Origin of the sequence: Paracholeplasma manati, assembly GCF_025742995.1 — a bacterium.
GTDB lineage: Bacteria > Bacillota_I > Bacilli_A > Acholeplasmatales > UBA5453 > Paracholeplasma > Paracholeplasma manati.
Genome location: NZ_JAOVQM010000008.1, coordinates 1 through 57,671, shown reverse-complemented (window position 1 = coordinate 57,671; position 57,671 = coordinate 1). Strand labels below are relative to the sequence as shown.

Annotated in this window: 52 protein-coding genes and 1 riboswitch (1 of these 53 running past the window's edge); of the genes, 40 read left to right on the top strand and 12 right to left on the bottom strand. The window is 39.3% G+C overall.

Features of this window, described 5'->3' with window-relative positions:
• Both N7548_RS07790 and N7548_RS07785 read right to left on the bottom strand, forming a co-directional pair.
• On the bottom strand, positions 1 to 874 hold the start of the coding sequence (locus N7548_RS07790) for a hypothetical protein (protein ID WP_263608908.1). The gene continues 965 nt to the left of window position 1, outside the view; only the first 874 of its 1,839 coding nucleotides appear in the window; it begins with the start codon at positions 872 to 874; its stop codon lies beyond the left edge, outside the window.
• Between the two features lies 1 nt (position 875).
• Positions 876 to 2,297 carry an MFS transporter gene (locus tag N7548_RS07785; protein WP_263608907.1) on the bottom strand — a complete coding sequence of 474 codons (1,422 nt, stop codon included), beginning with the start codon at positions 2,295 to 2,297 and terminating at the stop codon, positions 876 to 878.
• Between the two features lie 244 nt (positions 2,298 to 2,541).
• On the opposite strand from N7548_RS07785, the gene N7548_RS07780 reads away from it, so the two are divergent.
• The 12 genes from N7548_RS07780 to N7548_RS07725 all read left to right on the top strand — a co-directional run bounded on the left by N7548_RS07780 (position 2,542) and on the right by N7548_RS07725 (position 16,524).
• Positions 2,542 to 3,987, top strand: a complete 1,446-nt coding sequence (locus tag N7548_RS07780) for a pectate lyase family protein (protein WP_263608906.1) — start codon at positions 2,542 to 2,544, stop codon at positions 3,985 to 3,987.
• 4 nt (positions 3,988 to 3,991) lie between these two features.
• Positions 3,992 to 5,326 (top strand): ABC transporter substrate-binding protein, encoded by a 1,335-nt coding sequence (locus tag N7548_RS07775; protein WP_263608905.1) that lies wholly within the window; start codon positions 3,992 to 3,994, stop codon positions 5,324 to 5,326.
• 2 nt (positions 5,327 to 5,328) lie between these two features.
• Entirely contained in the window at positions 5,329 to 6,210 is an 882-nt protein-coding gene (locus tag N7548_RS07770; RefSeq protein ID WP_263608904.1) for a carbohydrate ABC transporter permease, read from the top strand.
• Between the two features lie 12 nt (positions 6,211 to 6,222).
• Positions 6,223 to 7,107 (top strand): carbohydrate ABC transporter permease, encoded by an 885-nt coding sequence (locus tag N7548_RS07765; RefSeq protein ID WP_263608903.1) that lies wholly within the window; start codon positions 6,223 to 6,225, stop codon positions 7,105 to 7,107.
• A gap of 9 nt (positions 7,108 to 7,116) precedes the next feature.
• Complete coding sequence (locus tag N7548_RS07760; protein ID WP_263608902.1) at positions 7,117 to 7,980, top strand: hypothetical protein; 864 nt, start codon at positions 7,117 to 7,119, stop codon at positions 7,978 to 7,980.
• Between the two features lie 3 nt (positions 7,981 to 7,983).
• Positions 7,984 to 9,750, top strand: a complete 1,767-nt coding sequence (locus N7548_RS07755) for a hypothetical protein (protein ID WP_263608901.1) — start codon at positions 7,984 to 7,986, stop codon at positions 9,748 to 9,750.
• Between the two features lie 13 nt (positions 9,751 to 9,763).
• A complete protein-coding gene (locus tag N7548_RS07750) occupies positions 9,764 to 10,228 on the top strand; it encodes a hypothetical protein (RefSeq protein WP_263608900.1) in 465 nt (154 codons plus the stop codon).
• Positions 10,229 to 10,242: 14 nt separating this feature from the next.
• Positions 10,243 to 14,601, top strand: a complete 4,359-nt coding sequence (locus N7548_RS07745; RefSeq protein WP_263608899.1) for an InlB B-repeat-containing protein — start codon at positions 10,243 to 10,245, stop codon at positions 14,599 to 14,601.
• A gap of 113 nt (positions 14,602 to 14,714) precedes the next feature.
• Positions 14,715 to 15,395 carry a hypothetical protein gene (locus N7548_RS07740; RefSeq protein ID WP_263608898.1) on the top strand — a complete coding sequence of 227 codons (681 nt, stop codon included), beginning with the start codon at positions 14,715 to 14,717 and terminating at the stop codon, positions 15,393 to 15,395.
• 10 nt (positions 15,396 to 15,405) lie between these two features.
• The gene (locus tag N7548_RS07735; RefSeq protein ID WP_263608897.1) at positions 15,406 to 15,759 is read left to right on the top strand and encodes a hypothetical protein; all 354 of its coding nucleotides are present in this window, start codon (positions 15,406 to 15,408) and stop codon (positions 15,757 to 15,759) included.
• A gap of 10 nt (positions 15,760 to 15,769) precedes the next feature.
• Positions 15,770 to 16,123: a hypothetical protein gene (locus tag N7548_RS07730; RefSeq protein ID WP_263608896.1), complete on the top strand. Its 354-nt coding sequence runs from the start codon at positions 15,770 to 15,772 to the stop codon at positions 16,121 to 16,123.
• 11 nt (positions 16,124 to 16,134) lie between these two features.
• Complete coding sequence (locus N7548_RS07725; protein ID WP_263608895.1) at positions 16,135 to 16,524, top strand: hypothetical protein; 390 nt, start codon at positions 16,135 to 16,137, stop codon at positions 16,522 to 16,524.
• Between the two features lie 25 nt (positions 16,525 to 16,549).
• Here N7548_RS07725 and N7548_RS07720 read toward each other — a convergent pair whose 3' ends face one another.
• The gene (locus tag N7548_RS07720; protein WP_263608894.1) at positions 16,550 to 18,604 is read right to left on the bottom strand and encodes an alpha/beta hydrolase; all 2,055 of its coding nucleotides are present in this window, start codon (positions 18,602 to 18,604) and stop codon (positions 16,550 to 16,552) included.
• Between the two features lie 412 nt (positions 18,605 to 19,016).
• Here N7548_RS07720 and N7548_RS07715 point away from each other — a divergent pair, with 412 nt between their 5' ends.
• From N7548_RS07715 to N7548_RS07690, 6 genes are all read left to right on the top strand, one after another.
• Entirely contained in the window at positions 19,017 to 19,559 is a 543-nt protein-coding gene (locus N7548_RS07715) for a glycerol-3-phosphate responsive antiterminator (protein WP_263608893.1), read from the top strand.
• A gap of 88 nt (positions 19,560 to 19,647) precedes the next feature.
• Positions 19,648 to 21,084, top strand: coding sequence for an NAD(P)/FAD-dependent oxidoreductase (locus tag N7548_RS07710; RefSeq protein ID WP_263608892.1), 1,437 nt, complete (start codon positions 19,648 to 19,650; stop codon positions 21,082 to 21,084).
• Positions 21,084 to 22,340 carry an NAD(P)/FAD-dependent oxidoreductase gene (locus N7548_RS07705; RefSeq protein ID WP_373425189.1) on the top strand — a complete coding sequence of 419 codons (1,257 nt, stop codon included), beginning with the start codon at positions 21,084 to 21,086 and terminating at the stop codon, positions 22,338 to 22,340. Before N7548_RS07710 ends, N7548_RS07705 begins: the two co-directional genes overlap by 1 nt.
• Positions 22,337 to 22,696, top strand: coding sequence for a DUF1667 domain-containing protein (locus tag N7548_RS07700; protein ID WP_263608890.1), 360 nt, complete (start codon positions 22,337 to 22,339; stop codon positions 22,694 to 22,696). The genes N7548_RS07705 and N7548_RS07700 overlap by 4 nt, the downstream gene beginning before the upstream one ends.
• Complete coding sequence (glpK, locus tag N7548_RS07695) at positions 22,693 to 24,186, top strand: glycerol kinase GlpK (RefSeq protein ID WP_263608889.1); 1,494 nt, start codon at positions 22,693 to 22,695, stop codon at positions 24,184 to 24,186. The genes N7548_RS07700 and glpK overlap by 4 nt, the downstream gene beginning before the upstream one ends.
• Positions 24,187 to 24,222: 36 nt before the next feature.
• Positions 24,223 to 24,306: riboswitch (SAM riboswitch) on the top strand.
• A 73-nt stretch (positions 24,307 to 24,379) separates the two neighbouring features.
• The gene (locus N7548_RS07690; protein WP_263608888.1) at positions 24,380 to 24,679 is read left to right on the top strand and encodes a hypothetical protein; all 300 of its coding nucleotides are present in this window, start codon (positions 24,380 to 24,382) and stop codon (positions 24,677 to 24,679) included.
• A 20-nt stretch (positions 24,680 to 24,699) separates the two neighbouring features.
• Here N7548_RS07690 and N7548_RS07685 read toward each other — a convergent pair whose 3' ends face one another.
• On the bottom strand, positions 24,700 to 25,476 hold the full coding sequence (locus N7548_RS07685; protein ID WP_263608887.1) for a DeoR/GlpR family DNA-binding transcription regulator: 777 nt from the start codon (positions 25,474 to 25,476) through the stop codon (positions 24,700 to 24,702).
• Between the two features lie 2 nt (positions 25,477 to 25,478).
• Positions 25,479 to 26,258: a hypothetical protein gene (locus N7548_RS07680; RefSeq protein ID WP_263608886.1), complete on the bottom strand. Its 780-nt coding sequence runs from the start codon at positions 26,256 to 26,258 to the stop codon at positions 25,479 to 25,481.
• Positions 26,259 to 26,479: 221 nt separating this feature from the next.
• Here N7548_RS07680 and ulaG point away from each other — a divergent pair, with 221 nt between their 5' ends.
• The 9 genes from ulaG (at position 26,480) to N7548_RS07635 (ending at position 35,324) form a co-directional block, all read left to right on the top strand.
• Positions 26,480 to 27,544 (top strand): L-ascorbate 6-phosphate lactonase, encoded by a 1,065-nt coding sequence (gene ulaG / locus N7548_RS07675; protein WP_263608885.1) that lies wholly within the window; start codon positions 26,480 to 26,482, stop codon positions 27,542 to 27,544.
• An 8-nt stretch (positions 27,545 to 27,552) separates the two neighbouring features.
• Positions 27,553 to 28,005: a PTS sugar transporter subunit IIA gene (locus N7548_RS07670; RefSeq protein ID WP_263608884.1), complete on the top strand. Its 453-nt coding sequence runs from the start codon at positions 27,553 to 27,555 to the stop codon at positions 28,003 to 28,005.
• Positions 28,006 to 28,021: 16 nt separating this feature from the next.
• Positions 28,022 to 29,500, top strand: coding sequence for a PTS ascorbate transporter subunit IIC (gene ulaA, locus N7548_RS07665; RefSeq protein ID WP_263608883.1), 1,479 nt, complete (start codon positions 28,022 to 28,024; stop codon positions 29,498 to 29,500).
• A gap of 30 nt (positions 29,501 to 29,530) precedes the next feature.
• Complete coding sequence (locus N7548_RS07660) at positions 29,531 to 29,839, top strand: PTS sugar transporter subunit IIB (protein WP_263608882.1); 309 nt, start codon at positions 29,531 to 29,533, stop codon at positions 29,837 to 29,839.
• A 75-nt stretch (positions 29,840 to 29,914) separates the two neighbouring features.
• Positions 29,915 to 31,789 carry a Cof-type HAD-IIB family hydrolase gene (locus N7548_RS07655; protein ID WP_263608881.1) on the top strand — a complete coding sequence of 625 codons (1,875 nt, stop codon included), beginning with the start codon at positions 29,915 to 29,917 and terminating at the stop codon, positions 31,787 to 31,789.
• A gap of 11 nt (positions 31,790 to 31,800) precedes the next feature.
• A complete protein-coding gene (gene araD / locus N7548_RS07650; RefSeq protein WP_263608880.1) occupies positions 31,801 to 32,493 on the top strand; it encodes an L-ribulose-5-phosphate 4-epimerase AraD in 693 nt (230 codons plus the stop codon).
• On the top strand, positions 32,490 to 33,335 hold the full coding sequence (locus tag N7548_RS07645; RefSeq protein ID WP_263608879.1) for an L-ribulose-5-phosphate 3-epimerase: 846 nt from the start codon (positions 32,490 to 32,492) through the stop codon (positions 33,333 to 33,335). The genes araD and N7548_RS07645 overlap by 4 nt, the downstream gene beginning before the upstream one ends.
• Positions 33,335 to 35,059, top strand: coding sequence for a phosphoenolpyruvate--protein phosphotransferase (ptsP, locus tag N7548_RS07640; protein ID WP_263608878.1), 1,725 nt, complete (start codon positions 33,335 to 33,337; stop codon positions 35,057 to 35,059). The genes N7548_RS07645 and ptsP overlap by 1 nt, the downstream gene beginning before the upstream one ends.
• Positions 35,052 to 35,324: an HPr family phosphocarrier protein gene (locus N7548_RS07635; protein WP_263608877.1), complete on the top strand. Its 273-nt coding sequence runs from the start codon at positions 35,052 to 35,054 to the stop codon at positions 35,322 to 35,324. The genes ptsP and N7548_RS07635 overlap by 8 nt, the downstream gene beginning before the upstream one ends.
• A 91-nt stretch (positions 35,325 to 35,415) precedes the next feature.
• Here N7548_RS07635 and N7548_RS07630 read toward each other — a convergent pair whose 3' ends face one another.
• Together N7548_RS07630 and N7548_RS07625 are read right to left on the bottom strand one after the other, a co-directional pair.
• Positions 35,416 to 35,772: a hypothetical protein gene (locus N7548_RS07630; RefSeq protein ID WP_263608876.1), complete on the bottom strand. Its 357-nt coding sequence runs from the start codon at positions 35,770 to 35,772 to the stop codon at positions 35,416 to 35,418.
• Positions 35,773 to 35,861: 89 nt separating this feature from the next.
• Positions 35,862 to 36,824: an alpha/beta fold hydrolase gene (locus N7548_RS07625; RefSeq protein WP_263608875.1), complete on the bottom strand. Its 963-nt coding sequence runs from the start codon at positions 36,822 to 36,824 to the stop codon at positions 35,862 to 35,864.
• A gap of 149 nt (positions 36,825 to 36,973) precedes the next feature.
• On the opposite strand from N7548_RS07625, the gene N7548_RS07620 reads away from it, so the two are divergent.
• Together N7548_RS07620 and N7548_RS07615 are read left to right on the top strand one after the other, a co-directional pair.
• Entirely contained in the window at positions 36,974 to 38,266 is a 1,293-nt protein-coding gene (locus tag N7548_RS07620; protein ID WP_263608874.1) for a WG repeat-containing protein, read from the top strand.
• A gap of 94 nt (positions 38,267 to 38,360) precedes the next feature.
• Positions 38,361 to 39,242, top strand: coding sequence for a phosphatase PAP2 family protein (locus N7548_RS07615; protein ID WP_263608873.1), 882 nt, complete (start codon positions 38,361 to 38,363; stop codon positions 39,240 to 39,242).
• A gap of 31 nt (positions 39,243 to 39,273) precedes the next feature.
• Here N7548_RS07615 and N7548_RS07610 read toward each other — a convergent pair whose 3' ends face one another.
• Positions 39,274 to 40,503, bottom strand: coding sequence for a M48 family metallopeptidase (locus N7548_RS07610; protein WP_263608872.1), 1,230 nt, complete (start codon positions 40,501 to 40,503; stop codon positions 39,274 to 39,276).
• Positions 40,504 to 40,604: 101 nt separating this feature from the next.
• On the opposite strand from N7548_RS07610, the gene N7548_RS07605 reads away from it, so the two are divergent.
• The 7 genes from N7548_RS07605 (at position 40,605) to N7548_RS07575 (ending at position 49,841) form a co-directional block, all read left to right on the top strand.
• On the top strand, positions 40,605 to 41,819 hold the full coding sequence (locus N7548_RS07605) for an iron-containing alcohol dehydrogenase (RefSeq protein WP_263608871.1): 1,215 nt from the start codon (positions 40,605 to 40,607) through the stop codon (positions 41,817 to 41,819).
• An 85-nt stretch (positions 41,820 to 41,904) separates the two neighbouring features.
• Entirely contained in the window at positions 41,905 to 44,244 is a 2,340-nt protein-coding gene (locus N7548_RS07600; protein ID WP_263608870.1) for an alpha-galactosidase, read from the top strand.
• Positions 44,231 to 46,555 (top strand): glycoside hydrolase family 2 protein, encoded by a 2,325-nt coding sequence (locus N7548_RS07595; RefSeq protein WP_263608869.1) that lies wholly within the window; start codon positions 44,231 to 44,233, stop codon positions 46,553 to 46,555. Before N7548_RS07600 ends, N7548_RS07595 begins: the two co-directional genes overlap by 14 nt.
• Before the next feature lie 120 nt (positions 46,556 to 46,675).
• The gene (locus N7548_RS07590; RefSeq protein WP_263608868.1) at positions 46,676 to 47,023 is read left to right on the top strand and encodes a rhodanese-like domain-containing protein; all 348 of its coding nucleotides are present in this window, start codon (positions 46,676 to 46,678) and stop codon (positions 47,021 to 47,023) included.
• A 111-nt stretch (positions 47,024 to 47,134) separates the two neighbouring features.
• Entirely contained in the window at positions 47,135 to 47,482 is a 348-nt protein-coding gene (locus N7548_RS07585; RefSeq protein ID WP_263608867.1) for a hypothetical protein, read from the top strand.
• 71 nt (positions 47,483 to 47,553) lie between these two features.
• Positions 47,554 to 48,918, top strand: coding sequence for an aldehyde dehydrogenase (locus N7548_RS07580; protein ID WP_263608866.1), 1,365 nt, complete (start codon positions 47,554 to 47,556; stop codon positions 48,916 to 48,918).
• Between the two features lie 266 nt (positions 48,919 to 49,184).
• Positions 49,185 to 49,841, top strand: coding sequence for a DUF2161 family putative PD-(D/E)XK-type phosphodiesterase (locus tag N7548_RS07575; protein WP_263608865.1), 657 nt, complete (start codon positions 49,185 to 49,187; stop codon positions 49,839 to 49,841).
• A 20-nt stretch (positions 49,842 to 49,861) separates the two neighbouring features.
• Here the strand turns inward: N7548_RS07575 and N7548_RS07570 are convergent, their stop codons facing one another.
• Positions 49,862 to 50,392, bottom strand: a complete 531-nt coding sequence (locus tag N7548_RS07570) for a DUF2085 domain-containing protein (RefSeq protein WP_263608864.1) — start codon at positions 50,390 to 50,392, stop codon at positions 49,862 to 49,864.
• Positions 50,374 to 50,757, bottom strand: coding sequence for an ECF transporter S component family protein (locus N7548_RS07565; RefSeq protein ID WP_263608863.1), 384 nt, complete (start codon positions 50,755 to 50,757; stop codon positions 50,374 to 50,376). The genes N7548_RS07570 and N7548_RS07565 overlap by 19 nt, the downstream gene beginning before the upstream one ends.
• 156 nt (positions 50,758 to 50,913) lie before the next feature.
• Between N7548_RS07565 and N7548_RS07560 the strand changes: the two genes are divergently transcribed.
• From N7548_RS07560 to N7548_RS07550, 3 genes are all read left to right on the top strand, one after another.
• On the top strand, positions 50,914 to 52,119 hold the full coding sequence (locus N7548_RS07560) for a BaiN/RdsA family NAD(P)/FAD-dependent oxidoreductase (RefSeq protein WP_263608862.1): 1,206 nt from the start codon (positions 50,914 to 50,916) through the stop codon (positions 52,117 to 52,119).
• An 8-nt stretch (positions 52,120 to 52,127) separates the two neighbouring features.
• On the top strand, positions 52,128 to 53,738 hold the full coding sequence (locus N7548_RS07555; RefSeq protein ID WP_263608861.1) for an NAD(P)/FAD-dependent oxidoreductase: 1,611 nt from the start codon (positions 52,128 to 52,130) through the stop codon (positions 53,736 to 53,738).
• Positions 53,739 to 53,867: 129 nt separating this feature from the next.
• Positions 53,868 to 54,731 carry a DegV family protein gene (locus N7548_RS07550; RefSeq protein ID WP_263608860.1) on the top strand — a complete coding sequence of 288 codons (864 nt, stop codon included), beginning with the start codon at positions 53,868 to 53,870 and terminating at the stop codon, positions 54,729 to 54,731.
• A 67-nt stretch (positions 54,732 to 54,798) separates the two neighbouring features.
• Here the strand turns inward: N7548_RS07550 and N7548_RS07545 are convergent, their stop codons facing one another.
• Positions 54,799 to 56,070, bottom strand: coding sequence for an RNA-guided endonuclease InsQ/TnpB family protein (locus N7548_RS07545; RefSeq protein ID WP_263608859.1), 1,272 nt, complete (start codon positions 56,068 to 56,070; stop codon positions 54,799 to 54,801).
• 187 nt (positions 56,071 to 56,257) lie between these two features.
• On the opposite strand from N7548_RS07545, the gene N7548_RS08985 reads away from it, so the two are divergent.
• Positions 56,258 to 56,611 (top strand): transposase, encoded by a 354-nt coding sequence (locus N7548_RS08985; RefSeq protein ID WP_373425188.1) that lies wholly within the window; start codon positions 56,258 to 56,260, stop codon positions 56,609 to 56,611.
• Between the two features lie 132 nt (positions 56,612 to 56,743).
• On the opposite strand, the gene N7548_RS07540 is transcribed toward N7548_RS08985, so the two are convergent.
• Positions 56,744 to 57,451 carry an SOS response-associated peptidase gene (locus tag N7548_RS07540; RefSeq protein ID WP_263608858.1) on the bottom strand — a complete coding sequence of 236 codons (708 nt, stop codon included), beginning with the start codon at positions 57,449 to 57,451 and terminating at the stop codon, positions 56,744 to 56,746.
• Positions 57,452 to 57,671 lie beyond the last annotated feature (220 nt).

The following is a 57,671-nucleotide window of genomic DNA, read 5'->3' as shown; positions in this document are numbered from 1 at the left end:
AATAGTCTTTTTTCTGTTTGAAATAGTTAGTTACTTCAGATAAATATAAACCATTGGAATCTTGGATGATTTTGGTCGAATGATCTCTCACAATCCCTTTAATCACTTGAGGGACTTGATAAACAGAATTTAAAATGAAATCCGCGGATAGTCTCGTATAATCATAAGTTTGAACAGGACCCAAATCAAAGGCTTTTTGGATGATATCTAACACGTCTTGTTGGTTGGGATCCATCTTTTGTTTGTCATAACAACGACCAGAAGCCGCACTGAAATAACCCTTGTGGTGGAGGAGTGCGAAATCGAGCATCAACAAATCCATCAAAATGGTCGCCTGTTTTTGAATCTCTACATCTCTTCCAAACTCAATCAACAACGATAACGGCGCGACATCCTCTTCATAATAGGTGTTGGAATGGAACTCTACAAAACCCAATTCAAAGCGGGTTTTAAACCAATACATGAGGTGTTGATACCCACGGTCTTTGTGAAAAGAGCCTAAGGCTTTTGTATTGGTAAACACCTCATTCGGGTATAAAGACCCAGCTAAGTATTCACAAGCAGAAAAAATCAATTGGTGGTTTTCACTCCAAAAACACATCCCGTCAAACCCTGGGTCAGCCATGTGGTACTTAAACCCTAAGACGGTCTTTTTCATTTGATTTAAGGTTTCTTTCGAAATCAAGGTTTGGTATTGGTAGAGACTTCTTAGGATACAAATCAGTCTAAAATCGGCACAGTCATAACGATGATCAATATAACTTAAGATATCCAAAATACCCGATTCATCGATCCGGTTACCTGCGTGTAAGTCCTTGATTTCAGGGAAGGTTTTGTGGGTCATTTTTATCGACATCGGGATGTCTTCAAACATATTAACAAAACTCCTTTTGATAGCTTTCCGCTCTTTGTTGTTCTTCAGATGTCCAAGGGATATTGGTTGCGAGCTTTTCATTCAATGCTTTGATGTCCTTGGAAATGTCAGGTGTGAGTTTAAAGGTTCTCGAAACCAAAAAGGCGAATAACATCAATATCCCTAAACCCAAGACAAAGATAAAGCGAATGCCTAAGATTGCAGAATCTGGTTGAATGGGTTGTGGTAATAATTCGGTTGGGGTAATGAACCCAGTGAGTTCTAAAACCCAACCAATGATGAATATCGCGATCGCTGCACTGGCGGTACGGATAAAGGTCATCACACCGCTACACACCCCAGTATTTCTTTCTTTGAGTTTAAGTTCAACCAAATCCACCACGTCAGGGAATAAAATCCAACTCATCAACTGTGCGCCACTAAACCCGAGTGCCGCTAAACCAACCAAGACATAGAGTAAAATGGGTGCCCCACCGGTAGGGAAGAATGCGATGCCTAAACTCATTAAAATCGTTAAAGGTAAACCGAAATAATAGATTTTTGTTTTAGATACCGAAGATACCAATTTGTATAATAATGGGAACATCAGTAGTTGCATCCCCAAGAAAGTGCCTAAGAAAATGGTGGAAGAAATATTCACGACATATAACCCATAATAAATTACGACAGCAGAAGCCATGTCTAATGCTAAAGCTTGACAGATATATAAAACGATCAACTTTCTAAAACCTTTAACCGATAATGGTTTTAAAAAGGATTCCAGTTTGAACTTTTCAACGGCTTCATACGGGGTACGTTCTTTGGTGAATAACCCAATTAGAATCAGTGGTACTGTGAATACACCACCAAAGACGAATACCAGAATGAAATAAACCGATAGAATCGAAAGGTTACCTACGGTATAGGATTCAAATAACATCGTCGGTACGAGGGTACAAATCGCCGTCGCGGTCATGCTAAAGATTAAACGGGTCAGGTTGACTTTGTTGCGTTCCGAAAAGTCATTGGTAATCTCTGTCGACATCGCGCTATAAGGTACCGCGATGATGGTATTGATGGTGTAATAAAACAAGTACGTTACAAGCATATAAACGACTTTTAGTGCGGTGTTATCGATACCGTGTGGTAGCCATAACAACGCGAGTGCTGGGATTAAAAGTATCCCACCAATGAATATGAATGGACGACGTCTGCCCATCTTTGAATGGGTTCTGTCGGTAATCATCCCCATCAATGGGTCATTGATGGCGTCCCACCCTTTTGAAATCATGATCATCGTACCAGCAATGCCTGGACCGATACCAATCACGTTAGTAATAAAGACCAAATACAAGACGCCGATGATGGTTTGTCCACCACCGCCATACAAATCCCCTAAAGCGAAAATGAATCGTTCTTTGACTGTAATTTCCTTGGTATGCATAGAAGTCCCCCTACACCATTACCCTTATCATAACATAAGTATTTATGGTTTATATCGGCTTATTTTGAACTTAAAAGTAAATGTCGACCATTTTTGAGAAAACAGTTCGTTTTACAGGAAAATATCGATTTATTGTTTAAAACGCTTGCGTACGCACCTATGTAAGCGTTGACATGTAAGAAAAAAGTATGTTATAATTAAATTGAAATAAACAGTGTCTAACATAATAGACGCAGGAGACAACATGAAAAAGTTTTGGATGATGCTCGTATTTAGTTTATTATTCACGTTGGCAGCGTGCACAGATAAACCCATACCTACAACCGATCCAATCACACCATTGCCAAATGAAGAGTTGCCAGTTGATAACTCTAGGTTACATAACCCATTTGGCTTTTCTTCGCTTATCATCACTGACCGCAGTACGTATCAAAATACAATTACAGGGGTTCAAAACGAAGTAGAATTCTTAGATGCTTTAATGGATTCAACCGTTAAAGTGATTCGCATTGAACAAGATTTATCTTTAGGTTCTAAAACCGTTTCTGAAGCTTTAGCTCAAGTCGGTAAATCGTTATCCACTTACAGTAACGTTTATCGTGCCCATGGCCGTCAACCGCTTACCCATCCAACCTTAATGGAAACGGGTGTGGGTCAGATTAAAATCATCGATCGAAGTGATTTGATGATTTATTCGGAAACAGGCATTAAGATCAAACATGCAAACATTCAAATCGAACGTTCATCCAATATCGTCATCCGCAACCTCCATGTCTCAGAACTCTGGGAGTGGGATGAATATTCAGAAGGACAGTACAAACGAAACGACTGGGATTACTTCAGTTTGAAAGATGTCAATGGGGTATGGTTTGACCACATCACTTTTGACCAAGTCTATGATGGTGTCATTGACCTCAGGGAACATGCTCAAAACGTCACACTCTCGTGGTCTAAACTCAACTTCACACCCAATGATTTTGTGGGTACACAAATCGATTACTTAGAAAATAACCGAAGCACACACCCGTATTATGACGGTTTAAGAACCGAAGGGATTTCAGTTGAAGACCTCAAAGTGTTCGCGAGTTTTCAAAAGAAAGGCTTTAACTTAGGCAACACTACTGATGGTACTGGATTTGAAGACATCACCATGACGTTTCATCATTTAGAAGTCTATAACCTGATGGATCGCATGCCGAGATTACGTAAAGGTGATGTGCATTTGTATCACATGATTTTAGACAACACCTTACTCTATCAAACGAGATTATTACTTAATAGTTCTAACCTGTCTTTTGTCAATCAAGGCTTGGTTTCAACCGAAGGTGGGTCTATTCTATTGGAAAATTCGATTTACAAATTCGTTACTACACCGATAAAGAATCATCAAGATGATGACCCAGATGTGAAGTACGCAGGGTCTTATCAAGTCATCAACAGTGAGCTAGTTCAAGCCAATCGAACCTATTTTGGTTCATCCACCGATCGCAATTCTTTATGGATTCATGCAGGTGCGAACGCTGCTTTACCGTATCACATGAGAAATTATGACAGCATACCTTATGCTTATGCCTTAGAAGATGTCTTTTATTTAACAGAGACATTTGAAGATTATCCGACCGGCGCACAAACCATCGAAGATTTTGATTGGTTGTATGTCGATGTCACACTTTCAACGATAGGAGAATAAACACATGAAAAAATTACTTACAATCGCTTTACTCTTGGTATCAATGGTTGTTTTGGCTGCTTGTAATGGTGGTTCAAGCGATGACAATACCATCTCATTCGCTTGGTGGGGGACGTCTGACCGAAATATCGCAACCTATCAAGCCATCGAATTGTTTGAAGCAAAATACCCACAATACAAAGTCAAAGGAGAACAATCCACCTGGAATGGGTATCAACAAGCTTTAAACAATAAACTCAACCGTGGCACAGAAGCGGATGTCTTTCAAGTCAATTACAACTGGATTTATTCGATGTATGGCAAAGACTATTTCATGGACTTAACCGAACTTGGTTTGGATTTCTCTAAATACCCAGCCGATGAACATACCCCACTCACAGTGGATGGTAAAGTGTTGGGGCTATCGGTATCCGAAACCGGCTATATTTTCTATTTAAATCAAAAACTCTATGAGGATGCGAATGTATCCTTTGATGGTGGTACCCGAGTGATTCCAAACACGTGGGAAGAATTGATGACTGCTGGTGAACTCATCAATGGCAAAGACGCGACTAAATACGCGATTGGTCGTTTAGATGCCCAACAAGTGGCCATCTTGATGTTTTCTTATTTGGCTCAAATCACTGGTAAAAATGTGATCAATGACCAAAACCAACTCAACTTTACCCAAGCTGAATTGGTTCAAGGGTTTAACTTCATTACCGATTTGAGAAGCACAGGTGTCTTGATTCCTTCTAACGCCATCGATACCCATTTGGATGGACCTACGAATCCAAACTGGACCGCACAAAAATACGGTGGTGTCTTACAATGGAACACCGCCATTTCAGAATATCAAAACACACTCCCTGAATCCGCAAACTTGGTGATGGCCGGGATGTTCCAACAACAAAGTGGACAAAACTCAGGGATGTATAAAAAAGTTTCTATGGCTTATGCCGTATCTAAACGTGTGGAATCCAGTGATGCAAAACAAACAGCGGTGAAGACATTCATCGAATTCATGACCACCGACCCTGAAGCGGTAGCGATCCTTGGTGTTGACAGAGGGGTATCTTCTAACAGCACCACACAAACGTTATTAAAAGCCGTTGAAGGGAAAAACTTTGAACAATCCCTTGAGTGGCAAGGACACACAGTGGTTCAAGCGATGTATAACCAACAATTATCTAACAGTATTGAACTCTACATTCACCCTTACTATGAACACAATACCTTTAGAGCCATCTATGAAGGTCCGATTGAATCCTTCTTACTCAATAACATCAACGCGAATGAAGCGTCCTCTCGAATCATTCAACGATTCAATACCGAATTAGCAAGAATCATGGCGGATTAGTTATGGTAGGCGAAAAGAAATGGGTACCCTACGTGCTGTTGTTGCCGTGGTTCATTGGATTTATCTTATTTAAACTCTACCCATTCATCAGCGCATTCTTACTCAGTTTGTATGAAAAAAGAGGTAGAGTATCGACCTTTGTTGGGTTGAAAAACTTTGAACTCATCTTTGATTCTTCGAGTTATTTGGGTTCAGAATTCATGAACGCATTGAAGGTAACCTTTATATATGTGTTCGTGACTGTACCACTGATTTTGATCGTATCCTTATTGGTCGCGTACATTTTAGCATTAAAAATGAAAGGCATTGGCTTCTTTAGAACCGCCTTTTATATGCCTACCGTGTTAGGTGCGAATGTTGCCATCATCATCCTATGGCGCTATATCTTTGAATACAATGGTTTAATCAATGCGGGTCTAAAATTGATTGGACTCCAACCCATCAGTTTCTTAGGCACCGCTGCTGGGGCGATGACCTCGATTGTCTTACTCCGTGTCTGGCAATTCGGGTCTACAATGCTCATATTCTTAAATGCGTTAAAGAATGTGCCAGAAACGTTGTATGAAGCAGCGACCATCGATGGGGCTGGGAAGATCAGACAGTTCTTCAGTGTGACTGTACCGATGATTACCCCCATCATCCTATTCAACGCTGTGATGCGTCTGGTAGAAACCTTCCAAGTGTTCAATGGACCAATGCTCATTACCAATGGGGGACCAGAAAACTCAACCAACGTATTGAATAAACTCATTTATGACATCGCCTTCAAAGGTGGCGACCTCAACATCGGTAGTGCGATGTCTTGGATATTGTTCGTCATCATCATGGTATTCACCGTGATGATATTTAGATCCAGTAAGTACTGGGTTCACTATCAGGATTAGGGGTGAACACAGATGAACAAAACCATTCAAAAGAGAATCTTTACGATCATTAAATACACCATCATCCTCGCTTTCGCGTTTGTGATGTTGTATCCGCTATTATGGATCATTGGCGCGTCATTCAATGAAGGTGCCAACGAATCGTTCTTTTTCTGGCCTACCCATTTCACCTGGATTGGTTGGCAAGAAGCCTTAACTGCCCCTGGTTGGGGTAGTGCTAGAGGGTATTCATTGTTAAGAGCGGTATGGAATACGATGCAATATGTGTTACCGCATGTGATATTCGGGACTGTTTCAACACTCTTAACCGCTTATGTACTCACCCGTATGCATTTTAAAGGGAAAAAATTGGTATTCGCTTTGGTCATCGGAACCCTACTGATGCCAAATACCATCTTTAGAATTCCGATGTATGCCTTTTGGACCAGCCCTTCTGTCGCAACCATTTGGGAAAATAGCCCATTGCCATTCATGCCATTCTTACCGTTATGGGCTGGATCGGTATTCGCGGTGAATTCATTTTCAATTTTCATGTTCATTCAATTTTTTAGAACCATCCCTCGCGATTTAGATGAAGCCGCGTATATGGATGGTGCGAATAAAATGCAAGTCCTATGGTACGTGTTGATGCCGGTGTTAAAACCGATTGTCATCACTGTCGCGTTGTTGTTATTCATCGCTGAGTTCAACGACTATCAAGGACCACTCATCTACATTACAAACGCGGAGTTGTTCCCGCTAGCGAAAGTCTTACCACTATTGGGGTTAGACTCCACCAATACCTACGCCCATGTCTATGCGCGTTCGATTGTGTCGGTATCGATCCTCATCATCGTCTTCTTTGTTGCACAAAAATATTTTGTGGGTAACAACGCAGACTCAGCCATTAAGGGTTAGGAGGTTCACATGAAAAAAAGCATTTTAGGGGTCATGATCACACTTTTAATTGTGCTATCTGGTTGTGTCCAAAAGACACCTGAACCAGAAGCGGAAAAAGATTATATTTGTAAGGATACCCCACTCGCCGAAGGGTGTTATGTGCCATCAGACGATTTGGATTTCATATCGCCGGTTGCGGATGAATACACCATTTCAGAAACATTTGAAACCGATCGTGTCAATCAAATGCCACGCAACTGGTTGTTATATCGCAATGAAGAATATAAAACCGATGGTGTAAAAGCGACCATTGTCGAAAATGGTGATAATCGCTATGTTGAGCTATTTTCGGATGGTTTAAAAGCACCGATGTATCCGCAGTCTGCACCAAACCCTACCTTTATTTTCTCAACCAAGTTTAACCTGGATCAAGATCGTAAAGGGGTAGCTTACGCATCCATCCTGTTACCTTCGGATAAACCAACCGATTCGATATCCTTCGGAGTATCTACCGGTGCGGTGAATACCATCCAAGCCATCATTGGTTCAGACTTAAAAGTTCAAATCAAGGTGGGCGGACCGTTCTTTTACTACTCTGGTACAGCCGATGGTGGTGACATCCATTCGACCAACATTACAATCCAAAAAGACACCTGGTATACATTCAAATTTGAATGGGACGCTTCAACGAATGTCGTATCTGCGTCCATACAACAAGGGGATCAATTCACGGCTTTATACAGTGGGGCTTTCCACATTTCAAACCGTGTAAATGCATTAGCAGACGGTGCGATTCTCGTACCGAATGTCTTTAGAGTCACCATGCCGAGAAATTATACGAACACCTATGCATACATTGACGATGTGATCGTAGAAAGAAAGGGGGCGTAAGCGATGAAGAAATTAATGATGGTTTTATTGATCATGATTTCAAGTTTGATGGTTTCCAGCAAAGTATTCGCTAATGGTCCAACCATCCCTTATACCGAAGCCGATTATGCCCGTTTAAACGCTGTGATTCAATACGTTGAAAATGTCTTAAAGTATGGTCATGAATACAACGAAGAAACCAACTTATTGCCAGACGCCATCAATACCTTGACTGGTGAACCTGCCCGTTGGACATTCCCAAACCGTGCCGAAGTGCCGTATGCCAATTTGGCCAATCAACAAAACTTTTTCAGAACCTTGGTTGCGTTATCGAACGTGACCGGTAGTGACAAATATAAAAATGAAGCCGTCAGTATCTTAGATGAATTCATGGACAACTACCAATCTCCAAATGGCTTATTCCAATGGGGTGGACACCGTGCGATCAATCTAGATACACTAGAAGTCCAGAGTTTTGAAGGTCCAAATGGACCCCATGAACTTAAAAACATGATGCCATATTATGAACTCATGTTGGAAGTCAATGAAGAAGCCGCCCTCAAGTTCATGAGACAAATGTGGACAGCGCATTTTTACTGGAATTCCACAGACATGAACCGTCATGGTAGTTATTCGACCGCTTATGACGTCAATGTCTTTGGTCAAACCATTCCGGAAGATGTCATCAAAATGGATACCAACGGTAACCCCATCATTCCAGCCGATTCACCAGGTTTGTTACCATTTGTCAACTCCGCAACGGATTTAGCGTACGCTGCATTTACCTTATCCAACCATACGGGTGACCCAATCCCAGCCGATTGGGCGAAGTATTTGATGCGTCAATATAACCTCGCCAGCAACCCGACCACGGGGATGACGGTATATCAATATAAATCAACTTTAGTCACCAAATCCGCGATTGAATGCGCTGACCCAGCGTACACCAACTCAGGTTGTGGCGATAGAGTCGCTCGTCAATTTAGAGATTTTGGTCCAATTGCGAGAGAAGCGAATGTCGCTTGGAAAAACACCCAAGCGGTCTATGTAGATAATATTTTGATGTTATTAGAAGCCGCGGATAAATACGGACAATCTGAATTTGTCGATTGGGCAAGACAATACATCGAAGGGTATTTGAAATACGCGTATATCCGTGTCGATGGAAGAAACAAAATCATTCCAATGTTTATTGATGGTACTGTGACTTATGGGTACATTGTACCTGAAGTCGGGTACTTTGGACCATCTCGCATGAGACTCGATTATGTCGATATGCCAACCAGTTACCTATTACCAATATTGAGAACCATTTTACAAACCGAGAAAGCAGAAAATCAAGCGTTGTTATGGTCTTACTTCCGTGACATTGTGTATACCTTTGGTTTAGGTGATATCGGTAGCCTTGGTGGTGCCAATCCAAACCTAGATGTGGATACATCGATTGACGATCCTTTCGCATTGATGGCGATGGTGGAACTCTATGACCACACCAAGAATAAAGCTTACCTAGAGGTTGCGAGAACCATTGGTAACAACATCGTGACCGAAAAATTCCACCGAGGGTTCTTCGTAGAATCTGAAGTCATGTTGTATTCAAGACTCGACCAACCAGATACCCTCGCTTTACTCACCTTAGACGCAGTCATTAGAGGTATTTCGTTAGACGATATGCCATTCTATTTGGCCGATAGTGGCTATATCCATGGTTATCTATTATCCAATGATGGTGTCGTAGAAGACAGAAGTTATACACAAAACATGGTCTACACCAAGACCATTTACGATTAGGAGGTTAACCCACATGAAAAAGTTATTTTTAATGTTGATGCTTATGGTATTTGGGTTAGCTTTGGTCGGTTGTCAAGATGATAACAACCCTATTGATGACCCTGTCGTCGTGGATGATACCTATATCTTATTGATGGAAGCGGAAGACTTATCAGGGATGGCTTCGAAAACCAAAGTGGTGATTACCGAAGATGGTAGTTTGAATTTACCAACCACATATAAAGGTGTAAACATCACTTATACATCCCGTTTACCAGAAATCATTAGCAACACAGGTGAAGTCACCAGACCGAGCACCTGCTGGATTGAATCCAGAGATCAACAAGGCATTTCAAGACAAGATTTGGTCGGTTTAAACGATAACTGGCCGGTGGTTTTGGATGTCACACTCACATTGAATGGCCAAACCAGAACCGCGAAGTTACTGTTTGTTGTGGCCCCAAGAGAAGGTTTCACCTGCAATAACTATAAAGGATAATTAAGGGAGGAAATATGAAAAAATTCGTCAGTTTAATCGCGATTTTGACCCTTGGTTTGATTTTAATGGCGTGTGCAACTACCAAGTACACCGTCACATTCGAATCCAATCAAGGCAGTGCTGTAGAAGCCATTTCAGTTGAAAGTGGCAAAACCATCACAGCACCAACAGCACCAGTTAGAAGTGGTTACGCTTTTGAGGGATGGTTCAAGGAGGCAGCCTTGACCAACCCATGGGTATTCGCAACCGATACCGTGAAAAGCGACATCACCTTATATGCAAAATGGTCAATGACCGATCAAGCCTATGTAGACCAAGTCTATGACTGGTTATCATTGGGTAACCTTACCGGTCTTACCACCGCATCCCCAAGATTGATTTTCCCTACCAATCGAGATGGTGTTACCATCAGTTGGTCCATTGATAAACCACTATTCATTCAATACAATGGTGTCATCAATCAGCCAACCTTCGAAGAAGGGGATCAAACCGTCACATTGACCGCAACCTTATCTAAAGGTAGCGCTACACGTGAAAAAGTCTTTACAGCGACCGTTCTAAAACTTGCGAGTATTGAAGATACCCCACCACTCTTGAATGAAGATTTCAAGACGTATACAGCGGGTAACATCATTGGACAATCCGGTTTATGGGCGCCAGTATCGGGTAAAGCAGGCAATTCCTTATTTACCGTCATCTCATCGTTAACCCCAGCCATTCCAAATGGGTCTAACGCCTTGAAGATTGAAGCGTTAACCGAACTTCAAATTGAAGGATCTATCGCTCACAGCTATGATGTACTTGTGTTCGAAGTGGATTTACTTCAATCCTCAACATCAAACGCTTCAGCCATCAACATTCAATCCTCATCATCTAGCCCAGTCGTCGCGTTTGGTCTAGATGGTGCGTCATTATTCTATCGTACCGATAATGGTACATTGATGAAGACTGAAATCAACATCAACCAATGGTACACCCTCAGGGTCGAAGTTGATCTAATCAATAAAACCATCGAAGCTTTCTATTATGAAGATGGACAACTCGTATCATTGACCCCTGGTAAAGTCACTTATACAGGCACTACACCATTCCAAAGCGTGTTCATTCGTAGTGGTAGTTCAACCACCACCACTTTGAGAGAACCTGCCTATATCACAAACTTCATAGTCAATCGAATTGAAGCTTTACCAAGACCTGAAGAAGTCATCAAATTGGGTGAAGTCACAGGCATTCAAGCTTCTGTATCATTAGAAGAAGGTTCAACCTTTACTGTGGCTGTCGCAGAAGTATATAACTACTTTGGGGCACAACAATTATTGGTTAAAGATACCGACTATACACTATCGATTGATAACCCAGTGAACACAGCAGTCCCTGGTGATTATGTGGTTACCTATACATTCACCAACAGTGCAAACGCATCCGATGTTAAAGTCGTGACACAAAATGTCAACATTTACTCCGCCGCTGAACCAAATGAAATCAGCAGTGTGGTATCTACACCAGCAGGGTATTTAGAACAACAATCCGATATTACCATCACAGTGGTTCAACCATCGGGTACGCTTTATTACTTGTTATCCAATAACGAAACCGAAACCAAAGCGGCTATCATGGCAGGTGTTTCACAAACCATTACGGCACAATCAGTTGTATTGGATGATTTAAATGTCAGTACATTCCTCTACATCCATGTGTTTGTAGACCTCAATGGTGATTCAAACATGGTGAGCCATCTCATCCTAAGAGAAGCTGTCACAGAGATTACCTCGGTATCACAATTCGTTACCATTTTCTCAACCACAGCAGCCGATATTACCACCAGTTACGCCCTCATGACCGATATCGATTTAACCGGTATTGTTTGGGCCGATGGAAATACGTCATTTAAAGCCAAATTTTATGGCAATGGACACATCATTTCAAACTTAACCATGACCAAGACTGGTACCAATTATGGTGGTTTATTCGCTAGAATCAATGGTGGTATGGTCAGAGATTTGGTCTTAGATAACATCCATGTTACCGCCGCTGACCGCGCAGGTATCTTGGCAGGTCGTGTTGAAAATGGTAACTCTAGCATCACCAATATCGTCATCATGAACTCATCCGTCACCGGTGCAAGTTCCAATGGTGTGGGTGGTGTGATTGGCTTGGTATCGAGAGAAACCACCATGAGCAACGTCACTATATTAGACTCCGAAGTCAACGCAACTGGTGTTAAAAACGTCGGTGGTGTGGTCGGTAGAGTCGACGGTGCAGCCCTCATCGCATCCGATATTTATGTCCGTGGTGTCTTGGTTAAAACCAATGTCATCGACGCATTAGATATCGCTGCCGGAGCACTCGTTGGTTATGTCCGCGACTCTGTCGCATCCGTCGTTACCGCCAATAGAATTATCATCATCGATACAGCCGTAGACGCACAAGTGGCAGGCGCACTCATTGGTTACAATCGTGCACCAGGTTCCGCAACCGTTCAAAACGCTTATGTCGAAGTCAACTTTACCCATCCAACCGCAGTATCAGCCGGTTTGATTGGTAGAGTCAATAACGAAACCGATAAAATAAACACAGCCACTATTTTTGGTGTCTTAACAGGTTCAGTTGAAAACGTTCAAGCCCAAGCTTTCGTGAATACAACCGTACCAGCCGACTTGGCTTGGTGGACCACCAATTTACCAGTATTCACCAATAGTGATTTATGGACTTTAGATGCAAACAACATTTTCGCACTAGACAATTATATTGAAAATAGTGCACCGATGTTGGCCGTTGAATTGGTCTATAACATCACCTTAGATAATCAACAAATTCAAATCCGTCAAGGCGCAGCCTTCATGCATATGGCTCCTGAAGTCGGTGGCTATCAATTTGTTGGCTGGTTCTTAGATATCGCATTATCTCAAGCTTTACCAGAAGGTTATCTCGTATCGGAAGCGGTCACGCTTTATGGTAAATACGAAACTGTCCCTGCATCACAGGTCACATTCGTCACCAACGTAGAAGGTTTAACCGTACCGATGCAAGAAGTGAATTATGGACAACTCGCAACCCTACCAATCGTTGAAAATCAAATGATGGGTGGCGTGTTAAAAGAAGTGGTAGGCTGGACAATAAATGGACAACCATTTGATTTCTCAACCCCAATTTTAGGCAACACTGAGTTGGTCGCAGTATGGTCAACGGTTGAATTAACCGTCACCTTCAATGGCGGTAACGCAGTCACTGTATTGTACGGTGAACTTGTCTCCGCACCAGTTGAAAATCCAACCCATTATTTCTCTGAAGTCACCTTCAAAGAATGGCAATTGTCTGGGGTCGCCTTTGACTTTAATACCCCAATTACTGCAAATATCAACTTGGTCGGTGCATTCAACACACCAGCATCGATTTCAATCGATACCGTGGAAGAATTCCATTATATGGCAACCGTTGAATCCACATATACCTATGTATTATCAACCAACTTGGATTTCGCTACATTCACTTGGACTTATGTGAATACCTCCTTTAAAGGCTCATTCGATGGTCAAGGTTATACCATTTCGAACCTTTCCATGACCGGACTAACGGGTTATGCGGGTGTATTCCCTAGAGCCAATGGCGCAACCATCACGAACCTTGTTTTAGACAATATCACCATCGCGACCACTGCACGTGCAGGTGTCTTGGTGGGTAGAATTGAAAACAATGGATCCACGATTGAAAACGTCGTGGTTAAAAATTCCAGTGTTTCCGGCGCAGACTCCAATGGTGTCGGTGGCTTGGTAGGTCAAATCTCCAAATCATCCAACATCTTCAATGTCGCTGTAATCAATACCAACGTTACCAATAATGTAGTGAACGTGGGTGGTTTGGTGGGTAGAATCGATGGTGGCGCAAACGTCATCGCCGATGATATCTTCATTTCAAACGTGACCGTTAAATCCAACAGCGCGAACACCTCCGATGTCGCAGCGTCCGCTCTTGTTGGCTATATCGCCAACGTCGCTGACTCTGTATTCTCAGGTGTACGTATCGTGGTTTTAGACACCACTGTGGACGGTAATGTCGCAGCCGCATTCGTCGGTTATAACCGTTATCCAGGTACCGCCAATCTCATGGACGCTTATTTCGAAGTAACATTCGTTAATAATGAACGTTCTGGTTTGATTGGATACAACCGTGACCAAGTGACACCACTCGATCAATCCAGTATCTTTGGTAGTTTCACCAACGATACCCCACACTCAAACGCACTCGCATTAACCAACAGTGCTGTACCAGCCGATAGTGCTTGGTGGACCACTAATTTGAACAATATCGCGACCTCATCCTTATGGGTAGTTAATCCAGATGGATCTGTTGTATTAGCGTTATTGGTAGATTAATGATATAAAAACAGAATCCCTTGATTTGGTCTGCCAAATCGAGGGATTTTTTTAGGTGTTTTCATCGGATTTTGAAAGTTGTATAATAAATACATAGAGTGGAAGTGAAAGTGATGAAAAAAAAGATACTTAATTTACTTATAGTCGGATTCACACTTGCAATATTGACGGGCTGTCAATATGATTTTCCAGACGATTCCAAAAAAACACCTCATAACTATGATGAGGTCATCAATTATATCCAAACGTATTTAGATCGAACCGATGTAAATGTAGATCCAAATACTGTATCGGGTATAACTGAGTATGATTATCATTTTACAAACTATTACGCGACTGTTGATTCTATTGAGTTCATTATTTCAAGTCAAGAAAGCTGTCACTATGACATCAACATTGGTGAGTTTTGTAAAACGCGTTATAATCTTTACAACAATTATAACTACAATAAAATCAAAGCACTTTTAACAGACAATATGGATTTTCTAAATTTCAATCTTCGTGAGGAAAATAATCCATACTTGCATCGATACAACATATCTTATTTCGATTATCAACAGGTTATTGTAGATGAAGAGACATTGATCAACGCTTATATGGATTCGAAAGATTTATATACATGGATGATCGATTTCTATACTAATCCTAGATTTTGTGTGAGTATGTCCATCCAAAACTCAACTAGACCATTGTATGTTTGTGCACATCATGATAATTTAAATCAGCTTAAACATGGATTCCAAGAAGCATCGTTAGAAGCTTTATTAGTAGAGTATCATCAATTTTATGAATGAGGTAGGTCTAGTGAAAAAATACACATATATTATCGGGTATGTCGGTACCATTGTGCTACTTGTCGCTTTAAACAATAACTTTTGGTACACGATTGGTAAAATAGGTCATTGGATGGATAATGGGGTATCCTTACTATTCATCTACCTTTTGATTTCAATTTGGATTACCAGATCACAATATAAAGAGGGCTATTTTGAACGAAAAAATGCCTTTAAAACATCTTTATGGTTTGGTATACCTGCCATAACATTATTGATTTTGACCATCATCAATGGTTTTGAAATTGTTTCGTTTGGGTTATATTTTATGGGAGCTTTGTTTTTACTCGCCATCAATTATATGATGGCTGGAATACTTAAGTAGAGGTGCATCTATGAAAAAAATACTGTTTCAAACCGGCTATTATGTATCACTGATCATGACGATGGTTTTGTATACGCAATATTGGTTCAATGTTGGCAAATATGGTCAATGGTTGTTTGATGCTTCTTTGTTTCTCATCGCTTATATGTTGGTTTGTTTACTACTTACACGAAAAAATTATCTTGAAAAGAAGTTCGATAAACAAACCGCCACGAATATATCTTTATTGTATGGGATTCCCATGGTATTCTTCGTGTTCATTTGGCTACAAACCGGCACATTACTGGTTGGTTATACATTCCTCTATATCATAGGGTTGGGCATCCTGAATATCAATTATTTGGTTGCGGGATTGATAAAATAAAATGGTATAAAATGAGAAAAAAATTATTCAAGTTAGGTTTTTTACTATCATTATCATTATCCATGGCCATATTCGTACACCATTGGATCATTTATTTCATCACAGAACGACACAACCATTTCATCGGTAGTATTTTATTACTTGTCGTTACTGGAATCAACGCCTTGATGGGTCATTATGAGATTAAAGAAAACAGTTATGAGACAGCTGTCGCCGTTAAAATTGCACTAATTTACATCCCACCGATTGGCGTCCTCATATTTATATGGTATTGGCTTAATTACGTAGGTACGTTATTTTATTACACCTATACGTTTGTGATGGTCTTTACGATCTTAATCTATATGATTGCAGCAGTATTACCACAAACCAATCCAAAGAAAAAATCCCTACATCGATAGGGATTTTCTCTTTTTTGGGATGATATTATCTAAATTGGATGAGGTATACAGCGGTATTCGCCAACGCAACTAAGGTGAAGAATGCGGTAGTGAAGAAGACAGAAGTCCAAATGTTACCAGTCTTTTCAGAGAAACGACGGATGACAATACCAGCCACGGTTAATGTAGGCACGATACCAACCAATAGGATAGAAGACAATGAGAAGGTTGGGAATGCGGCTACGCCAGTGTTGTATAACACGAAGTATTGATAAACTAAGAAGAATAATACCGGACCAACCAATGAGAATGCAGCGAGTACATCGGCTTTCCAAGCTTTCATACCCTTGGTATTGACGAAGATTGCGATGGCAGATGCCAAGTAATAAATGAAGAATAAAGGCATGTATCTGAGTGCTGCAACAAATTGTTGGCTATTGAAAATCTTAATCGCGTAAGCGTATAGTCTGAAGTCTGTTAAGAAAATCCATTCCATCAATCCAACGACTAAGAATAAACCAAATGTCAATACGATGGCTGTTAATAAGGAAGCACCAACTTGAATCCATGAAGCTTTCAAGCCATAAGGGTTTTCCACATTAAGACCTGCATTGAATACTGGGGTTGTACCAAATACAACAAGGAAGGTTAAACCAGCAGCTGCCACTGCCCAATACGCGATGGTATTGATCGAAGGTGCACTCCAATAGGTTGCTTTGGTAATGATGGTTGGGTTCAATAAGAACCAACGGAATGCTAAAGCAACCAAAATAACTAAGGCTGCACCTAAAGTAACCTTTTGTGCAACTTTAACCGATTCAGGTTTAGCCATTGACATCAACCAAGCACCAATGATCACAACAAATGTACCACCAATGATGTAATGCATGGCTTTAGCCAATAAGCCTAGACCAGCGACTTGACGATCCATGAAAATATTGAGGTAGAAGGCACCGAGTAATGCTGCCAACAAGACAACGATGAACTTCAAGGCTTTCAAATTATGATTCAATTCAACTTGAGGTTGAGCTTTGATTTCTGCATAGACTTTATTGAATACTTTCACTTGAGTAAGGACTAAGAATGCAGGGACAATCATTAAGAATAATGCAACTAAAGAAATGGTTGTGAAGACTTCTTTTAACCACCATACTTGTCCAGATTTGATTTCAATACCATAAGAGGTTAATGAACCTAAATCCGCATGTTCTCCAAGTTGGAATGCGAATGCATCATTGAAGAAATCAACCATGGCTTTACCAGTTTCTAGTGACCAGTGGTTTTGTGGGTGTGTTTCATCTGGTGTATAAATGATTCTTTGACCACCATCACGATCGTACCAAACAGACGCTTCTGCAGTACCTTCATCGTCTCTACCTAAGAACTTCAAACCGACTGGGTCTTTCACGAAATCTTTGTAACGAACGGATCCGTTAGCGGATGAGGTTACGTTATCAAAGAAGAATTGGTCCCAATGCGCAGCGATGACACCGGCAGAACGTGGGCCAAAATAAGTTTCAGGGTCAGCGACACCAATGTATCTAAAGTCTGCACCGACAGGTAATGCGGCTGCAATCTTACGATAACCGTTGGTAGCGAAATCCATTTCGTCAAATACGACGGCGTAAGTGGATGAGAAACCACCCATGGAGTGACCGGATACACCAATCATACCATCGCCATTCGCAGCTTTTAAGACGAAATCTTGATCATACATGTATTGAACAGCGTCATAGACTGCACGTGGGAAGAAGCTGAATGCAGCCGGTGTTTCCCAAGTCGAATCACCATGGTCATACATGTCAAATGCGAGGACCACAAAGCCTCTTCTAGATAATTCAATCGCACCGATCATTTGCATCTCAGCGTTATTGAGATACCCGTGGGTAAGCACAACCGCAGGCGCTGGATTGTTATCATCTACACCTCTTGGTGTATATAAGTAACCCGATAGCGTACCACGTTCGGTTTCAAAACTAATCTTGTCAACTTTGACTGAGAAGAATGAGTTTTGAACCGTTGAAGCGAAAAAGCTTGATACTAATACGACGAGTAATAGTATCACCAACCATTTGGTTGGTTTAGACATTTTTTGTAACATCTTTTCTCTCCCTTTTCTGTTGATTTTTGTAATTTTAGCCCCTATAAAAATATAAAAAGAACGACACCTATAAAATCACTTTCGTGATCCTTGGCCTCCGCTCTTGTTCTCTAAGCGCTTACATTACGTTGTCAACGACATTATAACACTGCTTTATAAACACTGTCAATATCTCGTTGATAGAATATGTTTGAATATAAAAGGATACTTGAAAATCCCCTTATAAGGGGAAAAAGTGTTTATTATGTCAAACGGATAAAACAAAGGATTATACCTTGACATATGACACATCCGATATTATAATTAAAGTAGAATTTAAGATAGCGAGAGTCGAGAGCAAAATCCATAAAATGCATATTCATGAGCGTTTTGATTTTGCTATTTATTTTCTATAAGGGTGTGATTATATCGTATGTTAGGCAATCAACGAATCATCCCGGCCATCAGTAACCACCAAGAACTGAGGCTGTTCTTACAAACCAACTTAACCTATGGCATCTTGATGAATTTCCAGTTGGCACAGTTACCCGATTTGGTTTTAGAGATGAAAAACAAAGACAAGAAAGTCTTAATTCACTCGGAATTGATCAAAGGATTGACCTCCGATGAATACGGGGCGATATACCTCATTCAAACCTTAAAAGTCGATGGGATTATATCTTCTAAACCTAAAGTCATCGAAGTCTGTAAAAAGCGAAAAGTGATTGGCATCTTAAGGTTCTTCCTTAAAGATTCGATATCCCTTGAACAAAGCCTAGAAGTCGCGAGTAAAACCAACCCGGATTACTTAGAAGTCTTGCCAGCGCTATGTACAGACATCATCCCTGAAATCAAACAACGCATCCATTGTGACATCATGATGGGTGGACTCATTCGAACCAAAGACCAAATCGCCACCTGTTTACTGGCAGGTGCGGTCGGTGTCACCACCAGCAACCCTCAGTTCTGGATCTAAACAAGTTAATCTTTCAATCAGAGAATAAAGAGAAAAAACGCATGTATCCTTACATCTTTTTTCTCTTTTTATATTATAGGAGGCCTTCATGAAAGACTATATCGTCATTGGGTCAGGCATCATCGGTGCCCTCATTACCCGAACATTATCAAAATACCAAGTTTCAGTTTTAGTCATTGACAAAGAAAATGACATCTCTTCTCATCAAACCATCGCGAACAGCGCGATCATTCACTCTGGGCACGACCCCAAACCAGGGTCTTTAAAAGCACGCCTTTGTGTTGAAGGAAATGCCATGTATGACACGCTTGAACATGAGCTTGCTATCCCACTATTAAGAACAGGGGCTTATGTGGTTGCTCATAACAATTTCGAAGAACAAATGCTTCAAGAACTTCATCAAAGAGCGAAACAAAACGGCGTACTAGGTACGTACTTTTTAAGTGGTGATGAAGCACGAAAAGTTGAACCAAGGCTATCTGAAACCATCACTAAAGTCTTATCATTACCATCCACGAAAGTCACCTTTCCATGGGAAGTATCGATTCACGCGATTTCAAACGCCATCAAAAATGGGGCTGAATTCAAGCGTAATGCCCATGTCATTTCCATTAAAAAAGTTGAAGATCATTTCGTTCTCCATTTAAAAGATGGGACAACATTAGAATCAAAACACGTCATTAACGCAGCTGGGGTCATGAGTGATCTCATCGCTCGCATGATTGAAGAAAACCCTGAATTCGAAATCAAACCGCGAAAAGGGGAATATTTTGTTTTAGATCGTAAGGCTGTTGGATTATTTAACCATGTGATTTATCCGCTACCTACCAAAGCCGGAAAAGGGGTCTTAATCGTTCCCCAAACCCATGGCAACATTTTATTGGGGCCAACCTCTTATGAAATCAGTGATCGCGAAGATGAATCCACTTCAAGAGAGGGTATGAAATACATTAAAGAACACTTGAAGGCATTATCCAATCAAATCCCATTTGATATGATTATCCGAAACTTCGCTGGGGTTCGCGCAACCTCCACGTATGAAGATTTTTACATTCAAGAATCTAAAACATATAAAGGCTTTTACCACGTCGCTGGCATCGATTCACCTGGGTTGACAGCTGCCCCAGCGATTGCGAAATACTTGGTCGAAGAAGTCATTCGCATCGACCTTCCGATGAAACCTGATTTTGATCCAATCCATCAACCAATCCCTTTATTCCATACTTTATGTGATGTTCAGAAACAAATCGAGATTCAAAAACACCCAAAACATGGTCACTTGGTTTGTAAGTGTGAAAAGGTGACTGAACAAGACATCATCAACGCGATTCACAGTCCAACCGGTAATGATACCATCAAAGGGATTAAAAAGCGTGCACGTGCTGGTGCGGGTTTATGTCAGGGTGGCTATTGTGAATCTGAAGTGTTAAAAATCATTGCGAGAGAAACCAAGGTTAAACCCAACGAAGTGAACTATTACGCGAAAAACACCCCCATCCTTGTAAAGGAGACGAAGACAAAATGATGAAAACAGACCTCACCATCGTTGGCGGTGGGGCAGCAGGGTTAGCCGCTGCACTATCCGCCATCGATCCTCAATTGAATATTTTAATCATTGAAAGAGAACCCCGTTTGGGTGGCATCCTCAATCAGTGTATCCACAATGGTTTTGGGTTACATATGTTTCAAGAAGAACTCACCGGTCCAGAATACGCGAACCGATTTATCGAAGCATTGAAAGACAAACATATCGACATATTATTAGGGACAACAGTCATCGATATTCAAAAGAAAACAGACTTTGAAATCACTTTGACCAGTGAAGCCAATGGGTATCAACACCTTACTTCAAAAGCGGTGATCATCGCTTCAGGCTGTTATGAACGCACCCGTGGTGCCGTTCAAATTCCAGGGGAAAGACCCAAAGGCATCATGCCTGCAGGCAGTGCCCAACGCTATTTGAATATGGAAGGCTACCTCGTGGGAAAACGTGTCTTCATTTTAGGTAGTGGTGACATAGGGCTCATCATGGCCAGACGCATGACTTTAGAAGGCGCACAAGTATTGGGCGTAGCAGAATTGATGCCATACTCCAATGGACTGACGAGAAATATCGTTCAGTGCTTAAATGATTTTGATATCCCACTTTATCTATCTCATACCGTCACAGACATTAAAGGTAAAGACATTTTAGAACAAATCACGATTCAACAGGTCGATGACAAATTTGAACCCATCCCCGGGACTGAAAAAGTATTTGAAGTAGACACCTTATTATTATCCATCGGTCTTATCCCCGATGTGGGGTTATTCGATTCCTTACAAATGAAGAAAAGCCCCATCACCAAGAGTGCGATTGTCGATCAAACCTTGATGACCAACGTGGAGGGATTATTCGTTTGTGGGAATGCACTCCATGTTCATGATTTGGTTGACTGGGTGTCTAAAGAAGGCGAAAAAGCAGGTAAAACCGCTAAAGCCTATTTACTCGAACAAAAACACGAAGAAAAGGATTTAAAATCCATCGCACCTGGGTCAAATATCCGATATGTTGTTCCGCACTTAATCGATTATAATCATCTGACTGAACCCATTCAATGTGCATTTAGAGTCACTAAAAAAATGGCTCAAGGTCAGTTTAAGGTCGTCCAAAACGGGGAAGTCATTTTACTTAAAAAAGCGAAACATATCGCCCCGGCTGAAATGGAAAATCTCATCATCAAACCTGAAGATTTGAAATCCAAAGACCCGATTGAAATTCATTTGGAGGAAATAGTATGAAAGAACTCACATGTATCGTTTGTCCCGTTGGTTGTCACCTATCCGTGGATGAATCCTTAAAAGTGGTGGGAAATCGTTGTCCAAGAGGTGAGAAGTACGCCATCGTTGAAATGACATCACCCAAACGGATGATTACAACCACCGTTAGAACCACCTTTGAAGACTGCCCAAGGTTATCGGTAAAAACCAAAGAACCTGTACCAAAATCCTTAATGTTTGATATTTTAGCCACTTTAGAGGGTATTGTTGTTGAAAAAAATGTTAAAATAGGAGATGTAATTGTTGCGGATGCATGCCACACAGGCGTGGATATCATCGCAACCAAATCCATTTCATCTCAAGGGGTAAATCTATGAAATACATACTTTCGATAGACCAAGGCACCACCAGTACCAGAGCCATCATTTTTGACCATGATTCCAACATCATCGCGATGGCTAGTGAAGAAATTACCCAAATCTACCCACAACCTGGTTGGGTAGAACACAACCCAAATCAAATTTGGGTGTCTGTCTTAGCGGTCATGGCGCGCGTATTGCTTGAAGCCAATCTCAAACCACAAGACATCGCTGCTGTTGGAATCACCAACCAAAGAGAAACCACTGTGGTATGGGACCGTCATACAGGACAACCCGTACACAACGCGATTGTTTGGCAATCCCGTCAAACATCGAAGATTTGTGACGAGTTGAATGAAAAAGGTTATGGGCCATTATTTAAAGCCAAAACGGGTCTTTTAATCGATGCATATTTCTCTGGAACCAAAGTGAAATGGATTTTAGACAATGTACCAGGTGCGAGAAAAAAAGCCGATCATGGCGATTTGATGTTTGGAACCATCGATACTTGGCTTGTCTATAAAATGACCGGCGAACAGGTGCATGTGACCGACTATACCAATGCGTCAAGAACTCTTTTATACAACATCCATGAACTCAAATGGGATGAAGAAATTCTATCCATTCTAAATATACCCATGTCCATGTTACCTGAAGTCAAATCCAGTTCTGAAGTCTATGGACACTCTACCCCACATCATTTCTTTGGTGTAAAAGTACCGATTGCCGGGATTGCGGGAGACCAACAAGCAGCCTTGTTTGGACAAAACTGTTTTGAAAAAGGGATGGTTAAAAATACCTATGGTACTGGTTGTTTCATGCTTATGAATACCGGCGAAACACCGATTAACTCTGAACATGGATTACTAACAACCATCGCTTGGGGCTTAGATCATAAAATCACGTACGCCCTTGAAGGTTCTGTCTTTGTTGCAGGCTCATCGGTACAATGGTTAAGAGATGGTATCAAACTCATTCAATCTGCTTCTGAAACGGAAAGCCTAGCCACTGCCTTACCTTCAAATGAAGGGGTTTATATCGTACCTGCCTTTGTAGGTTTGGGTACCCCTTATTGGGATTCGGATGCGAGAGGGGCTATCTTTGGATTAACCAGAGGGACGTCTAAAGAACATTTCGCCAGAGCAGTTCTCGAATCGATCTGTTACCAATCGATGGATGTGTTAAGAGCCATGGAAGAAGACACCAAGCTTCCGATTAAATCCTTTAAAGTCGATGGTGGTGCAACCGTCAATCAATTCTTAATGCAGTTCCAATCCGATATTCTAAACTTAAGAGTAGAACAACCAAAGATTTTAGAAACCACAGCTTTAGGCGCTGCCTATTTAGCTGGTTTAGCGGTAGGCTTCTGGCAAACCAAAGACGACATCAAAGCTTCGTGGCAACTCAAAAATGCCTATAACCCTCAAATGGATGAATCTACGAGAGCCCATTTGGTTAAAGGTTGGAAGATTGCTGTAGCAGCGACCCAACATTTCAAAGTCAAATAAGGATTGTAAAACAAAAGATATTCAATTATAATATAACTACCATAAAGAGAAGGCGAGAGACAAGCTCATTGACCCTTCAGCAACCTACCATTTGGCAAGGTGCTAACGCTTGGATGATGGGGTTAAAACGCACTTAAACCCATCATTTCGATGGGTTTTTCTTTACCTCTTTATGGCTTAAGGAGGAGAATTTATGCCGTTTCCATTTGGTGAACATGCACCAGAAAAAGATGTAAAGAAGGTTTATTTCACATTCGTAGAATTACACACATTAAAAGACAAGGAAGTCCTTTTTGATTATTTGAAATCCAAAGGCAAATACCCAATGAATCCATCGATCATTACCGATGGAAAACTGGGTTGGATTGCGATACCAGTTTCTGACCAAGACAACACCTTTGGTTATTTGGGTATTCATAGTCGTGCTGAACAGGTGTATCATGGGGCGAAGTCATATAATAGCGTTGATGACTATATAAAAGAAAAAGTGTGATGGATTCACACTTTTTAAGGTTATTCAGTTACAGGGACTTGTAAAACTTTTAGACCAGCTTGTCTCAATGCTTTTACTTCAACATCGCTGGCTTGAGTATCGGTAATGAGATAAGTTAGCTCTTTGATGGAACCAGAACTGAAACTGTGTTCTCTACCAACTTTATTTTTATCTGCCAAAACGATTCTTGGACCAATGGTATTTTTTAACATCATTTCATTGATGGCGACTTCTTGTAAAACAGCGGTGGTGAATCCACCTTTTAAGGAAATACCACTACACCCTAAGAAGCACTTGGCCGCTTTGACTTTACTTAAATTATTCAATGCGAAATCCCCTACTAAGGATTCCTTAGGCATTCTGAGTTCGCCACCCGTTAAGATGACATACAAATTGTCTTTAGATTCACAGAAGATGGCACGGCCATTGTTGGTGATGACAGTAACCTGCTTGGCTGTAATGTATTCTAATACCAATAAAGCTGTAGAAGAGGTGTTGATAAAGATGGTATCGCCATCTTCAACAAATCGAGCAGCTTCTTTCGCAATCGCGTGTTTATGTAGTGCGAGATTTGAACTGAAAATATTGGTAGTGAAGTTCATCTTATTTAAAGACGCACCCCCGTGATGACGGTCAATGACATTTTGTTGTTGAAAATATTGAAGATCACGACGAATCGTGATTTCAGAGGTTTTTAACGCTTCTGCGAGTTCTTCAACCGACATACTTTCACGATACTCAAGTAATCTTAGCAGGTGTGTGCGTCTTTTTTCAATTTCCTGTTTTGAACTTTTCATGATTAGGACTCCTTCACGTAATTGACGACATGATGTACGTTTGGCGCAATCTCTTTGGCTTTATTCCAGTAAACCAAGTCGGTACCCTTTTGTTTGAGTTGACTGTATTTTGCGAAAGAAACATAGTAATAGGTTTGTTCACGTGGGTTTAAACGATCGAGCAATACTTGTTGTAACTCATCGTGTGCTTTAGAAGCATTTTTCTTATAGATATAATAGTCTGCACTGATTTGATGGATGTCATACACATAACGTGGTGTGTGACTCTTTTTTGTTTTGATGAAGTAGGCATCATAGATGTCTTTATATAGGGATTGGACTTGTTCATCGTTTTTCTCTTCGATGGCGATGTAGAAGCGGTTCACTTTATCGATCAATTTTAAACTGGAACTGCGTTGGAATATTAGGTGTTCTAGCGTCTTCTTTAGCTCATCAAACTCTCCCAAGTCACGATGATATAAAGTCTTAAATACCACATAAGTTTGTTGATACTCTTTGATCAAATCAAACTTCTGAACCTTACTTAACCAATAAAGCGCTTTAGGATGATCGACCTTAATATTGAGTGCATAAACCATTTTTCGGTGCATAAACCTTAGCACTTCTGATAATACAAAGAAGAAGGTGAAGAAGGATAAGAATACCACATAAAAGATTTGTGTGGTTAGATTGGATTCATTTAAAATGATCTGAACACCAAAGGCCACAAACACAACCAAAATCACAATCATCATGAAAGAACGCATTCTTTCAGACAAAATCAAGGAACGAAACGTAAACATAATATGAAATTCACCGCCCATTTATTATTTGATTACATTCTATCACCTAAAATCATAAATGTAAACGTTTAGATAGTTTTTAGCACATAAAAATGCATATATATGATTATTTGATGATTATTTGTGATTCTAATTGTCAAAAAAGGTTGCAATGAAATAGGGTCACGCATATAATGAAAGCGAAATCATTCGACTATCAAAATAACAGGAGGAAATACAAAATGGCTAAAGTAAATGAAATCACCAAAGACACTTGGCTAAGGGCAACTTTCCCTGAATGGGGTACTTATTTGAACGAACAAATAGAGGATGAAGTGGTCAAACCAAATACAGTCGCACTCTGGTGGATAGGTTGTATGGGCTTCTGGATAAAAACTGAACACAATACGAACATCGCAGTGGATTTATGGTTTGGTAATGGTAAGCGCACAACTCGTACAGCTAACATGTTACCAGGACATCAAATGGCAAACATGTCAGGCGGACGCTTACAACAACCTAACCTACGTGTACAACCACACGTATTAGATCCATTTGAAGTAAGACAATTAGACGCTGTGGTTGCAACTCACTACCACGCAGATCATATGGATATCCATTTTGCAGCAGCAGTGCTTCAAAATGTGAAAGAACCAATCCCGTTCATCGGGCCTAAATCATCCGTGGATTTATGGATTAAATGGGGTGTACCAGCTGAACGTTGTATCACAGTTAAACCAGGGGATGTCATCAAGGTTAAAGACGTAGAAATCGTAGCGTTAGATTCATTTGATAGAACATGTTTAGTAACAACAGATGGTGGTTATGTACCACTAGCCGGTACCATTCCAAATATGGATGAAAAAGCTGTTAACTATTTGTTTAAAACCACAGGTGGTAACATCTACGACGCGGCTGACTCACACTACTCGATTAGTTTTGCAGACCATGGTAAAAAACATAAAATCGACGTATGCTTCGGTGCGTTTGGTGAAAACCCAGTGGGTATCGCCGATAAACAAACTTCAGTGGACTTACTCAGAATGGCAGAAGCATTACAATCCAAAGTATTGATTCCACTCCATTATGATATTTGGTCAAACTTCATGGCAGATCCAAAAGAAATCTTAGCAGTATATGACATGAAAAAAGATGTCTTGAAATACAAGTTCAAACCATTCATTTGGCAAGTTGGTGGTAAGTTCACCTTCCCAACCGATCAAAATGACCGTGAGTACCATCACAGACGTGGATTTGAGGATGCGTTCGAAAACGAACAAAACATCCCATTCAAGTCCTTATTATAGAAACGCGCATGTTATTAAAGAAAATCATCGAAAAAAACCACTATTTATTCCTCGATTCGGTAGATTCCTGGCAGGAAGCCATCCGAATGAGCTGCAAACCGTTAGAAGCGGATGGTACAGTAGATAAACGTTATGCAGAACTCATCATCGAGTGTGTCAATAAATATGGTCCTTACATCGTATTGTTCGAAAACTATGCGATGCCGCATTCCACCGAGAATGCAGAAGGTGTAAATGGAACAGCCATCGGATTTATGAAACTAGAAAAGCCAGTTTCATTCGATCCGAATGACCCATCCAAAGACGCAAAGGTATTTTTCACCCTAGCAGCTGCGAACAAAGATGAGCATGTGGAAAACATGCAAGCCTTGTTTGAAATGCTTACGGATGAAGCGTTGCTAGAAGCATTACTACAGGTCAAATCAGTCGAGGATTTACAAGCCCTCACTGTGATGAAATAGAAAAAGGAGAAAAGATATGGATCAAGTTTTAGAGTTTTTGCAAAAGATTTGGGAATTCTTTGCAGCGAACATCTTAACACAACCTGCGTACTTTATCGGGTTGATCGTTGTGGTCGGTTACGTCTTGCTCAGAAGACCATGGTATGAAGTTCTTTCAGGTTTCGTAAAAGCAACCGTCGGTTATTTAATTTTAATCGTTGGTTCAGGCGGACTCGTTGGTAACTTTAGACCGATTTTAGTAGGTTTAAAAGGTCGCTTCAATCTAGACGCGATGGTTATTGACCCTTACTTCGGACAAAATGCGGTAACCGCAGGGGTAGAAGAAGTATTCGGTAGGGCATTTGCATCAGTCATGTTGTTATTGCTCATCGCCTTCATTTTTAACATCTTATTGGTGGCATTAAAGAGATGGACTAAGATGAGAGCTATTTTCACCACAGGTCACGTACAAGTTCAACAAGCTTCTACAGCCTTCTGGTTAATCTTATTCGCATTCCCAGCATTAAACGATACATGGATTCTTTTAATCATGGGTCTAATCTTAGGTTTATATTGGGCAGTTGGTACTAACTTAACCGTTCGTATTACTCAAGATTTAACCGATGGCGCTGGTTTCTCTATCGCCCATCAACAAATGTTCGGTTTAGCATTATTCTCTTGGTTAGCTGAAAAGATGAATAGTGGCAAACGTGGACCATCTAAGAAGTTAGAAGATATGAAGTTCCCTGGATTCTTATCCATTTTCAACGAAAACATCGTTGCAACTTCAATCTTGATGACATTATTCTTCGGTACAATCCTATTAATTTTAGGTAAAGATTATTTGGTTGAAGCTGGATTCTTAACAGCAAGTAAATCATTCTTCTTCTACATCTTAACCACATCATTAAACTTCGCAGTATATCTAGCGATCCTTCAATTAGGTGTTAGAACCTTCGTTACTGAACTTTCTGCATCCTTCAGAGGTATTTCACAAAGACTATTACCAGGGGCTGTTCCAGGTGTAGACTGCGCCGTTTCTTATGGTTTCGGTTCTCCAAATGCTGTAACACTAGGTTTCTTATTCGGTGCCCTTGGTCAATTCTTGGCTATCGGTTCATTGATCTTACTTAAGAGCCCAGTATTGGTTATCGCAGGGTTCGTTCCAGTATTCTTCGATAACGCAACCATCGCTGTATTCGCCAACAATAAAGGTGGCGTACGCGCTGCAATGTTGTTCCCATTCTTAGCTGGTTTGATGCAAGTCTTCGGATCTGCTTTAATCGCTGGTTGGGTCGGCATGGCTGCATACGGTGGATACCTAGGTATGTGGGACTGGGCAGTTGTATGGCCAGTATTCACAGCACTTATGAAGTTCTTAAGCTACGCTGGTGTTGCAATCATCATCGCAATCCTCGTACTCATTCCACAACTTCAATATCGTGCAGACAAGAAGAACTACTTCTTAGTTACTGACGATTACGAACAATACAAACAAAATAAAGCACAAGCTTAATAAACCCAAAACGAAAGAAGGAGAATTGTTATGTTAAAAGTTTTAGTCTCGTGTGCCAATGGTGCAGGAACGTCCCTGTTGATGAAATTAACGGTAGAAAAAGTGTTGAAGCAACTTGGTATCCCTGTCTACAACATTCATCACTGTTCAATTTCTGAAGGGAAAAGCGCTGCAACTTCATATGACTTGGTTTTCTGTCCACTGAACTTTCTAAGCATGTTTGATCATGCGACGAAAGCGGGGAAAGTGGTCATCGGATTACGCAATGTCATGTCTGAAGCTGAATGCAAAGAAAAAGTCATTCAAGCTGGACTCGTTGAAAAGTACGCTAAAAAATAAACATTAAAAGCATGCCTGTGGGTGTCAGAGTACTGGCATCCACAGGTTTACTTTAAATACCCTTTGGAGAACACCATGAATGCAATCAAGAACATCAAACTCATCGTTACAGATATGGATGGCACCTTGTTATCACCCGATCAAACCATCCATGAACAAGACATCGATATCATCACAAAATTAGCCAATCAAGGGAAAACCATTGTCATCGCCTCTGGTCGTATTTTTACAATGCTAGAGACTTATTATAACCAACTCAAAGGGGTTCGCTATGTGATTTCATCCAATGGTGCAGCCATTGATGACATCATCGAACACAAAACCCTATTCAAAAGCATCATGGATGATGAAGCAGTATATCAAGTATTAGACTTTTGTTTAAAGCACAAAATTGAATGCAATTTGCTTTCAAGAGAAGCCTGTTACTTTCCAAAGGAAAGCATCCGACGTGAACGATTCGTTATCTACAATCATCTAGCGTCACAACAACATTTGAACCGGATTCAAATCCGCGGGTATGAAGCATTAAAGCCCATCGACAATCAGATTGAAAAAATTCTTATTCATGAGACTGACCCATCCAAACGCGAGATGGTTCAAGCTTTCATTGAATCAGAAACGACACTGGCTTGTACCGTATCGGATAAGAACCTTTTGGATATCTCTAATCAAGATATTTCCAAAGGTCATGCCTTACAACGCTTGATGTTTCACTTAAATGTTCGACCTCAAGAAGTGTTAACCTTTGGTGATTATGACAATGATTTATCTCTTTTTGAACATGCGAGAATCAAAGTCGCGATGGGAAACGCCATCGAATCATTGAAAAACAAAGCCACATTTATTACCAAAACCAATCAACAACAAGGTGTCTCATTCGCCTTAAAAAATTTACTAATGGAGGATCAAACCATGCGTTTTGAAAAAGTAGTACTCGATGAATTTTACCGTGCCTATGCCGTAGGCCATGTCACTGTTGACAATGAATTACATTTGATTGTGGCGAGCGAAGCCATCGATGGCAAATGTATCATGTACAGCGGTGAACACTTTGAAAAGAGAACCACCCTTTGGGCTGACCAAGGCGGTACAATGTCGATTGTTCCAATTCCAAATACCAACGGCGAATTTTTAGCCGTTAGGAACTTCTTTCCAGGCTTTAACGCGGCTACAGCGAAAGTAGTCCATGTGAAGAAAGAAGCGGGTGAATTTGTCGTTAGAGATTTCATTCAATTACCTTATCTTCACCGTTTTGATTTGATTACGGTTGGTGATACACACTATTTTATTGGTGCGACCCTATGTTCTTCAAAGAAAGAACGTGAAGACTGGTCAGACCCAGGAAAAGTGTTTGTCGGTGTCTTACCAAAAGACTTATCTAAAGGCATGACTGTTACCCCTATTTTAGAAAACTTAACCCATAACCATGGGTATTATGCCGCCCCATATGAAGGTAAAGATGCGGCTTGGATTGCATCCGATGAAGGGCTTTTCGTATTTATACCACCTCAAAAAGAAGGTGAATCTTGGACCCATCATCACTTGATTCAAAAACCCATTTCCGATGTAGCAGTACTCGATATCGATTTTGATGGTATACCTGAAATTATCTCCATTGAGCCATTTCACGGTAACATCATGGTCATGTACAAGATAATCAATGGACAATATGAACAAGTCTATCAAGTGGAAAGACCCCTCGAATTTGCCCATGCATTGTGTGGGACAACCCTTCGTGACAAACCAGCCTTTGTTTGTGGAATTAGACGTTTAAATAAAGAAATGTTTTATATCGATTATAACCTTGAAAAACAAGCTTATGAGTTACATGAAATCGATCGTGAAATTGGACCAGCTAACCTCACTGTCATTAATTTGAAAGACCATGACATCATTTTGTCAGCGAACAATACGATTCATCAAGCCGCGATTTATTACGTTAAGAAATAGGAGGGATCTCAATGCTTCAAAACACAAAAGCGAATGTATTAAAAGCGAACCAAGCACTGCCTAAGCATGAACTGGTGAAGTTCACCTGGGGCAATGTTTCCGAAAGAGATCCAGAAACGGGCTACATCGTCATCAAACCGTCCGGTGTGAATTATGACGATTTGACCGAAAACAATATGGTGGTATTAGACCTCGATGGACATATCATCGAAGGTACTTATAATCCTTCATCGGATACCAAGACCCATTTAGAAGTGTATAAAGCCTACCCACAAGTGAAAGGCATTTGCCATGTTCACAGCACTTACGCTACTGCGTTTGCACAAGCAGGCAAAACCATTGAAGCCTTTGGTACCACACATGCAGACTATTTTTATGGCACTGTCCCTTGTGCGAGAATTTTGCACCAATCTGAAATTGATGTGGATTATGAACAATATACAGGCAAATTGATTGTCCAAATATTTGAGGATAAAGACATTCTCGCCACCCCTGGTATCCTACTCAAAGGTCATGGCGTCTTCACATTTGGTAAGAGTGCAGACCAAGCCGTTCATAACGCTGTGGTCTTAGAAGAGGTAGCGAAAATGAACTATCTCACGTTAACTTTGAATCCAACCGCAAATCCAATCCCACAATATCTACTTGATAAACACTACAATCGTAAGCATGGTAAAAATGCTTACTATGGTCAAAAGAAATGAAAACGTATCAGTTAGGTCTCTATGAAAAGGCGATGCCGAACACATTGAGTTTTCATCAAAAAATCCAATTAACCAAAAAACATGGGTTTGATTTCATTGAGTTATCGATCGACGAAACCAATGAAAAATTGGCCCGTTTGGATTGGGATGACACCTCTATTGATATCATCAAAGAAACCCTAAGGAGTGAAGATTGCTTCATTCAATCCATTTGCTTATCGGGTCACAGAAAATATCCACTAGGTTCAGAATCCAAAGCAATCCGTGAAGCCAGTTTGAAAATCATGGAAAAAGCCATCATTTTAGCTCATAAGTTGGGTGTAAGATACATCCAAATTGCAGGTTATGATGAGTATTATTTGCCTTCGAATGAACAAACCAAAGCTTATTTCATCGAAGGTTTAAAACAATCGATTATTATGGCGTCAACTTACGGTGTAATACTCGCTTTCGAAACGATGGAGACCCCATTCATGAACACCGTTGAGAAAGCGATGTATTACGTCCAATTAATAGACAGCCCTTATTTAAAAATTTATCCTGATGTGGGTAATTTAACCAATGCCCAACAAGGACAAGCCGATTTGGTAACAAAAGACATCATTTTTGGTAAAGGACACATCGTTGCCGGTCACTTAAAAGAAACCAAACCAAACATCTTTAGAAACCTCAATTTTGGTGAAGGACACACCAATTATCCTGTGTGCATTCAAGCATTGGCTGATTGTGGTGTGAGACTATTTGTCGGCGAATTTTGGTATACTGGAAATGAAGATTGGGAAACACGATTATCACAAGCCAGTCAATTTTTAAGAAAACACATCGAAGGGGTGCTTGAATAATGGAAAAAGGACATGCGGTATCAAAAGGCATTGGTATTGGAAAAGTATTGATTTACCAACAATTCATACCTCAAGTTGAACCAACCATCATTGAAGATACAATGGTGGAACAAACCTATCAAGACTATCTTGATATTCAAGCCAAAGCGAATCAAGAAATTGAACAAATCGTCCAGCTATTAATATCGAAACAGGATGAAAAACATAAAATCTTTGAAGCCCATTTAGAAATCATCAACGATGTCGCGATGGCCGAAACGATTGAAAACTTTATCAAAACCGAACACTACGGACACATTTACGCCATCGATGAAGCGTATAAAATGTTCATTGAAATGCTTGAGACGGTAGATGATGATCTCATCAGAGAACGTATCGCCGATTTAAAAGATGTTAAAAATAGATTGTTAAGAATTGCTTATCATGTACCTGAAAAAAACTTATCCAGATTGTTTGAAAAAACCATTGTGGTTGCACTCGATTTATACCCATCTGACACGGCAACCTTAGACCGTAACATGGTGGAAGCCATTGTGACGGAAGTCGGTGGTCCAACCTCACATACAGCCATCATCGCGAAGAGTTATCAAATCCCAGCTATTTTAGGGGTTAAAGACGCGATGAAAACCTACAATGATGGGGATACCCTCATTGTGGACGCATTGAGCAATGAACTCATTTTAAATCCAACGGATGCGGTTATTCAAAACTATATCGAACGCAAAAAACGACATCTTGAGCAACAAAACATTTTGAAAACGTATTTGGACAAAACCCCTATTACCAAAGATGGCATTAAAGTGGATGTCACTTTGAATATTGGTTCCGCATCCAAAGAAGAGATTGCTTTAGAACCTTATGTCGATGGGATAGGCTTATTTAGAAGCGAATTTCTCTACATGGAAAACACGCATTTACCTACAGAAGATGAACAATATGAAGTTTACAAACGTGCACTAGAAGGTTTCAAAGGTAAACCTGTTATCTTAAGAACCTTGGATATTGGTGGTGACAAAACACTATCCTATATGGCATTGCCAAAAGAAGAGAATCCATTTTTAGGCTTAAGAGCAGTCAGACTATGTTTCGCACATTTGGATATCTTTAAGACCCAATTAAAAGCGGCTTATCGTGCGAGCGTGCATGGTAATTTATGGTTAATGTTTCCCATGGTGGGTTCGATGGATGATATTCATAAGATCAAATCAGTCATCGAAGAAGTCAAATCAGACCTGGATTCACAACAGATACCTTATTCTAAAGACGTGAAGATTGGTGTCATGATTGAGATTCCATCAATCATATTGGTGATTGATCATGTTGCGAAAGCCGTTGATTTCGCAAGCATCGGTACTAACGATTTATGCCAATACTTATCGGCAGTCGATCGTATGAATCCACTGGTATCTAGCTATTATCAAAGTTACTCACCTAGTATGATTCGTATACTGAAAATGGCCATTGATGGTTTTAACGCCGCAGGTAAACCCATCTCGGTATGTGGAGAACTCGGTGGTGACCTGATTGCTGCACCGATATTAATGGGATTAGGCATGAAGAAACTATCCATGAGCAAGAGTTCACTCGCACCGATTAAACATTTAATTGTGCACCATACCATGGATACATTCAAATCGTTGGCTCAAAAAGCAGTGACTTTAGAAACAGAAAAAGAAGTCATTGAACTCGTACAAAAAACATTACAGGAGGCATCACATGACTAAAAAACAAGTCTTAGTAACCAACCCATCGGGTTTACATGCTAGACCAGGGGCTGAATTCGTTAAAGTAGCGAATACCTTCAAGTCCACCATCAAAATCATGAAAACTGATAATCCAGCAAAACTTGTCAATGCGAAATCCATTATTTTTCTATTATCGTTAGGGATAAAGAGAGATACTTTGGTAGAACTTCAAGCAGAAGGTGAAGATGAAGTAAATGCCGTCGAAACCTTATGTGCGTTGATTGAAAGTGGCTTAGGCGAATAAATTTAAATAAAATAAAAAAGACCCTCAAGTATGAAAATCCCCATCCAAACGATATTGGTAAATCAAGGGATCCCATACAATGGGTCTTTTTTTAGTAATTGCTATTTAAAATGATGTGAATGAGGATTAAAACGAAAGTGACTGGGCCTGCAATACGGTGAGCAATGTATAAAGCTTTGGATTTCTTCTCAAAGAATAACATCCCAAGCATACCAGTGGTCATGATGCCTAATAAAGCCAAACCACCTGTGATGCGTAATTGACCATTGCTTAATGCAACCACCATATGGACAAGTGCTGTAAACGCTGCTGCCATCCCAAACAAACGGTGTTGTTTTGCAATCTTCAATACCAATGGGTGTTTGATGTAAGGTTTTAAACCATTGGTTGCTGCTAAAACGAAGAATACGGCTGCTAAAATACCTAAAATAGTGATGAATAATGACATTGATAGTCCTCCTTTAGTGTGGTTATTGTAGCACAAATACAGGATGAATGTATTGTTTATTGCTTATTAAAAATGATTGTAATAAAAAATTAATCGATTCGATCTAAAAATTCAATGTAATAACTGACAGAATTTGGTGCTTCCTCCATCGGTAAATGCCCTACACCTTGTAAAGTGATGGTATTTTCATTACTGATATCCATGGAAAGTACGAAAATGACACTGTATATTTCCGAAATCCATGTATCCTTTGCACCCCACATGACATAAGTAGGTGCAGTGATCATTTCAAGTCTTTCGACGTCATATTCGATATCTTCTTGAGTCGTTGTTAAGATGTGTTTTCTGGTATCTTTTTTTCTTAGTATATTGTAGTAGCGATCAATCGTTTCATCATCCAATTTTGAAATATCCCCGTAAGCACTCCTAAGGATTTGTTTTAACAAGAATCTTGGGGTGAACTGACTGACAATACCTGCAACCCATGGGTTTCTCAAGAATCCATTGCCATTACGCGTATCGAGGTTTGGTGGTACGGCATCAATCAATATCAAAGAATTGGTTTTTAAAGGGTATTCACCAGCAAAATACCATGCGACAGCACCCCCTAAAGAGTTACCACCGATATGAACTGCATCAATCGATAACGCTTCTAACAGTTCAAACGCTACCGCTGCGCTCCGACGATATGAGGTCACATCGTCTTCGAATGCACCCGATAGTCCAAAATATGGCAAGTCCATCAATAAGACGCGATAACCCACCTCAACTAACGATTCTGCCCAAGGGATGAAAGTGTGTGAGGAGGAAAATGCACCATGGAAAAGCAAGATGACTGGATCGGTGGATTCACCCATGTCCATGTAATGAATATCAATTTCTAAAGGTGTACCCTCAAGAGATTCTATTTCAAGGTTGATCAGGTGAGAATACTCCGTTAAATAGTCGGCTTTTACATGTGTTTCACTCAAGTCACGTCGATAAAACACCAAAATAAAGACGACTAGTAACACTAAAAACGAGATACCAATAATCTTAAGCCATTTTATCATCATATACCACCTCTTGACTTTACTATATAGTATTTTGATTCAATAATCAATGTTTCACAGAACAATAGATTAAAAATAAAATGTTAATTAATGATAGAAATTGTAAACTCTAAGTGGTATTATAAAAATTAATAAGGAAGTGATATTCATTGAAAAAGATACTTATCTTCGTATTATTGTTATTATTGTTAACCGGATGTGAGCAAAATCCGGTGGATGAAAGTCACGATATCTTTAAAGAAGATTTGTTGGCAGTTACCACAGGCAGTGGGACAACATGGGGGTATATTGACACCAAAGGCAATCTCGTTATTCCGTATCAATTCTATGGCGCAACCGCTTTTTATCAAGGTTTAGCCATTGTTCTTGATGATCAAAACCGAGCCAATCTCATCAATAAACAAGGAGAATTCATCCTTGAACAAGGTTATAACAGCATTTATCGAGATGATCAAACAATGCTCTTCATTGTTGAAGACAATGGAAAATATGGCCTTCTTGGTATCGATGGGAAAAAGATCATCGATCTCATTTATGATGAAATCCAACCTTTTTCCGAAGAATTGGCCGTTGTTAAACAAGATGATCAATACGGTTATATCAATACAGAAGGTCAAATCGTCATAGAACCTAGTTATGAAAAAGCCAAACCATTTTCAAATGGTTACGCAGCAGTATCCAATGCCAATCTCTTTGGATACATCAATCGAAAAAACGAGCTTATGATTGATTATCAATATCGTGGTGTGAGTGACTTCAATTGTGATGATAAGTCGATAGTCACGATTTTAGAGGGGACAATACACCAATTCTACTTAATTGATAAACTGAACAACAAAATCATCGATAATGTCGTTAGCATCAAAGGTAGTTGCCCGATTTATGGCGTAACTACAACATCAGGCAGTTATTTGTACAAATCCGATGGCACATTGTTTGTTGATACAGTCTTCGATGATATCAATGATGTTGATGGTTATTATGTGCATGCGATTCTGAATGGTGTTGACACATTTTTATATTACAAATCCAATGGTGAGGTCATCACCAGTAAAGTCAATGAAGGTCAACTTTATCGAACCACCATCGATTATGAAGATCACTATATACTTCAAACCAGTACCAATAATATGCAACACATCTATATCGACGAAAAAGAAATAGTCCTCGATTCTGGCAATGTTTTTCAAGTGGTTTCTGATGATTTGTTCATTACCGGGAATCGTGAGTACAACGCTAGCGGTATGATCAATTCAAAAAATGAAGTGGTGATTGATTATGTATATCAATCACTCTATCAGGGATCAGATGGGTATGTCTTGATGCGTCGATATGATTATTATGGGTTGTTAAATCCAAAATACGACGTACTTGTCCAACCAATGTATGTAAATGTATGTTTTTCTTATAATTTAAATGAAAATGGGTATCCTTTGGCGTAAAGCCAGGATATCTTTTTTTTCAATTAAAAGCAAATGGTTTGAACTTAAAAGTAAATATGTTATGCTATAAATAAGATAAATAAGGAGAACATATATGGACTTAAGTATTGTAGAGTTTTTCCAAAGTTTTAGGAGTGATTTTCTGGATTTTTTCTTCCTAATTTTCAATGAATTTGGCGATGAATTGGTATTTCTTGTTGTGGCTTCAATTTTATGGTGGATCGTCAATAAGCATTATGGCTATCGCTTCATGATGATTTTCTTAACCTCAGTCGCTGTGAATGATACCCTTAAAAATCTAATTAAGCGTCCAAGACCTTATACATTACCTTCGGTTGATTCGGTGACCGAACCAACTTATGGCTATTCTTTCCCATCCGGACATGCACAAAATGCTGGTGCGATGGCATTGGTCCTCAATGAACGTTATGGTTCACTAAAAAAATGGGTGAGAACATTATTGATTACCATCGTAGTGTTGGTCATGATTGCGAGAGTATATCTAGGTCAACATTATCTAACCGATGTGATCGCTGGTCTTGCAGTATCGGTATTGGTTTATTACGCATTTATTTACCTAGCTCCTAAAGTCAAAATTAACCCAATAAAATTGGTTTATTACTTAATACCTTTGATGATTTTAGGCGCGTTCTTCATCGTTGATAAAAACTATTATGTGGCTATCGCTTCGATGATTGGTTTAACGTTAGGCTATGATTTAGAACTCAGATATGTCAAATATGAAGTCAAAGCCCCATTGAAAATTCAAATTGCGAAATATGCGATTGGGATTATTGTTGCGTTATTACTCAAAGAAGGTCTAAAATTGGTCTTCCCATATAGTGGCAATGACGATTTGAACTTAACTCAATTGGATTTAGTTTTAGATGGTTTCCGCTACTTTATCTTAACGGTTTGGTTATCGTTAGGTGCGATGTGGGTCTTCAAAAAACTATTTGGAAAATACCAATCCTAAAAAAAATGGCACTCAATGGAGTGCCTTTTTCTTAGTTTTCTGCTAGAATTGATTCAATTCTTTGTGAGATTGGTGGATGACTATAATGGATGAACACATAAAGCGGATGAGGGGTTAAGTTGGCGAAGTTTTCAATGGTCAATTTCTTTAATGCTGAAACCATCGCGTCTTTAGACGTATTTTTCGCTGCGAAACCATCCGCTTGGAATTCAGCTTTTCTCGAAGCGTAATTCATATAAATGCTGATTGGAATTTCCACCGGTTCTAATAAAACCATCATCAAAATGATTGTGAATCCAAAATGAACACCGGTTAATCCAAATGCAGTAAATAAACTTGGTGTTAATAATATGAATGTCAATAAGCCTACATAGACTAATAACAACAAAAGAGTTCTGAATAACCCTTTGGTCGTATCTTTGTGAGTTGCGTGACCAAGTTCATGGGCAAGCACAGCCAAAATTTCTTCAGAAGACATTTTTTCAATCAACGTATCGAACAAAACAACTTCCTTTTGTTTGCCTAAGCCACTGAAGTAGGCATTGAGTTTAGTCGAACGTTTCGAAGCGTCGAGAACGAATATTTTCTTCACTTCAAACCCTAATTTAGCACCAAGTGCATCGATTTCCGATTTTAATGGACTATCTGCCATCGGTTCAATCTTATTAAACCAGCGCATGAAATATTTTTGTAAGAAGTAGATGAGAACCAATATGATTGCCAAAGAGATATAGCTAAACAACATGAACCAAAGCATATTGTCTTCAAATTGTCTAAATATGAAATGCAGTAACGCAATCAAACCGCCACCCAATACGATGGTCAATATAAAACCTTTTAAGGTATCAATCCAAAATAACTTAGGGGTCATTTTGTTGAATCCAAATGTGGCTTCAATTTTAAATATTTGATAGTATTTAAGGGGAAGGTTAATCAAGAGTGTAATGACATAAAACACGAACATGAAGAGCAGAGTTTGAAGCGTTAATGAAGCGGTTAAATCATTAACAGCACCTTCTAACCAACCAAAGAAATTGAATGACAAAAATAGTAAAAGAAGTAGGGTAGAAATCACCGATGTAATCATACCAAACTTGAAATTTGCCATGTTATACTTCAACCATGTTTGGTATTTCTCTGGATCATAAATATCTTCTACTGACTCGGGCATTAAAGCCTTACGATTACGATAGTTTAAAACAGAAATGGTTGTATCGAATACAAATACGACCATAATAATCAATAAAACTATAAGTTTCATCTATATCACATCCTTAGGATGATTATAACACCTAAAAGACACTTTTACAAAAACAGACATGTCCATGTGATATAATAACGATATAAAGAGGTGAAAGATTCATGAAAGTATTGTTTCGAATCGTTCAATTTGTCCTCAAATGGGTTTCAAAAGTCTTACCATGGAAACAACCCATCGTTTTAGAAGGACCAGACAGTCTACTCCTACTCAAAAAACAGTTAACCACTTTACCATATAAGCATTACCTCATCGTTACCGACAAAGGCATTCAAAAAGCAGGTCTATTAGAAGAAGTACTAAAAGTGATACAAATGGATTCTATTCAGTTTACTATATTTGATGAAACACCCGCCAATCCAACTGTTCAAGCCATTGAAAAAGCATATAAACAGTATTTAAGTATGGGTTGTGACGCTTTGATTGCGTTAGGTGGTGGCTCAGCGATAGACGCTGCAAAAGCCGTCGGTATTCGAGTTATAAAACCAAACACACCACTTCACAAGATGAAGGGGATTTTAAAAGTGAGAAAAAAATTACCGTATCTGATTGCGATACCAACCACCGCTGGTACGGGGAGTGAAACCACCATAGCAACTGTAATTTCTAATCCAGATACACATGAAAAATATGCAATTAGTGATTTGAACATTATGCCTAAAGTGGCCGTATTAGAGCCTAAACTGATTAAAAACTTACCGAAATTCTTTACTGCAACCACAGGCATGGATGCATTAACCCATGCTGTAGAGGCTTATATTGGACATGGGGGTACAAAATACACCAATAAGATGGCGGAAGAAGCCATTCTAGGCATTCAAAAACACTTAAAGAATAGCGTCGATGAACCCCACGATTTGGTTGCGAGAGCAGGCATGCTTAAAGCTTCATTCCAGGCTGGGGCTGCATTTACTAGAGCCTATGTTGGTAACATCCATGCAATCGCGCACACCTTTGGTGGATTTTATCAAGTACCTCATGGGTATGCGAATGCCATCATCATGCCACATGTATTAAAATTTTATGGTAAAACAGCAGAATCCAAACTAGCGAAACTATCCGATTTACTTAAACTCACAGATACCAATGTATCGAATGGGATGAAGATGAAAGCTTTCATCGACTGGATTGAAAAACTGAATGCCTATTTTGGGATACCAACTCAAATCGAAGTACCCCATAAACAAGATGTGGAAGCGATGATTCGAAATGCTTATAAGGAATCTAATCCGCTTTACCCTGTACCAAAAATTCTTAGTAAAATGGATTTTAAAGTTTTATTCAACGCCATAATGAAAGTTGAGCCTAAAGCAGAGTAATATCTGCTTTTTCTTTTTTTTGATTCAATCAAATTGCGTTATAATTAAACTAGACAATCGATATATAGAAATGGGGAGATGGCAAATGATTTTAATTAATTACCCTTACTTTCACTTAAAAACAGACACATTGAGTTATGTTTTTTCAGTGACACCAACCAGTAAGTTGGAGCATTTATACTTTGGAGAAGCTATCCCTGATGGTGATTTTTCTGCCTTGCATTTTAAGCCCACCGCAGGCCTCGGCAGTGCAATCCTCTATGAACAAAACAATCAACAAACCAACTTGGACTTCTTACCGCTCGAAATGTCGGAGTTTGGCAAAGGCGATTTTAGATTAACCCCGCTTGAAATCCAAATGCCCGATCAAACATTTGTTACGGATTTCATCTATCAAAAACACGAAGTTGTTTTAGGGATTGTGCCTTCTGGTGTTTTACCGGTTGGTAAATCCGCAGATGACATTGAATCCTTAATCATCACACTGAAAGACACCAAGTTCAATGTCGAAATCCAACTGATTTATACCATATACGCTTCAACGAACATCATTGGTCGTAGAATGATCATCGATAATAAAGATGAAACCATTCATTTACGCAAGGTGATGTCGATGATGATTGATATCCCAGAAATGGACTACGAATTGATGACTTTACAAGGGGGTTGGATCAAAGAAACCCATAAAGAGATTAGACCTCTATTGGTAGGTACCTATATCCATGAATCGACCACAGGCGCATCCTCCAATCGTGTCAACCCTGGATTCATGGTATACAAAAAAGGTACCCATGAAGACTATGGTGCTTGTTATGGTTTTAACCTCATTTATAGTGGTAATCATTATCAAGCAGTGCATGTCTCAAATCACGGCATCATGAGAATTATGAACGGGATTCACCCACAAGCATTCCATTATCCATTAGAGAAAAACCATCAATTTGAAACACCAGAAGCCATTCTATCTTTTTCAAAACAAGGCTTCAATGGGTTATCAAAAAACTTTCATGACTTTGTTCAAAAACACATCACACCCAGGCAATTCAAACACAAACTAAAACCGGTTGTCATCAATAGTTGGGAAGCCTTCTTTTTTGACTTTACAGCAAGCAAACTTTTAAAGCTAGCCAAAAAAGCGAAACAACTTGGCGTCGAGTTATTTGTACTCGATGATGGGTGGTTTGGCAAACGGAACGATGACACCTCATCTTTAGGTGATTATCATGTCAACCTCAAAAAACTTCCAGGTGGTTTAACAAAATTAGCCAACGCGATTCATAAATTGGGATTACAGTTTGGTTTGTGGTTTGAACCAGAAATGATTTCACCGAACAGTGATTTATATCGAACACACCCAGAATGGGCCATTCATATAGAAGGTAGAACCCCTGCCTTAGGACGTAACCAATGGGTCTTAGATTTATGCAACCCCGATGTGAGAACATATATTGTGAGTGAAATGTCCAAAATCATTGAATCCACAAAATTGGATTACATCAAATGGGACATGAATCGACACATCACAGACGCGACATCTTACGCCATCAAAAACCCAGGCACATTCTATTCTGACTACATCCTTGGGCTTTATGATATATTAAATACACTACGACAAAAGTATCCAGACCTTTGGATTGAATCTTGTTCAAGTGGTGGAAATCGTTTTGATTTAGGGATGTTATCCTATACCCCATATATTTGGGCCTCTGACAACACTGACCCGATTGAAAGACTCGATATTCAAGAAGGGTTATCCTATTTTTATCCACCATCCACAATCAGTTGTCATGTATCGTTGGCACCTCATGCACAAACCCTAAGAAATACACCGTTATCCACACGGTTCAATGTCGCTGCCATGGGCTGTCTTGGGTATGAATTAAATTTAAAATATTTAACTAGAGCAGAACTCAAGGAAATTAAACGTCAAATCGTGCTGTATAAGTCCTATCAAAATGTGTTTCAACAAGGGACATTCAAACGATATAACACGATCAGAGACAATTTAAAACTTTGGCAAGTCTCTTTAGTCGATACACACATTGTAGGTTTTTACCAAACCTTATACCACGCATCGCCAAATCCAGATGTGCTATCCGTCAAAGATTTAAATCCGAATGCCATTTACGAGATTACATCGATCCAACAAACACTACCGATTGGTCGCTTTGGTCATTTGATTGCGCATGCATTACCTATCAAACTCAATCCTAATGGAGTCATCATGCATACCATTTCAAAATACATTCAGTTGAATAACGCCACAGAGTCCTATACCACATCAGGATCAGTACTTATGCAAGGTATGCCACTCAAACAACAATTCAGTGGTACGTACTATAACGATCAAACCAGAATCCTTGGTGACTTTGGTTCACAGCTATACATCATCCGAAAAGTAGGTGACGTCAGTGAGAGAAATTAGACACATGAATGATGGTTGGTATTTTAAACCATTTGATTTAAAAGACATCGAAACCTTTGATCCAACACAATCCATTTTGGTATCCATTCCTCACGAAGGGGTAAAGTTACCTTATCACTATTTTGATGAAACCATCACCCAACAAGTCTTTAGTTATCATAAAGAATTTTTCATTGAATCCACCCTTGAAGGAAAAATCATCTCGATACGTTTTGAAGGGGTTGCTCATCAAGCCAGTGTCTATTTGAATGGTCGCTTTGTTACAAAACATATTGGCGGATATACGCCATTTGAAGCCATTTTAAATGATTATGTTGTTTATGGTGAAATGAATCAACTTTTTGTTGTTGTCGATGGGATTGAAGACCCAGACACACCCCCATTTGGTGGGGTAGTGGATTATTTAGGTTATGTCGGAATATACCGTGAAGTCGCCCTTATCCTGAAAGACCCCATCCATATTCAAGATGTCTACATTCAGTCTGAACGTTCCATTTTTACCGCGGAAGTAACGCTGTCACTCGAAGCAAGCCTACAGGTTCAACTCATCGATCCGAAAGGTCAAATGGTTTATGAAGTGACACTACCCAAAAATACCAAACACATCATCAAACATCAACCCGAACGAGTGCTATTGTGGGATTTGGATACCCCAAATCTGTATACATTAAAAACAATGGTAGAGACGGATGAGGTGGCTACTCGATTTGGTTTTAGAAGCTTTGAGTTCAAACCGGAAGGGTTCTATCTAAATGGCAGATTATTAAAACTCAGGGGTTTAAATCGTCATCAAAGTTACCCATATGTGGGGTATGCGATGCCCAAACGTCTTCAACAAAAAGACGCAGACATATTAAAATATGAACTGGGATTGAACATCGTACGTTCTTCACACTACCCACCATCTAAACATTTCATCGAACGTTGTGACGAGATTGGTTTATTGTTGTTTGAAGAACTCCCTGGGTGGCAACACATCGGGCAAGAAAAATTCATTCACAACGCTCTACAGTCATTAGAGGAAATGATTCTGAGGGATCGTAATCACCCATCGATTATCCTCTGGGGTGTCAGGATCAATGAATCACCAGACCACCATGATTTCTATACCCGTTCCAATGAACTAGCGAGAAGACTGGATCCGAGTAGACCTACCGGTGGGGTCAGAAATTTCGCGAAATCAGAGTTCTTAGAAGATGTTTATACCTATAACGATTTTTCACATACAGGCAACAATGCAGGTATCTTACCAAAATCTAAAATCACCAAAGCAGTCCCATATTTGGTCACAGAACACAATGGCCATATGTTTCCAACCAAAAAGTTCGATCCAGAATCTAAACGCGTTGACCACGCGCTTAGACACATGAATGTCTTGAATGCGGCTTTAAATCCAAATGAACCTGTTGCGGGAGCCATCGGTTGGTGTATGAGTGACTACAACACCCACAAAGAATTTGGTTCAGGGGATAAAATTTGTTATCATGGGGTCTTAGACATGGACCGATTACCAAAACTCGCTGCCTATGGGTATCAATCTCAACACATGAATACCCCATTCATGAAAATCACATCGACCATGCAAAATGGTGAATATGCAGGTGGTTTTTTAGAAAAAGTCGTGGTATTTACGAATGTGGATTACATTAAACTTTATCGAAACGATACGTTGATTGATACGTATTATCCTGACGTTGAACACTATAAATATCTGCCACACCCACCCATCATTATTTCCGATTTCATTGGAAAAACGTTGATGGAAAAAGAACACATGAAAGAAAAAGATGCTGAGAAAACCAAACGCATTTTGAGAAAGATTCAAAAGGATGGCAATCACCTACCGATTTGGAGTCAACTTCAGATGTTATGGCTGCTTAAAAAGTACCATTTATCCTTGAACGACGGTGTCAGAATGTTCTTTGAGTACACCAGTGGTTGGGGGTCAAAAGAAACGATATATACCTTTGAAGGTTATGTCGATGGCATAAGTGTATTAAAGGAATCCATTGAATCACTCAAGTCAACAGAATATCATCTTGAAGGCGATGATACGATGGTGATTGCAGAGACCTATGATGTTTTAAGGTTAGTTGTAAGAAAGACCAACCCGAGTGGTCAAACACTTGATTTCGCCATGGATGGATTTGTGGTTCAAACCGAAGGTCCGATTGAATTAATTAGTCCAAGTATTTCAAACTTAAATGCTGGCTCTCGTGCGATATACATTCGTTCTAAAGGATTGGGAGAAGCCAAAGTATTGGTACACTTTGAAGGCATCACGCTCACTAAAAATATCCAAGTAATATAGATGAAAACGGCTATTTTAAGCCGTTTTCATCTTATAATTAAACAAAATAGAAATATCCAAATAAGCATTATATTTCCAGTCTAGAACGGGATGTTTTATAATCATGTTGAGGTGAGTAACATGTCCTTTTTCCAAGTTCATTTTAAAGGCAAATACGCCAATGATTTATCGCCAAAAGCCTACGCTCAAAAAGTTGAAGACGGGGAATACATCGTTTTAATCGACGTGCGAAGCGCTTATGAATTTCATCAAAAAAGAATCCCTAACGCGGTCCATTATCCAATCGAAGAATTGATTAAAAATGTGGAGAATGATTACCCGGATAAATACCAAACTTATGTACTCTACTGTAATGAAGGCATTTTGTCGTATCAAGCATTAGAACATATGGCGAAATTAAATTATACTTCGGTGTATGATTTAGGTGGTATTCAAACTTGGCCATATGAAACAGAATCTGACTTATAAAGCACAGTGATTGTGCTTTTTTATTTGTTAATTCAAAAAAATTCAAAAAAAATCTTTAAATGAACTAGAAAAGGTGTATAATAAAGTTATTAAAAAGTGGAGGTGTTAAGGATGATTGATGATGAAAATAAGAGCTTAATGGGTGAAGAAAAGGACCCGTTTGAATCCATTATTGATGTTGAAAATGATCCATTTGAAAATCAAACTTCAAGTACATATACTATGCCTGAAGAAAAGCCAAAACCTAAACGTGTTAAAAAAGAAAAAAATACAGTTGTAGAGGACGACTATTTTAACCCCATTTCTCATGAGAAGGAAGATCAAGTAAAGCCAGAAGGCCCACACGGATTAAAAGCCTATCGAATCGCATTCTTCGCTATCTTTCTTAGTGTCTTCGGTATACGATTAATCGTCCAATTGTTTTTTTGGTTTCTTGAGTGGTTAAGCGGAAATTTTTAGTACAATAGTATGTATCTGCAATTACAATCATAATACTTCATGTTACAATAGCATCAAAGGACGGGATCAAGATGGACTTTACAATGTTGGTTTCTCAACAAAAAACATATTATCATACAGGTGTTACAAAAACATATGAGCATCGCATTAAGGCATTAAAATCGCTTAAAGAAGCGATTATCAACTTCGAACCGAAAATCTATGAAGCACTCTATGCAGACCTTGGTAAATCCAAGGAAGAAGCTTTTTTAACAGAGATTGGCTTGGTTTTAAGTGAGATTACAGAGGCAATTAAACACCTCAAACATTGGATGAAGCCAAAAAGGGTGAAAACCCCCTTGGTACTATTCAAAGCCAAAAGCATGCTATATCGAGATCCACTCGGGACGGTTTTGATTTTATCCCCTTGGAATTATCCATTTCAACTAGCCATCAATCCATTGGTGGGTGCATTAGCTGCTGGGAACACGGCGATTGTCAAACCATCGTCATCTTCAGAACAAACCGCTAAAGTTATCGATGAAATGCTTAAGAGCGTATTTGAACCTCAGTTTGTGACAACGGTCTTAGGTAGTGCAACCTTGGCAGAACAATTATTACACGAAAAAGTGGACCATATTTTCTTCACTGGTAGCATTCCAGTGGGTAAGAAGGTCATGCAAATAGCATCTGAAAATCTAACACCAATCACATTAGAATTGGGTGGCAAAAGCCCATGCATCATCGATTTAGAAACCGATATCGAAATGACAGCTAAACGCATCGCCTTTGGTAAACTCATCAATGCGGGGCAAACCTGTATCGCACCCGATTATGTTTTGATTAGACCGGAATTAAAAGCGGATTTCATCCAGTACTACCAAAAAGCAGTGAAATCCTTTTATGGAGATGACCCTTTAGCCGCTGCACATTATCCAAAAATCATCAGTCAAAGACATGTAGAGCGCTTGATGGGACTCACCCAAAATGAACAGATTGTCTTAGGTGGCAAAACCGATGGCATCAAAATAGCACCAACGATTTTAGACAACATCACATTCGATTCCAAAGTCATGCAAGAAGAAATTTTCGGACCGATATTGCCTCTGATTGATTATCAAAACATCGATGATGTCATTGATACCCTAAGAACCAAAGATAAGCCTTTAGCATTCTACTTATTCACCAACAACAAAGCATTCCAAGACAAAGTCATTGGTGCCTTAAGCTTTGGTGGTGGTACAGTGAACGATACCTTGATGCATTTTGCTAGTCACTATTTAGGCTTCGGTGGGGTCGGTCACAGTGGTATGGGTAACTACCATGGTATCCGTAGTTTCAATACATTCACACATGAAAAATCAGTCTTGATTCGATCGATACGTGTGGACCTACCAATGCGATACCATCCGATTTCAAAGATGTCTGATAAAATCGTAAGACGCATATTAAAATAACGTATTATAAAGAGATTTTCACCGTCTATGAAGATATTGAAAATCTCTTTTTTTCATAATAAAGCTAGTAAACCATAATCTTTTTATTGGGATTCTTATGAAAACATGCTAGAAAATTCTCATTTTCCATTCTAATAAAAGTAGGAATTTTTGATGAGATACATTTCAATAACAGATGATAAACACATTATGCTAAAGAAATTACAGGTTTAATTAAGGAGGCTTTTTATCGGTAGAATGGATTATAATAAATTCAGGTGATCACTATGGAAGAAAAAGAATTATACGAACCTGTTAAAAAATTGCTCGAATCTAAAGGGTATCAAGTGAAAGGTGAAATCAAGGACATTGATGTATTTGGTGTGAAAGACCATTATACGGTTGCTGTAGAACTGAAAACAAAAGTATCTTTAAAATTAATCTATCAAGCCGTTGATCGCCAAAAACTGTGTGATAAAGTGTATATAGCTTTACCAAAGGAAGCCATCAAAAGCCATCAAGCAAACCTCCGCTCCTTTGTCTATTTATTGAAAAGACTGGACATCGGTTTGATTCGCGTTACTAAAGATCAAGCCAGTTTGTTCATGGAATCTGAAGGCTTTGATTTATCCAAGAGTCGTGCACAAAGTTCACGCAAGAAACAGGCGCTATTAAAGGAATTCTCACTCCGCGAAAGCGATGAAAATATCGGCGGAATGAAGGGTAAAAAAATGACACATTATCGTGAGAAAGTCTTAAAAATTGCCCAGTATCTATACGAGTTTAAAGAAAAATCACCAAAAGAAATCAAAGCCTATACAGGCATTATAGATACGCCAAATATCTTACAAAAAAACTATTATCTTTGGTTTAAAAAAGTAGACCGAGGCATTTATACATTGAGTTTAATGGGTATCAAAGCTATAGAGGAAATTCAAAAATAAAAAAAGGGCCCTGCCCTTTTTTAGTCGTAAATGATGAATGTTCTTTCTACTAGATACACAATCAAGGCGTTATATAATCCAAACAATGAAACCATGGCAGGACCAAATAGAATACCTGTGATCAAACGTCTATTCATGGTGCTTGGAATCCCTTTGATTTGAATGAAACCATCAATGACCAGTGGTATACCCAATGGTATAAACCAATAGAATGGCATATTCAAATAAGATAATGGGATGGCTATGAAAAACCCAAAATAGATACCAGTACACCTGCCGCAGATGGGCAATACGTTGTGTAGTTTATGGAATCGTCTTTCACAGTGATCATGACACCCGAAAAAGATGGTCACGTAGGGTTTCTTGAATAAAGAACCCAGAACAGTTAACAATAAGACGTAACTCGATAGAAAATACGCTGTGGTTTGGAAAAAATTGACATCAAAAATATCCCCATCAGATTGGAATGATAATATAAATGTTGGAAAGAATAGAACAGTGATGAATATGAAATAGATGGCTTTAGATTTCTTTAAATGAGTGTTAGCCATGTCTGTAAACCAAAGCTTGCGAGTGAACCCAATACACCGAGGATGAATCCAATTAATGCACCAATACCAGCAGCTTTGGCACTCGCTGGTTTATCGTTCATTAAGACCAGATACAAAATCAACCCTACGATTGGAAAACAAAAGCCTAGGATACAAAACAGTGTTGTGGTTGTATCACTTTCGTAAGAAGTGGATGTTTTTGGATTGCCCGCATTGTTGAAGTTTGGATTGTAATCACCATAGATTTCATTGTTTCCACTGTCTTTCTTTTGTTGTGCTGCTTTTTGATTTAGGGGTTCACCACAATTCGGACAAAAGTTCGAGTCAATGTTGCCTAAGTTACCGCAGTTTTTGCAATGTGCCATATCGAATACCTCTTTTCTTAACATAATTGTAACAATTAAAGCGAGAGATGTAAACATAACATTTTAAATTATTTTCACTATTATATAAAAATTGGGTTCATCGCCTATTTATATGAAAATATGTTATAATTAATCCGATTGAAGGGGTTGTTTCTTATGAAAAAAATCATCGTCGTCGGTGGTGGTGCCAGTGGACTGGTAGCTGCCATCATTGCGAAACGTCATGGTGCAGATGTCACCATCATAGAACGAAATGCAAGACTAGGTAAGAAAATTCTCGCAACCGGCAATGGTCGTTGTAATTTCACCAATGTCGATGCGCTACCAATTCACTATAATAATCCAGCCTTTGTTAAAAGTGTTTTCGACTCGTTTAGCCCCAGCGAAACACTCTTGTTTTTCAAGTCTTTAGGTATTACACCAAAGATTGAAGACTTAGGAAAAACCTATCCATTATCTGAACAAGCATCCAGCATCACCGATGTACTGATCTATGAAATCAAACGCTTGGGTATTGAAGTGATTTATGAAAAAGTCATTTTATCAGCCCACAAAGAAACCCAAGGCTTCGTCTTATATGACCAACAAGGCGAGACTTATCATTGTGACCGATTGATTGTGGCTACGGGTGGACTTGCACTCCCGCAATCCGGCAGTGATGGGACAGGTTATCAAATCGCGAAGGATTTGGGTCATGAAATTACACCACTCTTCCCAGCTTTGGTGAAACTAAAACTAGACTCACCGTATCTTAAAGTTTTGGATGGGGTTAAATTTCCAGGCTTTGTATCCTTAATACATCAAAATCAAATCATTCAAACCGAGTTTGGCGACATACTATTTACCAAATACGGCATCAGTGGACCAACCATATTACAATTATCCAGAAAAGCGAATGCACTTTTACAAGACCATCAAACCATCTATGTGGATGTGAAATTGGTCTCTGAACTTAATCCAACCGATATCGAAGAGCGTTTGATGGATTTAAAGAATCTGCCGGTTGAATTGGCATTACTTGGATTAATCAATCGAAAACTGGTGTCTGTCGTTTTAAAAGAAGCGCGTTTAATGGCAGATGTCACCATCGAACAACTCAATCCAATGCAGATCAAACGATTGGCACAATTGCTCACATCGATGAAGTTTAAAGTCACCGGATCGAAAGGCTATGAAGAAGCCCAAGTGACCGCAGGTGGTGTCAATGTGAACGATATCCAACCAAAAACGTTAGAATCTAAAAAATCAAAAGGCTTATACTTTGCTGGCGAAATCATCGATATCGATGGTCTATGCGGCGGATACAATCTTCAATGGGCTTGGAGCTCAGGTTATGTTGCAGGCCTTCATGCAACCCAATAGAGGTACTCATGATTCGAATTACAGAAATTAAAATTGAATTGAAGGATGCAATAACATTAGAATTAGAAAAAGCAGCTATCCTGAATTATATCTATGATAAGTATCGCATCAAAAAGAACGATGTTCAGTCTTTTTCCATCTTTAAAAAAGCCATTGATGCGAGAAAGAAAGACCATGTAATCTTTGTGTATTCTATCGATATCGAATTGCCATACGAGAAAAACTTGGTCGATAAAAAATACCCTAATCTCATGATTTCTCCAGACAGTGCATATCATGAAGTAGAAATGGGTGATAAAACACTCAAACATCGACCAGTCATCATTGGATTTGGACCATCAGGTATATTCAGTGCATTGTTACTCGCGAGAAGAGGCTACAGACCCATTGTATTAGAGCGTGGGTTAGATGTCGATGAACGTACCAAACTTTGGGACCATTTTAAAACCACTGGTGAATTCCATGAAGACGCAACCATCTTATTTGGTGAAGGTGGTGCAGGTACATTTTCAGATGGTAAACTCACCACACTCGTGAACGATTTAAGAAGTCGCTATGTTTTGGAAGCCTTGGTTAAGCATGGGGCAGACCCCGCGATTTTATACATCAACAAACCACATGTGGGTACCGATATATTGAAAGGCATCATCCGCTCGATTAGACAAGAAATCACGCTACTTGGTGGTGAAGTTAGATTCCATTCAAAGGTAACAAAACTAGAGTTTAATGAAGGTGTTTTATCCGCAGTCATCGTCAATAATAACAATCGTATCGAAACAGATGTATGTTTGATGGGCATTGGACACAGTGCTCGTGATACATTCACACTGTTGTATGAACAAGGCATTCATATTACCCAAAAAGCTTTCTCTGTAGGCGTTCGTATTGAACACCCTCAAGTCCTCATCAACGAATCACAATATGGTAAATTTCATACCATGCCCAACTTAGGGGCTGCGGATTATAAACTCAGTTATAAGAGTAACAATGGCCGTGGTGCGTATACGTTTTGTATGTGTCCTGGTGGGTATGTGATGTGTTCAGCTTCTGAACCCAATGGGGTCGTAACCAACGGGATGAGCGAATCGAGACGTGACGGACAAAATGCGAACGCGGCTTTATTGGTCAATGTAATGCCGGAGGATTTCAACTCGGATCATCCACTCGCGGGTATGTATTTTCAAAGAGAATTTGAACAAAAAGCATTCCAACTGGCCGGTGGGTCATATAAAGCCCCTTTACAACTTGTAAGTGACTTTTTGAATAATAGAACCACTCAAAAAGTCGGCTCTGTTAAACCAACTTATGAACCTGGTTATACCTTTGTTAACTTTAAACAATTCTTCCCGGAATATATCCATCAAACCATCCATGAAGCCTTATTAGATTTCGATCGAAAGATTAAAGGTTTCGCGATGGATGACGCTGTCTTGACTGGGGTTGAATCGCGAAGTTCTTCACCAATTCGCATCAATCGAGACGATACGGGACAATCGAATATTCAAGGGTTATACCCGATGGGTGAAGGTGCTGGTTACGCAGGTGGTATCATGTCCTCCGCCATCGATGGCATCAGACAAGCCGAAATGATCATAAAAACATACCAAAAAAGCCATTAAAAATGGCTTTTTTTCATTTTCAAATGTTATTTAAGTGTAAAGAAATTGACAAAATATCGTTAACATGATAATCTAGTTATGAAAACTAGATAAAATATTATTCTTTATGACTATATAGGGGGAAAATGTATGAAAATTGCAGTCATTACCGATTCGGGTTCAAATCTAAACCCAGCTTTTGTGGAAAAACACAAAAACCTACAAGTGATTCCGTTGATGATCGTTAGAGATGGCGAACAATTCCGTGATCAAATCGACATCACAGCAGAACAGATTTACAAAGAAATCGATCAAAGAAATTTCTCGACTTCATTGCCACCAATGAGTGCGCTTGAAGCGGCGATCGAAAATGTCAAAAAAGATGGCTATACCGATGTATTGGTCATCAACATCTCGTCTGGGTTGTCAGGCACTTACAATGCTTTTAGACTAACCTTACATGAAGTCAGTGGTGTCATTGTACACCAATATGACACGAAGACCTTGGGTGCAGGACAAGGCTACTTGGTTGAATACGCATTAGAACTCATCGAAGCGGGTAAACAACCACATCAAATTTTTGAAGCCCTTGACCAATGTCGTTTTGAAGATTCATTAGCGATTTACACCATCAATACCCTTAAGTATCTTAAAAAAGGTGGTAGAATCGGTAAAGTTGAAGGTACCATTGGTGATATCTTACACATTAAACCAGTCATCACTGTCAACAATGATGGTGTGTATGTCACTTTAAGTAAAGCCATTGGTATGCAAAGATCATTATTAAACATGAAAGACCTCATGATTAAGAAGTTTGGCGATAGCCTCATCGATTTAACCGTTCATTATGGCGATGATTTGGAAAAAGCATCTCAACTCGGTTCAATGATGTCTAAGGCTTTAAATGTCAGAAACTTAAATATCTCAGCATTAACCCCAGTCTTAGGTATTCATACTGGACCACAAATGTTCGCTTATGTAGCGAGAAGAGTCAAAGAACAAAGAGGTGAATAAATCACCCTTTACAGAATGACTTATGATATATACCTCTTAACGATTTAACTCGTCTTATTTAAAGCGACTATATACCAAATAGGTATGTACGCTTAGGTGTGTTCACACCCTTATTCCCTATCCATATGGCATCGGGATTACCTTTTCGAATCATATTTAATGAGGCATTTTGGTCGGCGTTAATCAAAGTGCCTTTTTGACTCTTATATAAACCTCTTTTGATTCTTACTCCAGAGAAATCACCATTCACGAATTCTTCTTGGTCTAGATATGAAGCTTTTGACGTGTACGCTTCATTGATTACTTTGGTTTCAATACCTAGCTGTTCTGCTAGATAGATGATTCGATCTCTAAGTCTCGCGATTGGTATACTTTTGGTCCATTGATTATAGGTATCTGATAGTCTTTCATCTTTGAAGGTATCGTTATAACCAATGATAATCTGTTTTACTTTGTTTTCTATTGCGTGATGGATAATGAGTTTAGCTGCTTTATAGATTCCATAATCCATTTGATGGTTACGTTTATCCATTAGACGAATCATTTGTTTTGTTAAGTCATTTTGATTGGGTCTAATGCTCGCTAGTTTCGCGATTCGTTTATGATAAAACTGATTCATACTCTTTAATCTTTTCCCGTCTAACAATAAGTGCTCATTATTCGTGACTGAACAAAAAGCTAGGTTGTTATACCCAAAATCAATCCCCATGATTTCTGTATAATCTTTGGTTTCTATTTTAGGAGTTTCATCTAGATAGACATAAACCACTTCAATGTATTTGCCATCATAGTAGGACTTGATGGTGATTTCTTTGATTGGTTTGGTTTGGATACATTCTGGTGTTTGGATGTCTAGAGATAAAGCGTCTACTTCATTTAACTCATATGTATGTTTATGAATCTGATTTGAATCCTTTTCTAGTTCTTTCGATACTTTCTTAATAAAGTTACTTCTAGGTAAGGTATAGACTTTATCATCAGGTTTATAGACCATTCGGTCATAAAGTGGATAGTAGGTATCCTTCTTTAAATATCTAGGTAGTCTAATGGTTTGTTTAACCTTAGACTTTAAAGATCCAAAGAATCCTTTCATCGCTTCATCGACCTTACGAATGACCATTTGACCTTGAGTCGTACTTAAATAACGATAATGTTCACTATCTTTCAGTAATTGGTAATTATCGTTATAGGATAAATACCCATTGGTTTTGATAAAATGTTGTCTCACATTATAAAGTGCTTGATTATAGAGACTTCTTGAAGCACGCATCAATGATAATAGAAACTGATGTTGATTTGGATTAAGATAGAGTCTTGTTTTTAGGGCTTTATAAGGCATTATTGATGTCCTCCTTTCCTACTTAAATTATACCATAAATAGTCTATAAATATATATTTTATACGTATATTTAATTATATAGAAAGTCGTGAAAGAGGGTGTTTTAAACGGGGTATTCTAGAAAATTTTATAAAAGTCACAAATCAATTGTTAGAAGATAGAACAATAAAAGACGAACTTTCCTGGCATTGCTTATACAACCGGTGCGATTATTCTCGCTGAAATCGGCGATATTCATCGCTTCAAAACCGATGATCAACTTCTTGCATATGCTGGTTTGGATCCGTCGGTTTATCAGTCAGGAAACTTTGAAGGTAGTTATAAAATATCCAAACGAGGTTCATCCATTTTAAGATGGGCGATTTATCAAGCTGCACAGGCAGTTGTTAAATTTGATCCAGTTTTTAAAGCTTACTACCTCAAAAAGAAATCTGAGGGTAAACGCCATCGCGTCATTATTGGTCACGTTACGAAAAAACTTTTAAGAGTTATTCGTTCTATCTTGAAGAATAACATTACTTATTCATTGAATACTCATTAACATATTTAAATTCCAAAGACCTAGATGTGCCATTGAGCATTCTTTTTAGTATGCCATAGTATCCTAACCACTATTTATTTCTTTTATCTTGACTAATCTTAAATAGTTGGCTAGTAAATAAAAAACGAACCCCTAGAACAAACTAGGGGCTTCATTTATTTTGATGGGTGAAATGCATTCCATGGTGTTAAAAGCGGGTGATCCAATCGCGTTGGTAACTGGGTAAATCGATAAATCTAAGGCTTCATTGGTGTTTAGTAGCTTTTTCAATTGATTTAAATCGACATTGTCAGGATTTAACCAAACCTTTTCGGCTTTTTTATCCAAAATCACAGGCATACGTTCGTGTATTTTAGACATTTGTTTATTCGCAGCGGTGGTAATAATCGTGCATGTATATAGTTTTGAACCATCGGGTTTGGTCCAGGTAGTCCATAGCCCTGCCATCGAGAATATTTTTTGATTTTTAACGGTAATTCGCATCGCTTGTTTGAGTCGCTCATTTTGAGCCCACTCAAAAAAGCCATCCGCGATGATGACGCAGCGTTTGGTTTCAAACGAAGGCTTAAAGGCCTTTTTTTCATGCAGGGTTTCAGACTTCGCATTAATCATCATATAACCCACTTTTTCATCGGTTGAAAACGGTGGGACAAAACCCCACTTGATTAAACCCACACGATACTTTACACGATCCGATAGCACCACAATGATGTCTTGACCTGGTGCAACGTTGTATCTAGGGGATGTGATTTGATCAGAAATATCTTCGATGTCATAGGTTTCATGTAAATAATCTTTTAAATCATCTAAGGATACAGCAATCGTAAATCGACCACACATGCTATCACTTCCTTAGGGATATTATAACATGGTGAAACGGTTTCCGATGATTTATTGGTCTATCTAAATAGCGACCATTCCGCTATAATAGAATTAAGCAACCGGTAAATATGTCAAGCAGTAAAGAATAAAAAAAATATCACGAAAACGGTTGTTTAGGTGATAAGAGGACATGATTAAAAAAGGTTGAATGGATTAGAAAGAGATTTAAATGTTACTG

Bases quoted from the DNA above. Each gene is read 5' to 3' on its own strand.
- N7548_RS07785 (WP_263608907.1), bottom strand. From the start codon at position 2,297: ATGCATACCAAGGAAATTACAGTCAAAGAACGATTCATTTTCGCTTTA.
- N7548_RS07780 (WP_263608906.1), top strand. From the start codon at position 2,542: ATGAAAAAGTTTTGGATGATGCTCGTATTTAGTTTATTATTCACGTTG.
- N7548_RS07775 (WP_263608905.1), top strand. From the start codon at position 3,992: ATGAAAAAATTACTTACAATCGCTTTACTCTTGGTATCAATGGTTGTT.
- N7548_RS07770 (WP_263608904.1), top strand. From the start codon at position 5,329: ATGGTAGGCGAAAAGAAATGGGTACCCTACGTGCTGTTGTTGCCGTGG.
- N7548_RS07765 (WP_263608903.1), top strand. From the start codon at position 6,223: ATGAACAAAACCATTCAAAAGAGAATCTTTACGATCATTAAATACACC.
- N7548_RS07760 (WP_263608902.1), top strand. From the start codon at position 7,117: ATGAAAAAAAGCATTTTAGGGGTCATGATCACACTTTTAATTGTGCTA.
- N7548_RS07755 (WP_263608901.1), top strand. From the start codon at position 7,984: ATGAAGAAATTAATGATGGTTTTATTGATCATGATTTCAAGTTTGATG.
- N7548_RS07750 (WP_263608900.1), top strand. From the start codon at position 9,764: ATGAAAAAGTTATTTTTAATGTTGATGCTTATGGTATTTGGGTTAGCT.
- N7548_RS07745 (WP_263608899.1), top strand. From the start codon at position 10,243: ATGAAAAAATTCGTCAGTTTAATCGCGATTTTGACCCTTGGTTTGATT.
- N7548_RS07740 (WP_263608898.1), top strand. From the start codon at position 14,715: ATGAAAAAAAAGATACTTAATTTACTTATAGTCGGATTCACACTTGCA.
- N7548_RS07730 (WP_263608896.1), top strand. From the start codon at position 15,770: ATGAAAAAAATACTGTTTCAAACCGGCTATTATGTATCACTGATCATG.
- N7548_RS07725 (WP_263608895.1), top strand. From the start codon at position 16,135: ATGAGAAAAAAATTATTCAAGTTAGGTTTTTTACTATCATTATCATTA.
- N7548_RS07720 (WP_263608894.1), bottom strand. From the start codon at position 18,604: ATGTTACAAAAAATGTCTAAACCAACCAAATGGTTGGTGATACTATTA.
- N7548_RS07715 (WP_263608893.1), top strand. From the start codon at position 19,017: ATGTTAGGCAATCAACGAATCATCCCGGCCATCAGTAACCACCAAGAA.
- N7548_RS07710 (WP_263608892.1), top strand. From the start codon at position 19,648: ATGAAAGACTATATCGTCATTGGGTCAGGCATCATCGGTGCCCTCATT.
- N7548_RS07705 (WP_373425189.1), top strand. From the start codon at position 21,084: ATGAAAACAGACCTCACCATCGTTGGCGGTGGGGCAGCAGGGTTAGCC.
- N7548_RS07700 (WP_263608890.1), top strand. From the start codon at position 22,337: ATGAAAGAACTCACATGTATCGTTTGTCCCGTTGGTTGTCACCTATCC.
- glpK (WP_263608889.1), top strand. From the start codon at position 22,693: ATGAAATACATACTTTCGATAGACCAAGGCACCACCAGTACCAGAGCC.
- N7548_RS07690 (WP_263608888.1), top strand. From the start codon at position 24,380: ATGCCGTTTCCATTTGGTGAACATGCACCAGAAAAAGATGTAAAGAAG.
- N7548_RS07685 (WP_263608887.1), bottom strand. From the start codon at position 25,476: ATGAAAAGTTCAAAACAGGAAATTGAAAAAAGACGCACACACCTGCTA.
- N7548_RS07680 (WP_263608886.1), bottom strand. From the start codon at position 26,258: ATGTTTACGTTTCGTTCCTTGATTTTGTCTGAAAGAATGCGTTCTTTC.
- ulaG (WP_263608885.1), top strand. From the start codon at position 26,480: ATGGCTAAAGTAAATGAAATCACCAAAGACACTTGGCTAAGGGCAACT.
- N7548_RS07670 (WP_263608884.1), top strand. From the start codon at position 27,553: ATGTTATTAAAGAAAATCATCGAAAAAAACCACTATTTATTCCTCGAT.
- ulaA (WP_263608883.1), top strand. From the start codon at position 28,022: ATGGATCAAGTTTTAGAGTTTTTGCAAAAGATTTGGGAATTCTTTGCA.
- N7548_RS07660 (WP_263608882.1), top strand. From the start codon at position 29,531: ATGTTAAAAGTTTTAGTCTCGTGTGCCAATGGTGCAGGAACGTCCCTG.
- N7548_RS07655 (WP_263608881.1), top strand. From the start codon at position 29,915: ATGAATGCAATCAAGAACATCAAACTCATCGTTACAGATATGGATGGC.
- araD (WP_263608880.1), top strand. From the start codon at position 31,801: ATGCTTCAAAACACAAAAGCGAATGTATTAAAAGCGAACCAAGCACTG.
- N7548_RS07645 (WP_263608879.1), top strand. From the start codon at position 32,490: ATGAAAACGTATCAGTTAGGTCTCTATGAAAAGGCGATGCCGAACACA.
- ptsP (WP_263608878.1), top strand. From the start codon at position 33,335: ATGGAAAAAGGACATGCGGTATCAAAAGGCATTGGTATTGGAAAAGTA.
- N7548_RS07635 (WP_263608877.1), top strand. From the start codon at position 35,052: ATGACTAAAAAACAAGTCTTAGTAACCAACCCATCGGGTTTACATGCT.
- N7548_RS07630 (WP_263608876.1), bottom strand. From the start codon at position 35,772: ATGTCATTATTCATCACTATTTTAGGTATTTTAGCAGCCGTATTCTTC.
- N7548_RS07625 (WP_263608875.1), bottom strand. From the start codon at position 36,824: ATGATAAAATGGCTTAAGATTATTGGTATCTCGTTTTTAGTGTTACTA.
- N7548_RS07615 (WP_263608873.1), top strand. From the start codon at position 38,361: ATGGACTTAAGTATTGTAGAGTTTTTCCAAAGTTTTAGGAGTGATTTT.
- N7548_RS07610 (WP_263608872.1), bottom strand. From the start codon at position 40,503: ATGAAACTTATAGTTTTATTGATTATTATGGTCGTATTTGTATTCGAT.
- N7548_RS07605 (WP_263608871.1), top strand. From the start codon at position 40,605: ATGAAAGTATTGTTTCGAATCGTTCAATTTGTCCTCAAATGGGTTTCA.
- N7548_RS07600 (WP_263608870.1), top strand. From the start codon at position 41,905: ATGATTTTAATTAATTACCCTTACTTTCACTTAAAAACAGACACATTG.
- N7548_RS07590 (WP_263608868.1), top strand. From the start codon at position 46,676: ATGTCCTTTTTCCAAGTTCATTTTAAAGGCAAATACGCCAATGATTTA.
- N7548_RS07585 (WP_263608867.1), top strand. From the start codon at position 47,135: ATGATTGATGATGAAAATAAGAGCTTAATGGGTGAAGAAAAGGACCCG.
- N7548_RS07580 (WP_263608866.1), top strand. From the start codon at position 47,554: ATGGACTTTACAATGTTGGTTTCTCAACAAAAAACATATTATCATACA.
- N7548_RS07575 (WP_263608865.1), top strand. From the start codon at position 49,185: ATGGAAGAAAAAGAATTATACGAACCTGTTAAAAAATTGCTCGAATCT.
- N7548_RS07570 (WP_263608864.1), bottom strand. From the start codon at position 50,392: ATGGCTAACACTCATTTAAAGAAATCTAAAGCCATCTATTTCATATTC.
- N7548_RS07565 (WP_263608863.1), bottom strand. From the start codon at position 50,757: ATGGCACATTGCAAAAACTGCGGTAACTTAGGCAACATTGACTCGAAC.
- N7548_RS07560 (WP_263608862.1), top strand. From the start codon at position 50,914: ATGAAAAAAATCATCGTCGTCGGTGGTGGTGCCAGTGGACTGGTAGCT.
- N7548_RS07555 (WP_263608861.1), top strand. From the start codon at position 52,128: ATGATTCGAATTACAGAAATTAAAATTGAATTGAAGGATGCAATAACA.
- N7548_RS07550 (WP_263608860.1), top strand. From the start codon at position 53,868: ATGAAAATTGCAGTCATTACCGATTCGGGTTCAAATCTAAACCCAGCT.
- N7548_RS07545 (WP_263608859.1), bottom strand. From the start codon at position 56,070: ATGCCTTATAAAGCCCTAAAAACAAGACTCTATCTTAATCCAAATCAA.
- N7548_RS07540 (WP_263608858.1), bottom strand. From the start codon at position 57,451: ATGTGTGGTCGATTTACGATTGCTGTATCCTTAGATGATTTAAAAGAT.